General features: G+C 69.0%; 50 protein-coding genes and 1 pseudogene. 17 read left to right on the top strand and 34 right to left on the bottom strand.

Going from position 1 to position 56524, the window contains the following annotated elements; genetic code table 11:
- Nucleotides 1-86: 86 nt before the first annotated feature.
- The 6 genes from ACFPMG_RS03700 to ACFPMG_RS03675 all read right to left on the bottom strand — a co-directional run bounded on the left by ACFPMG_RS03700 (nt 87) and on the right by ACFPMG_RS03675 (nt 4248).
- Complete coding sequence (locus tag ACFPMG_RS03700; protein WP_376993873.1) at nt 87-674, bottom strand: OmpA family protein; 588 nt, start codon at nt 672-674, stop codon at nt 87-89.
- A gap of 213 nt (nt 675-887) precedes the next feature.
- Nucleotides 888-1406 carry a gamma carbonic anhydrase family protein gene (locus ACFPMG_RS03695; protein WP_376994018.1) on the bottom strand — a complete coding sequence of 173 codons (519 nt, stop codon included), beginning with the start codon at nt 1404-1406 and terminating at the stop codon, nt 888-890.
- Between the two features lie 35 nt (nt 1407-1441).
- Complete coding sequence (argC, locus tag ACFPMG_RS03690; protein ID WP_376993872.1) at nt 1442-2494, bottom strand: N-acetyl-gamma-glutamyl-phosphate reductase; 1053 nt, start codon at nt 2492-2494, stop codon at nt 1442-1444.
- Nucleotides 2495-2629: 135 nt separating this feature from the next.
- Nucleotides 2630-3112, bottom strand: coding sequence for a 30S ribosomal protein S9 (rpsI, locus tag ACFPMG_RS03685; RefSeq protein WP_014240248.1), 483 nt, complete (start codon nt 3110-3112; stop codon nt 2630-2632).
- Between the two features lie 4 nt (nt 3113-3116).
- Nucleotides 3117-3581 (bottom strand): 50S ribosomal protein L13, encoded by a 465-nt coding sequence (rplM, locus tag ACFPMG_RS03680; RefSeq protein WP_014240247.1) that lies wholly within the window; start codon nt 3579-3581, stop codon nt 3117-3119.
- A 196-nt stretch (nt 3582-3777) separates the two neighbouring features.
- Nucleotides 3778-4248, bottom strand: coding sequence for a PaaI family thioesterase (locus tag ACFPMG_RS03675; protein ID WP_035673266.1), 471 nt, complete (start codon nt 4246-4248; stop codon nt 3778-3780).
- A 259-nt stretch (nt 4249-4507) separates the two neighbouring features.
- Here ACFPMG_RS03675 and ACFPMG_RS03670 point away from each other — a divergent pair, with 259 nt between their 5' ends.
- The 4 genes from ACFPMG_RS03670 to ACFPMG_RS03655 all read left to right on the top strand — a co-directional run bounded on the left by ACFPMG_RS03670 (nt 4508) and on the right by ACFPMG_RS03655 (nt 7965).
- Nucleotides 4508-5314, top strand: coding sequence for an enoyl-CoA hydratase (locus ACFPMG_RS03670; RefSeq protein ID WP_376993871.1), 807 nt, complete (start codon nt 4508-4510; stop codon nt 5312-5314).
- Nucleotides 5311-5829, top strand: coding sequence for a CoA-binding protein (locus ACFPMG_RS03665; RefSeq protein ID WP_376993870.1), 519 nt, complete (start codon nt 5311-5313; stop codon nt 5827-5829). The genes ACFPMG_RS03670 and ACFPMG_RS03665 overlap by 4 nt, the downstream gene beginning before the upstream one ends.
- A 17-nt stretch (nt 5830-5846) precedes the next feature.
- Nucleotides 5847-7136 (top strand): O-acetylhomoserine aminocarboxypropyltransferase, encoded by a 1290-nt coding sequence (locus ACFPMG_RS03660; protein WP_376993869.1) that lies wholly within the window; start codon nt 5847-5849, stop codon nt 7134-7136.
- 175 nt (nt 7137-7311) lie between these two features.
- Nucleotides 7312-7965 carry an SPOR domain-containing protein gene (locus ACFPMG_RS03655; protein WP_376993868.1) on the top strand — a complete coding sequence of 218 codons (654 nt, stop codon included), beginning with the start codon at nt 7312-7314 and terminating at the stop codon, nt 7963-7965.
- Between the two features lie 4 nt (nt 7966-7969).
- Here the strand turns inward: ACFPMG_RS03655 and ACFPMG_RS03650 are convergent, their stop codons facing one another.
- Both ACFPMG_RS03650 and cutA read right to left on the bottom strand, forming a co-directional pair.
- Nucleotides 7970-9184, bottom strand: a complete 1215-nt coding sequence (locus ACFPMG_RS03650; RefSeq protein WP_376993867.1) for an MFS transporter — start codon at nt 9182-9184, stop codon at nt 7970-7972.
- A 135-nt stretch (nt 9185-9319) separates the two neighbouring features.
- Nucleotides 9320-9634: a divalent-cation tolerance protein CutA gene (gene cutA, locus ACFPMG_RS03645; RefSeq protein WP_376993866.1), complete on the bottom strand. Its 315-nt coding sequence runs from the start codon at nt 9632-9634 to the stop codon at nt 9320-9322.
- 92 nt (nt 9635-9726) lie between these two features.
- Between cutA and ACFPMG_RS03640 the strand changes: the two genes are divergently transcribed.
- Complete coding sequence (locus ACFPMG_RS03640; RefSeq protein WP_376993865.1) at nt 9727-10011, top strand: hypothetical protein; 285 nt, start codon at nt 9727-9729, stop codon at nt 10009-10011.
- Nucleotides 10012-10119: 108 nt separating this feature from the next.
- Nucleotides 10120-10647: an isopentenyl transferase family protein gene (locus ACFPMG_RS03635; RefSeq protein ID WP_376993864.1), complete on the top strand. Its 528-nt coding sequence runs from the start codon at nt 10120-10122 to the stop codon at nt 10645-10647.
- Between the two features lie 16 nt (nt 10648-10663).
- On the opposite strand, the gene ACFPMG_RS03630 is transcribed toward ACFPMG_RS03635, so the two are convergent.
- Nucleotides 10664-14029: a PAS domain-containing protein gene (locus ACFPMG_RS03630; protein WP_376993863.1), complete on the bottom strand. Its 3366-nt coding sequence runs from the start codon at nt 14027-14029 to the stop codon at nt 10664-10666.
- A gap of 58 nt (nt 14030-14087) precedes the next feature.
- The gene (locus tag ACFPMG_RS03625; RefSeq protein WP_376993862.1) at nt 14088-14375 is read right to left on the bottom strand and encodes a hypothetical protein; all 288 of its coding nucleotides are present in this window, start codon (nt 14373-14375) and stop codon (nt 14088-14090) included.
- 219 nt (nt 14376-14594) lie between these two features.
- Between ACFPMG_RS03625 and ACFPMG_RS03620 the strand changes: the two genes are divergently transcribed.
- The gene (locus ACFPMG_RS03620) at nt 14595-16076 is read left to right on the top strand and encodes an FAD/NAD(P)-binding protein (RefSeq protein ID WP_376993861.1); all 1482 of its coding nucleotides are present in this window, start codon (nt 14595-14597) and stop codon (nt 16074-16076) included.
- 30 nt (nt 16077-16106) lie between these two features.
- On the opposite strand, the gene ACFPMG_RS03615 is transcribed toward ACFPMG_RS03620, so the two are convergent.
- Nucleotides 16107-16619: a cupin domain-containing protein gene (locus ACFPMG_RS03615; protein WP_376993860.1), complete on the bottom strand. Its 513-nt coding sequence runs from the start codon at nt 16617-16619 to the stop codon at nt 16107-16109.
- Nucleotides 16620-16774: 155 nt separating this feature from the next.
- Here ACFPMG_RS03615 and ACFPMG_RS03610 point away from each other — a divergent pair, with 155 nt between their 5' ends.
- Both ACFPMG_RS03610 and ACFPMG_RS03605 read left to right on the top strand, forming a co-directional pair.
- Entirely contained in the window at nt 16775-17419 is a 645-nt protein-coding gene (locus ACFPMG_RS03610) for a dienelactone hydrolase family protein (protein WP_376993859.1), read from the top strand.
- A gap of 77 nt (nt 17420-17496) precedes the next feature.
- A complete protein-coding gene (locus tag ACFPMG_RS03605; RefSeq protein ID WP_376993858.1) occupies nt 17497-18372 on the top strand; it encodes an alpha/beta hydrolase in 876 nt (291 codons plus the stop codon).
- A 20-nt stretch (nt 18373-18392) separates the two neighbouring features.
- Here the strand turns inward: ACFPMG_RS03605 and ACFPMG_RS03600 are convergent, their stop codons facing one another.
- The 10 genes from ACFPMG_RS03600 to ACFPMG_RS03555 form a co-directional block, all read right to left on the bottom strand.
- Entirely contained in the window at nt 18393-20078 is a 1686-nt protein-coding gene (locus ACFPMG_RS03600; RefSeq protein WP_376993857.1) for a methyl-accepting chemotaxis protein, read from the bottom strand.
- 232 nt (nt 20079-20310) lie between these two features.
- The gene (locus tag ACFPMG_RS03595) at nt 20311-22200 is read right to left on the bottom strand and encodes a response regulator (RefSeq protein WP_376993856.1); all 1890 of its coding nucleotides are present in this window, start codon (nt 22198-22200) and stop codon (nt 20311-20313) included.
- Between the two features lie 14 nt (nt 22201-22214).
- Entirely contained in the window at nt 22215-24839 is a 2625-nt protein-coding gene (locus ACFPMG_RS03590; protein WP_376993855.1) for a hybrid sensor histidine kinase/response regulator, read from the bottom strand.
- A gap of 145 nt (nt 24840-24984) precedes the next feature.
- Nucleotides 24985-26937, bottom strand: coding sequence for a response regulator (locus tag ACFPMG_RS03585; RefSeq protein WP_376993854.1), 1953 nt, complete (start codon nt 26935-26937; stop codon nt 24985-24987).
- Between the two features lie 13 nt (nt 26938-26950).
- Entirely contained in the window at nt 26951-29074 is a 2124-nt protein-coding gene (locus tag ACFPMG_RS03580; RefSeq protein WP_376993853.1) for a hybrid sensor histidine kinase/response regulator, read from the bottom strand.
- A gap of 51 nt (nt 29075-29125) precedes the next feature.
- Nucleotides 29126-29557: an ArsC/Spx/MgsR family protein gene (locus tag ACFPMG_RS03575; protein ID WP_237903735.1), complete on the bottom strand. Its 432-nt coding sequence runs from the start codon at nt 29555-29557 to the stop codon at nt 29126-29128.
- Between the two features lie 240 nt (nt 29558-29797).
- Complete coding sequence (locus ACFPMG_RS03570; protein ID WP_376993852.1) at nt 29798-30817, bottom strand: ABC transporter substrate-binding protein; 1020 nt, start codon at nt 30815-30817, stop codon at nt 29798-29800.
- Between the two features lie 49 nt (nt 30818-30866).
- A complete protein-coding gene (locus ACFPMG_RS03565) occupies nt 30867-31676 on the bottom strand; it encodes an ABC transporter permease (RefSeq protein WP_376993851.1) in 810 nt (269 codons plus the stop codon).
- 24 nt (nt 31677-31700) lie between these two features.
- Complete coding sequence (locus ACFPMG_RS03560) at nt 31701-32555, bottom strand: ABC transporter ATP-binding protein (protein ID WP_376993850.1); 855 nt, start codon at nt 32553-32555, stop codon at nt 31701-31703.
- Nucleotides 32556-32657: 102 nt separating this feature from the next.
- Complete coding sequence (locus tag ACFPMG_RS03555) at nt 32658-33383, bottom strand: CE1 family esterase (protein WP_376993849.1); 726 nt, start codon at nt 33381-33383, stop codon at nt 32658-32660.
- 281 nt (nt 33384-33664) lie between these two features.
- Here ACFPMG_RS03555 and ACFPMG_RS03550 point away from each other — a divergent pair, with 281 nt between their 5' ends.
- Entirely contained in the window at nt 33665-34330 is a 666-nt protein-coding gene (locus ACFPMG_RS03550) for an ATP-dependent Clp protease proteolytic subunit (RefSeq protein WP_376993848.1), read from the top strand.
- Between the two features lie 6 nt (nt 34331-34336).
- On the opposite strand, the gene ACFPMG_RS03545 is transcribed toward ACFPMG_RS03550, so the two are convergent.
- Complete coding sequence (locus tag ACFPMG_RS03545) at nt 34337-35518, bottom strand: aminotransferase (RefSeq protein WP_376993847.1); 1182 nt, start codon at nt 35516-35518, stop codon at nt 34337-34339.
- Nucleotides 35519-35620: 102 nt separating this feature from the next.
- Complete coding sequence (locus ACFPMG_RS03540; RefSeq protein WP_376993846.1) at nt 35621-36853, bottom strand: diaminopropionate ammonia-lyase; 1233 nt, start codon at nt 36851-36853, stop codon at nt 35621-35623.
- A gap of 187 nt (nt 36854-37040) precedes the next feature.
- On the opposite strand from ACFPMG_RS03540, the gene ACFPMG_RS03535 reads away from it, so the two are divergent.
- Complete coding sequence (locus tag ACFPMG_RS03535) at nt 37041-37322, top strand: DUF2312 domain-containing protein (RefSeq protein ID WP_014240219.1); 282 nt, start codon at nt 37041-37043, stop codon at nt 37320-37322.
- A 107-nt stretch (nt 37323-37429) separates the two neighbouring features.
- On the opposite strand, the gene fliN is transcribed toward ACFPMG_RS03535, so the two are convergent.
- Nucleotides 37430-37732 carry a flagellar motor switch protein FliN gene (gene fliN / locus ACFPMG_RS03530; protein WP_014240218.1) on the bottom strand — a complete coding sequence of 101 codons (303 nt, stop codon included), beginning with the start codon at nt 37730-37732 and terminating at the stop codon, nt 37430-37432.
- A 220-nt stretch (nt 37733-37952) separates the two neighbouring features.
- On the opposite strand from fliN, the gene ACFPMG_RS03525 reads away from it, so the two are divergent.
- Complete coding sequence (locus ACFPMG_RS03525; RefSeq protein WP_376993845.1) at nt 37953-38795, top strand: sulfurtransferase; 843 nt, start codon at nt 37953-37955, stop codon at nt 38793-38795.
- A gap of 3 nt (nt 38796-38798) precedes the next feature.
- Here ACFPMG_RS03525 and murJ read toward each other — a convergent pair whose 3' ends face one another.
- Nucleotides 38799-40349: a murein biosynthesis integral membrane protein MurJ gene (murJ, locus tag ACFPMG_RS03520; protein ID WP_376993844.1), complete on the bottom strand. Its 1551-nt coding sequence runs from the start codon at nt 40347-40349 to the stop codon at nt 38799-38801.
- A gap of 172 nt (nt 40350-40521) precedes the next feature.
- Here murJ and ACFPMG_RS03515 point away from each other — a divergent pair, with 172 nt between their 5' ends.
- Nucleotides 40522-41301 (top strand): alpha/beta fold hydrolase, encoded by a 780-nt coding sequence (locus tag ACFPMG_RS03515; RefSeq protein WP_376993843.1) that lies wholly within the window; start codon nt 40522-40524, stop codon nt 41299-41301.
- Nucleotides 41302-41402: 101 nt separating this feature from the next.
- On the opposite strand, the gene ACFPMG_RS03510 is transcribed toward ACFPMG_RS03515, so the two are convergent.
- Nucleotides 41403-42878, bottom strand: coding sequence for a hypothetical protein (locus ACFPMG_RS03510; RefSeq protein WP_376993842.1), 1476 nt, complete (start codon nt 42876-42878; stop codon nt 41403-41405).
- Nucleotides 42879-43088: 210 nt separating this feature from the next.
- Between ACFPMG_RS03510 and ACFPMG_RS03505 the strand changes: the two genes are divergently transcribed.
- On the top strand, nt 43089-43811 hold the full coding sequence (locus ACFPMG_RS03505; RefSeq protein ID WP_376993841.1) for a hypothetical protein: 723 nt from the start codon (nt 43089-43091) through the stop codon (nt 43809-43811).
- A 163-nt stretch (nt 43812-43974) separates the two neighbouring features.
- A complete protein-coding gene (locus tag ACFPMG_RS03500; protein WP_376993840.1) occupies nt 43975-44490 on the top strand; it encodes a response regulator in 516 nt (171 codons plus the stop codon).
- A gap of 115 nt (nt 44491-44605) precedes the next feature.
- On the opposite strand, the gene ACFPMG_RS03495 is transcribed toward ACFPMG_RS03500, so the two are convergent.
- Both ACFPMG_RS03495 and ACFPMG_RS03490 read right to left on the bottom strand, forming a co-directional pair.
- Nucleotides 44606-45967: an HlyD family type I secretion periplasmic adaptor subunit gene (locus ACFPMG_RS03495; RefSeq protein WP_376993839.1), complete on the bottom strand. Its 1362-nt coding sequence runs from the start codon at nt 45965-45967 to the stop codon at nt 44606-44608.
- A gap of 70 nt (nt 45968-46037) precedes the next feature.
- The gene (locus ACFPMG_RS03490; RefSeq protein WP_376993838.1) at nt 46038-47729 is read right to left on the bottom strand and encodes a type I secretion system permease/ATPase; all 1692 of its coding nucleotides are present in this window, start codon (nt 47727-47729) and stop codon (nt 46038-46040) included.
- A gap of 243 nt (nt 47730-47972) precedes the next feature.
- On the opposite strand from ACFPMG_RS03490, the gene hutH reads away from it, so the two are divergent.
- Entirely contained in the window at nt 47973-49499 is a 1527-nt protein-coding gene (gene hutH / locus ACFPMG_RS03485) for a histidine ammonia-lyase (RefSeq protein ID WP_376993837.1), read from the top strand.
- A 122-nt stretch (nt 49500-49621) separates the two neighbouring features.
- Nucleotides 49622-50152, top strand: coding sequence for a peroxiredoxin (locus tag ACFPMG_RS03480; RefSeq protein WP_376993835.1), 531 nt, complete (start codon nt 49622-49624; stop codon nt 50150-50152).
- 157 nt (nt 50153-50309) lie between these two features.
- Here ACFPMG_RS03480 and ACFPMG_RS03475 read toward each other — a convergent pair whose 3' ends face one another.
- The 6 genes and pseudogenes from ACFPMG_RS03475 to eno form a co-directional block, all read right to left on the bottom strand.
- Entirely contained in the window at nt 50310-50534 is a 225-nt protein-coding gene (locus tag ACFPMG_RS03475; protein ID WP_145678179.1) for a DUF2061 domain-containing protein, read from the bottom strand.
- 107 nt (nt 50535-50641) lie between these two features.
- Entirely contained in the window at nt 50642-51433 is a 792-nt protein-coding gene (locus ACFPMG_RS03470) for a rhomboid family intramembrane serine protease (RefSeq protein ID WP_376993834.1), read from the bottom strand.
- A gap of 172 nt (nt 51434-51605) precedes the next feature.
- Entirely contained in the window at nt 51606-53543 is a 1938-nt protein-coding gene (gene ftsH, locus ACFPMG_RS03465) for an ATP-dependent zinc metalloprotease FtsH (RefSeq protein WP_014240204.1), read from the bottom strand.
- Nucleotides 53544-53627: 84 nt separating this feature from the next.
- The gene (tilS, locus tag ACFPMG_RS03460) at nt 53628-54989 is read right to left on the bottom strand and encodes a tRNA lysidine(34) synthetase TilS (protein WP_376993833.1); all 1362 of its coding nucleotides are present in this window, start codon (nt 54987-54989) and stop codon (nt 53628-53630) included.
- Between the two features lie 8 nt (nt 54990-54997).
- Nucleotides 54998-55903: a tol-pal system protein YbgF gene (gene ybgF / locus ACFPMG_RS03455; RefSeq protein ID WP_376993832.1), complete on the bottom strand. Its 906-nt coding sequence runs from the start codon at nt 55901-55903 to the stop codon at nt 54998-55000.
- A gap of 223 nt (nt 55904-56126) precedes the next feature.
- A pseudogene (gene eno, locus ACFPMG_RS03450) lies at nt 56127-56524 on the bottom strand (phosphopyruvate hydratase); the annotation flags it as partial.

Genomic DNA, 56524 nt, shown 5'->3' with positions numbered 1-56524 from the left:
GACAAATGTCCGGGGCCTTTTCCTTTGTCGGCGAAAGCCCCGGACCGAGGTCCGAGGCTCCCGTGTCCCGAAAGGGAACCTGCGCCTTACGACGACGGGGCGTTCGCACCGCGCGGCAGGATCTGCGCACGACGGTTGGACGGCTCGCGGACGTTCGGGCCGGTCTGCACCAGGAGCTGGCTCTCGCCCTTGCCCTCGGTGGTGATGGCGCCAGCGGCGATGCCCTTGGAAACCAGGGCCTGCTTCACCGCCTCGGCGCGACGCACCGACAGACGCTGGTTGTAGGCCGGCGAACCCGAGGTGTCGGTGTGGCCGACGACATGGACGCGGGCGTTGGCGCCCTTGCCGATGGCGGCGGCCGCATCGCCGATCACGCGGTCGGCGGCCGGGGTGACGTTGGCCTTATCCCAGTCGAAGAACACGAGGTATTCGGTCTGGGCGCGGGCGGCCGGGGCCGGGGCAACCGCCGGAGCGGCCGCCGGCGGGCACTTGAAGCTGCCCTGGTGGGTGGCGTAGCCGCCATCCGCCGTGCGGACCGGGGTGTCGTTCCAGCCGATGACCGGGTTGCACCACTCGGCGGTGTCGACGCTCTGGGCCTGAGCCCCGGCGGTCAGGCCGAAAGCGACGACGGCGGCCGGCACGACGGCCATGGTAGCGCGGAAGAAGCTGTTCATTTCTCCACTCCCTTAGAGACACACTCCCTACCGCTTGGTTCGCGGAGGACGAATCGCACAAACGATAGGACATATCGCGTGCATGTAACGTGACAAAACGCGAAACATGTGGGGTTTGTCCACGTACAAACATACCCTCCGGAAGTCCTACACGTTTCGTGCCGGTGCCACTGTTGCTAGTATGCCACAGTGCTGCGACGCACTAAAGAGGTATTAGCCCTCTCTGTAGATTTGAGCAAGCCGCACGTAGTTCCGGATGTTTACCGGGAAGAAAGATGTGTCCTTTTCCGTAAGTGCACGCACGGGTCTTGCGGGACTTCCGGCCCAAAGTTGCCCAGCGGCCACACGCTTGCCTGGGGTCACCAGAGCTCCGGCGGCCACCATGGCACCCGACTCGACGTAAGCCCCATCCATCACGCAGGCCTGCATGCCGATGAAGCAGCCGCTCTCCAGCGTGCAGGCGTGCAACAGAGCCATGTGGCCGATCGACACGTCGTCACCGACGTAGGTCCCCTGCCCCGCCGACGCGACGTGAATCACGGTACCGTCCTGGATGTTGGTGCGCGCACCGATTCGGATCTCGTTCACGTCGCCGCGGATCGTGCAGCCGAACCAGACGCTGCTGCCCGGCCCGATCTCCACGTCGCCGATGACCGAGGCCGTCGGCGCCACATAGACGCTGGGGTCGATCTTCGGATGCGTGCCCTGGAAGGGCAATATCAGGCCGGACATCGCAGGCAATTTTCCCTCGGGCTGTTTCTCTTCGGTCACGGGAACAGCGGGGCCTGCTCCAGGCCGGTCGTCTCGCCCAGGCCGAACATGACGTTCATGTTCTGGATGGCTTGGCCGGAGGCGCCCTTCACCAGATTGTCGATGACCGAGACGATGATGGCGCCGCGCGGGGTGCGGTCGGGGAAGACGCCGATCAGCGCTTGGTTGGAGGCGCGGACGTGGCGGGTCGCCGGGGCGATGCCGGCCGCCGTGACGTTTACGAAGGGCTCCGATTCGTAGCGCGCGGTCAGCGTGGCGCGCAGGTCGTCGGCGGTGACCCCGTCGGCCATGCGGACGTAGATCGTCGCCATCATGCCGCGGTTCATCGGGACGAGGTGCGGCGTGAAGCTGACCGTCACCGGACGGCCGGCGGCCAGCCGCAGCTCCTGCTCGATCTCCGGCATGTGGCGGTGATGGCCGACACCGTAGGCGTTGAAGCCCTCTGACACCTCGGTGAAGAGGTTCTGCTGCTTGGCGTCGCGCCCGGCACCGGAGACGCCCGACTTGGCGTCGATCACGATGCCGCCCGGCTCGATCAGCTCGTCCATCAGCAGCGGCAGCAGGGGCAGCAGCGAGCAGGTGGGGTAGCAGCCGGGGTTGGCGACCACGCGCGCCTTGCGCACGCCCTGCCGGTTGAACTCGGTCAGCCCGTAGGCGACCTCCTTCTGAAGCTCCACGGCGCGGTGCTCATGCCCGTACCAGGTGGCGTATTCAGCGGGATCGGACAGGCGGAAGTCGGCGGACAGGTCCACCACCTTGATGTGGCGCGGCAGGCCGGCGATGACCTCCTGCGTGGTGCCGTGCGGCAGGGCGCAGAAGACAGCGTCCAGCTTGTCCCAGGCGACCTCCTCGATCTTCACGAGGTCGGGCAGGTTGAACTGGCCCAGATGCGGGAACACCTCCGCCATGGGCTTCCCCGCCTGTCGCTCGGCCGTCAGCGCGCAGATCTCCACGCCGGGATGGCGGAGAAGCATGCGCACCAGCTCGGCGCCGGTGTAACCGGACGCACCGAGAATGCCGACGCGGATGGGGGAAGTGCTGTTGGCCATGGACGCTGTTCCTTTTGACGCACGGGGATGGGCACGGAACGGTGAAGAGACGTGAAACAGACTTGAAACAAGAAAGGGGCGCCCCGTCGGGACGCCCCTCGCTTGTACAGCAGTAACGCGGGTCCGCGGTAGGCTTTAGCGCTTCGAGAACTGGAAGCTGCGGCGGGCCTTGGCCTTGCCGTACTTCTTACGCTCGACGACGCGGGCGTCGCGGGTCAGGAAGCCGGCGGCCTTCAGCGGCGGACGGAGCGCCGGCTCGAAGTAGGTCAGCGCCTTGGAGATGCCGTGACGGACCGCGCCGGCCTGACCGGACAGACCACCGCCGGCCACCGTGACCATCACGTCGAACTGGTCGGCGCGGTCGGTGATGCCGAACGGCTGGGCGATCATCATGCGCAGCACGGGGCGGGCGAAGTAGACTTCCTGGTCGCGGCCGTTGATGACGATCTTGCCGGAGCCCGGCTTGATCCACACGCGGGCGACGGCGTCCTTGCGCTTGCCGGTGGCGTAGGCGCGGCCCTGGGCGTCCAGCTTCGGGGCGACCACTTCGGCGGAGGCGGCGGCCGGAGCGGCGGCGATGTCCTTCAGGCCGGAAAGGGTGGTGGTAACCTGAGCCATTGGATTACGCGCTCCGCTTATTCTTCGGGTTCATGGCCGCAACGTCGAGAGCGACCGGCTGCTGCGCCTCGTGCGGGTGGGCGGCGCCCTTGTAGACCTTCAGGTGGGTCATCACCTTGCGGCCGAGCGGACCGCGCGGAACCATGCGCTCCACGGCCTTCTCGATCACGCGCTCCGGGTACTTGCCGTCCAGGATCTGGCCCTTGGAACGGCCCTTGATGCCGCCCGGATAACCGGTGTGCCAGTAGAAGATGTCGTCCTGGCGCTTGTTGCCGGTCAGCTTGACCTTCTCCGCGTTGATCACGACGACATGGTCGCCGCAATCCATGTGCGGGGTGAAGGTCGGCTTGTTCTTGCCGCGCAGGATGTTCGCCAGGATGCTGGCAAGCCGGCCGAGAACGAGGCCGTCGGCATCGACGACGTACCACTTCTTCTCGATGTCGGTCGGCTTCAGATTGAAGGTCTTCATCGCCACACTCGTTGACTAAACGTGGATCGGCGGGCCACCGAAACTGGACGTTCAATCCCCGGGGCGCCGAAGCGGCCGGTTTTGTACGCAGTGCATGGGGGGCCTGTCAACGGAAAAATATCCGTTTCATATCAACACTCTACACGCACGGTATCATTTTACCGCAAAAGCAAAGCCATTGATGTCATTGGCTTTTTCAGGACATTTCCGGATCGTGGTATCCTGATACCGCTAGCGTCACCGGGTCGTGCGGCGGAATCGAGTAGGTGCCGGTGGCGTGGGCGACGGGCTCCGGATCGCCCTCGGAGAACAGCAGAACCTCGCCATAGGCCAGCCGCTTGCCCATCTTCAGGATCCGGCAATCGGCGGTGATGGCGACCGGCGCCGGGCGGCGCAGGAAATTGATGGTCATGCTGGTGGTCACTGCCAGCTCCACCCGCCCGATCAGGCTGAGCACGGCGGCGTAGAGCGCCACGTCGGCCAGCCCGAACATCGCCGGCCCGGTCACCGTGCCGCCGGGACGGACGAAGCTGTCGTTGTAGGGCAGCTTCATGCGCACGGTCCCGGCGCCGAGCTGCTCGATGGTGATTCCATAATTGCCGACCAGCGGCACGCCCTCGCGAATCAGGGCTTCCAGTTCCTCGGCGGACACGACCGGCGCGCTCATTCCCTCACCCATGGCTTTTCTTATGGAGACCCGATCATGGCGAACATTGCCCGGCCCGCCAAGCGCGTCGCGGCGCCATCGATTTCACACAATTAATCAACGTCAAACGACATTAAATCTACTATTTCAATCAACAAATTGATTGAGTTGTCCGCCTTGGCACCGTTAGATGGGCGGACCACACGCCCGGTTCCGTGGCGGGGGCGGTCGGGGTACTGTTCCCGCCAACGATCAAAACATCCGGGAGGATTGGACAGCGATGAACGACACCCCGCCCCTCATCGGCAACGACGCGCCGCTGGTTCTCCGCGAGGACCGCGACGGAGTCGCGACCCTGACGCTGAACCGCCCGCAGGCGCGCAACGCCCTGTCCATCGGGCTGATGGGCGCGCTGCAGGCGGAGCTGGACGCCATCCACCAGGACTCCACGGTCCGCGCCGTGGTGCTGGCCGGGGCCGGGCCGGCCTTCTGCGCCGGGCACGACCTGAAGGAGATGCGCGCCAATCCGGACCGCGCGGCCTATGAATCGCTGTTCGTCCAGTGCTCCAAACTGATGCTGACGGTCAGCCGCATCCGCCAGCCGGTGATTGCCAAGGTCCACGGCATCGCCACGGCGGCGGGGTGCCAGCTCGTCGCCACCTGCGACCTCGCCTATTGCGCCGACACGGCGCGATTCGCCACGCCGGGCGTGAACATCGGCCTCTTCTGCTCCACCCCCATGGTGGCGCTGAGCCGCGCCGTGGGGCGCAAGGCGGCCATGGAGATGCTTCTGCTCGGCGACCTGATCGGCGCCGACGAGGCGGCGCGCATCGGCCTCGTCAACCGCGCGGTGCCGGCCGACCGGCTCGACGCCGTGGTGGCCGAGGCCGCCGGCAAGATCGCCGCGAAGTCGCCGCTGACTCTCGCCATCGGCAAGGAGGCCTTCTACCGCCAGATCGAGCTGGACGTGGAGGAGGCCTACGCCTACGCCGCCCGCGTGATGACCGAGAACATGCTGGCCCGCGACGCTGAGGAGGGCATCGACGCCTTCCTGCAGAAGCGCCCTCCGGTGTGGTGCGGCCAATGAGCGGCCCCGCCCCCTCGCACGACGGCTACAGTGACGACTTCATCCGCCAGGTCCTGGATCGGGTGAAGACCATCGCCCTGGTCGGCGCGTCGAACGACCCGGTGAAGGCCAGCTTCATCGTGCTGAAGTACCTGCGCGACAAGGGCTACCGCGTCATCCCCGTCAACCCGAAGCTGGCCGGCCAGACCATCCTCGGCGAGCGGGTCCACGCCAGCCTGTCGGAGTTGCAGGAGCCGCCCGACATGGTGGACGTCTTCCGCAACGCCGCCGCCGCCGGAGGCGTGACCGACGAGGCCATCGCCGCCGGTGCCAAGGTGGTGTGGATGCAGCTCGGCGTGCGCAACGACGAGGCGGCGGCGCGCGCCGAGGCGGCGGGGCTGACCGTGGTCATGAACCGCTGTCCCAAGATCGAGCTTCAGCGCCTGTTCCACGAGATCGGGCGCATCGGCGTCAACTCCAACATCCTGACGTCCAAAAAGGCCGCCCCGGCCAAATCCTTCAAAAAACTGATGTAAAAACAGAGGAAGCCATCATGAGCGAGCAGAAGTCCTTCGGTTTCGAGACCCGCGCCATCCACGCCGGCGCCGCCCCCGACCCCGCCACCGGGGCGCGCCAGACGCCGATCTACCAGACCACCAGCTTCGTCTTCGACGACGTCGACGACGCGGCCTCGCTGTTCAACCTCCAGAAGGTCGGCTTCATCTACTCCCGCCTGACCAACCCGACCGTGTCGGTGCTGGAGGAGCGGCTCGCCAACCTGGAGGGCGGCGCCGGGGCTACGGCCACCTCCTCCGGCCACGCCGCGCAGCTGCTCGCCCTGTTCCCGCTGATGGAGCCGGGCGACGAAATCGTCGCCTCGCGCAAGCTCTACGGCGGCACGCTGAACCAGCTCGGCACCAGCTTCCCGCGCGCCTTCGGCTGGAAGTCCGTCTTCGTGGACACCGACCAGCCGGAGAACGTCCGCGCCGCCATCACCGCGAAGACCAAGGCCATCTTCGTGGAAAGCCTCGCCAACCCCGGCGGCGTGGTCACCGACCTTGAGGCCATCGCGAAGATCGCCGACGAGGCCGGCATCCCGCTGATCGTCGACAACACGCTGGCGACGCCGTACCTGATCAACCCGATCCAGTGGGGCGCCACGCTGGTCGTGCATTCCACGACGAAGTTCCTGTCGGGCAATGGCACCTCGGTCGGCGGCGTCGTCATCGACAGCGGCACCTTCGACTGGGGCAAGTCGGGCAAGTTCCCCGCCCTGTCGGAGCCGGACGCCGGCTATCACGGGCTGAAGTTCCAGGAGACCTTCGGCCATCTGGCCTTCACCATCCACGGCCACGCCGTCGGTCTGCGCGACCTCGGGCCGAGCCAGGCGCCGCTGAACGCCTTCCTGACGCTGAACGGCATCGAGACGCTGCCGCTGCGCATGCAGCGCCACAGCGACAGCGCCCTGAAGGTCGCTCAGTTCCTGGAGAGCCACCCGGCGGTGGGCTGGGTCAGCTACGCCGGGCTGGAGTCGTCGAAGTACCACGCACTCGCCAAGAAGTACCTGCCGAAGGGGGCCGGCGCCGTGCTGACCTTCGGTGTCAAGGGTGGCTTCGACGCGGGCGTGAAGGTGGTGGAGAACGTCCAACTCCTCAGCCACCTCGCCAACATCGGCGACAGCCGGTCGCTGATCATCCACCCCTCCTCGACCACGCACCGCCAGCTGTCGCCGGAAGGTCAGGCCCAGGCAGGCGCCGGTCCGGACGTCGTCCGCCTGTCCATCGGTCTGGAGAGCGTGGAGGACATCATCGCCGACCTCGACCGGGCGCTGTCCGCCGCCTGATGCCGGCATCCCTCCGCCCGCCGCGGCGTCCGCCCCGGCGGGCGGAGGGATACCCCGAGAGAGGTAGGCATGACGCGATGGGCTGAGCGCTGGCCGTTCCATTGACCGCCGCAGGTCATAGCACCGACCCTTACCCAAGCAGGATGGGGACACGAACAAGGCAGGGAAGCGGGGCATGAGCGGACGGCTCAGGCGGGGAGTGGCGGCGGTCACGGTGCTGGGGCTGGGCGGCTGCGCAGGCGCGCCGGTGGCGATGACCGCCGCATCCTTCGCCGTGGACGGGCTTCTCTACGTCGGAACCAACAAGAGCAGCACCGACCATATGCTGTCGGCGATGCTGCAGCAGGATTGCGCGACCTTCCGCGTCCTGAGCCAGGGCTATGTCTGCAAGCCGGTGATCGTGCCGGTGGTCCGCAGCGCCGAGAGCGTGCCGGTCCCCCTTCCGACCGAACCGTTGCCCACCCCCGCCCCGCCCGCGCCGCTCCCCGTGACGGCGGAGGTGGAGATCGCCGCGCTGCCGCCGATGCCACGCCCCGCCAAACGGCAATACCTCGTGGTGGCGGGAAGCTTTTCGAAGCGTGGACAGGCCGAAGCCCAGCGCACGCGTCTGGGCCGTCCGGAGGCCGACATCGTGGCGGCCAACGTGCGGGGCCGGCGCATCCACCGCCTCGTCCTGCCGCCGGAGGACCGCCCGACCGCCTTGCGCCGCCTGGCCGAGATCCGCGCCGCCGGAGTGGACGACGCGTGGCTCCTGACCTGGACGGGGCGAACGGTGGTGGCCGACCTGCCCGGCGACGCGCCCTACCCCAGCCTGCCGGACAGAATGTGAGCCGTTACTCCGCCGCCGCCATCGGCGCCGCGGCGGGCTTGGCCGGCACGTCGCGGTCGCGCGGCAGCAGCAACGCCGCCGCGAAGGCGACCAGCGCCAGCACTGACAGCGTGGCGTAGAGCATGACGAACTCGCCCGTCCGCTCATAGACCAGGGCGACGAGTTGAACGGCAAGCGGGCCGGCGCCGAAGGACAGGATGAATTTGGCGCCGTAGGCCAGCCCGCGGTGCTTTTCCGGGGTGTAGCGGGCGAGCAGGAGGTTTTCCGCCGGAATCTGCACCTGGGAGGCGACGACCACCAGCGCCGCCGCGCCGACCAGCGGCAGGTCGGCCAGGACCGCCACCGCCGCCATCATCGGCACCTGAACGAGCAGGCACAGGGTGTAGATGCGCTTCAGCGGGTACTTGTCGGCCAGATGGCCGCCGATGAGCTGCGGCAGGGCAGCGAACAGATAGACCGCCGTCACCACGCCGCCGACGCCCAGCGTGCTGCCGCCCAGCAGGTCGCTCAGCCGCGCCTCGAACAGCTTTGGCAGCACCACCTGCATGGCGTTGAACATCAGCCCGGCACAGACCATCGTCACCGACAGCACGACGAAGGCGCGGATGACGTCGCCGCGCGAGGCCTTGGGGATCGGCTTCACGTCGCCCTGGCGATCCTCGACCTTGCCCATGGCGATCAGCAGGGCCAGCACGACGCCCAGCCCCAGGCAGACCGCACCCGGAATCAGGAAGGCCGAGCGCCAGCCCAGCCACTCGGTCAGGCCGCCAGCCACCACCGCCGCCGAGGCGATGCCGATGGTGCCGAAGATGCCCTGGTAGCCCAGCGCCTTGCCGCGGTTGGTGGCGTTCTTGACCATCCAGGCCATGCCCACCGGGTGGTAGATGGAGGAGCCGAGCCCGAGCACCGCCAGCGCCCACAGCAGCGCCTCCGGTCCGTCGGTCAAGCCGCAGGCGATGGTCCCCGCCCCGGTCAGCAGGAAGAAGACCGCCATCATCCGGCATTCGCTCCAGCGGTCGCCCAGCCAGCCGGCCAGCGGCGCCCCGACGCCGATCATCAGCGCGCCGAGCGTCCACAGCCGGATCAGCTCGTCGTAGGGCAGCTTCCATTCCCGTTCCAACGCAAGGACAACCGTCAGGAACAGGGCCGACACGATGTGCATCAGCGCGTGGCCGACCCAGGAAAAGCCGATCGACAGCCGCGCCGATGTGTCGGTCATGGAAATTCTCCGCATCCGGATGATTTGCGTTTGAAAGCAACCCTTGCGAAACTGGCACGCGGGTCGGAGGCGGTCCAATGCGCCGCCGTCATGGCGGGCATGCGGCGGCGATCACTGGCGACGATCATCGGCGGGTCAGGCCGTCTCGTCGCGCAGCCAGTCCAGATAGGCCGGGTTGCCGCGCCCCACCCTCAGCTCGACCACGCAGGGCACCTCGTAACTGTGCAGTTCCCGCACCCGCGCGGCCAGCCGGTCGAACAGCTCCGCCCGCGTCTTGGCGATCAGCACCGTTTCCGTGGCTTCCTCGATGGCGTCCTGCCAGCGGTAGATGGAGGTCATGCCGTCGAAGATGTTGGCGCAGGCGGCCAGCCCCTCCTCGACCAGCGCGCGGCCGATGCGCCGGGCCTCGTCCCGCGATCCGGCGGTGATGTAGGCGAAGACGAATTCCATGACCGAAGCCTTTCGATGTAGAGTGCCCGAATCTTGCCACAGGCCGCCAGCGCGCAACAGCCAGGCCGCAACATCTTCCGAGGCGACGAACCATGGCCGCACCCCGACGCACCACGTCCCGACGCCGCCCCACCGAGGCGCAGGCGGCGTGGCTGCGCAACGGCCTGGACCAGCCCGGCGGCAAGCTGCCCCTGTTCGACGGCGACGGCCAGCGCGTCAAGCGCCAGACCATCGAAAGCTGCCTGAAGTCCGGCTGGGCCGCGCGCTGGTTCGACAACCCGCTGAAGCCCGACTGGCTGGTCTGCCGCCTGACCGACACCGGCCGCGCCGCCCTCGCCCCCCGCCCCGCCGCGAAGGAACTCGCCCAGGCGGAGTGACCGCCGGACGGGTGACGATCCACCCCATGCGCACCCCCATGCGCACCATGTTGCGGCCCGCGAACGCTCGCGGCCCGACCGGGCATTGTTTCGTAACGGTATCAATCCATGCAGCTCTCCGACCTCGGCCACCGCATTTGCATTCTCGGGCCGTCCAACAGCGGGAAATCCACGCTTGCCGAAGCGATCGCGCGGCAGCGCGGCTTTCCCGTCGTCCATCTCGACCGGCTGTACCACGCCCCCAACACGGACTGGCAGCCGCGGCCGACCGAAGAATTCGTCGCCCTGCACGACGCGGCCATCGCCGGCGACCGCTGGATCATGGAGGGCAACTACTCACGCTGCATTCCGCAGCGCTTCCAGCGGGCGACGGGCCTGATCTACCTGGACGTGCCCATGCCGCTCAGCCTGCTGCGCTACTTCCGCCGAACCCTGTTCGAACGGGAACGGCGCGGCGCGCTGGAGGGCCGACGGGACAGCATCAAGTGGGAAATGATCCGCCACATCGCCGTCACCACCCCGAGAAACCGGACGAGAAACCTGCGAACCTTCGATCAGGCCGACCTGCCGAAGATCCGGATCGACTCCGCGCGGGACCTGAACGCGTGGTACCGGCGCTGGGGCCTCACGCGATAAGGCCGCAGCGTGGGCCTCACGCCGGCACGGCCTTCAGTTGCTGGTCCACCGCCGCCGCCAGTTCACGGGGCGTGACCGGCTTGTGGATCACCGTCAGCCCGTGGGCGGTGGCGTCCAGCAGGCAGTCCGGCCCCGTCTCCCCGGTCAGGATCACCCCCGGCACCCCGGCGCCGTAGCGCTCACGCACGCGCAGGATCACCTCGGTCCCGATCCGCCCCTCGCGCAGCCGGTAATCGGCGATCACGATGTCGGGGACGCGCGTCTGGGCGGACAGACGCTCCATGGCCTGATCGGCACTGCCCGCCGCCAGCACCGTATACCCCCACTCCGTCAGAATCAGCTGAAGCCCCATCAGCACGATGGCGTCATCGTCCACCAGCACGGCGAGGCGGCCCTGCCCCATCCCCGGTGCCGCACCCCCCACCCCCGCGGCGGCGGCGGCGACCGTTTCGCCCATCGGCACCAGAACCCGGAAAGCCGAGCCCTTGCCCACCGCGGAACGCACCTCCACCGGATGATCGAGCAGCCGCGACAGGCGCCGCACGATGGCGAGGCCGAGGCCGAGCCCCTGGTTGCGGTCCCGCTCCGGGTTGCCGACCTGATGGAATTCCTCGAAGATCCGCTCCAGATGGTCGTCGGGAATGCCCATGCCGGTGTCCTGGATCACGATCGACAGGAACCGCCCGTCCGGACGGCACTGCACCCGCACCAGCCCGCTGTCGGTGTAGCGGATGGCGTTCTCGACCAGATTGCGCAGCAGCCGACCCAGCAGCGTGCGGTCGCTGCGCACCCGACCGGCGGCGACCTCGACCTGCCAGCCGATGCCCTTGCCGGCGGCGACCGGTGCGTAGGCGGCGCGGATCGGGTCCAGCACCTCCGCCACGTCGAAATCCTCGAACACCGGCGTCACCACCCCGGCGTCGAGGCGCGACACGTCGAGCAGGCTGTCCAGCAGCCCCTTCAGCGCGTCCAGCCCCTGCTCCAGATGGGTCAGGATCTTGGTGCCCGCGGGGGACCCGACATGGGCCGACAGGGCGGCCGTGAAGAAGAACAGCGACTGGAGCGGCTGGCGCAGATCGTGGCTGGCCGCCGCCAGGAACTTCGACTTGGCGAGGTTGGCGCGCTCCGCCTCGTCGCGGGCGGAGCGCAGTTCGGCCTCCATCGCCTTGCGCTCGGTGATGTCCTCGGCGACGGTGATGCGGTAGGCCGGCTCCGTGCCGGTGATCCGGGCGAGCGAGGAGGTCACCCGCACCCACACCGCCCCGCCGTCCTTGCGGCGGTAGCGCTTCTCCAGGGCGTAGCTGGCCAGTTCGCCGGACAGCAGCTGCTCGATCAGCTGTTCCTCCGCCGGCAAATCCGCCGGATCGGTGATGTCGCGGTAGGTCCGCCGCAGCAACTCCTCCCGCGGGTAGCCGACGATGTCGCAGATCTTGGCGTTGACGTCGAGGATGCGGCCATCCAGGCCCACCCGCTCGATGCCCACCGCCGCCAGTTCGAAGACCGACCGGAAGCGTTCGTCGCTCTGGCGTCGCGCCGTCTCGGCCCGACGCAGGTCGGTGACCTCCATCACGACGGCGCCGACCGCCGCGACCTCCATCCCCTCATGCACAGGGAACAGGGCGATCAACCAATGGCGCGTCACGCCCGGCTCCTTGGGCGTCTCGCCCATCACCTCCCGGTAGGGGACCGGCTCACCGGTGTCGAACACCCGGTCGATCAGCGGCTCGACGCTGGCCCCGACGACGGGAAGCAGGTCCGCCACGGTGCGGCCCATATGGGCCTCGGCCAGGATGCCGTTGGAATCGGCCAACTGCTCGTTGATGCGGATGTAACGGCGCTCGCGGTCGAAGAAGGCGAAACCGACCGGCGCGTTCTGCAGCAGGCTGTTCAATTGGGCGAGCAGCGCGTTCTTTTCCCGGTTGGCGGAATTCAGCGCCGCCTCTCCCCACTTGCGGGCTGTGGTGTCCTGGAAGAAGACGGCCAGCCCGTCCGGCGACGGGAAGGCGCGCACGGCGAACCAGGATTCGAAGGCCGTGCAATACTCCTCGAACTCGACGGGCGTCTGGTCCCGCATGGCGCGGCGATAGTTCTCGCCGAAGGCGCTGGCGTCGACCTCCGGGAAGACGTCCCACAAATCCTGGCCGATCAGGTCGCGCCCCCCGGCGATCAGCGTCCGGGCGCGCTCGTTCATGAAGGTGATGCGCCAGTCGTGGTCCACCTCGAACACGCCGTCGGTGATGCTGCCCAGGACGGCGGCCGTCTTGTGGGCCAGCGCGTTGGCCTGCTCCCGGATCTGCTGCTGACGGGCCAGTTCCTCGGCCATGCCGTCGAAGGCGCGGGCCAGAGTGCCGAGCTCGGACGACTGCTTCGCCACGCCGCTACGCGCCGTCAGGTCGCCGCCCTTCCAGCGCTCCGCCGTCGCAACCAGCGCCGCCACGGGTCGCCGCAGGAACCGGTTGGCGCCCCACCAGACAGCGAGCAGCGTCAAGAACAGCACCGTGGCGATGCCGGTCATCGCCTGGACCATCGCGCCGCGGATCGGCTCCAGCGCCGCGCCCTTGTCGAGGCAGACCACGACGCCGACGCCGTCCAGACTACGCCCGGTCGGCTGATAGGCGACGATGCGCGGCCGCCCGTCCGGCCCGGTCACCTCGGCGACGCCGGGGGCGTCGCGGGACAGCAGCGCGATGACGGACGGGGACAGAACGCCGCCGCTGTCTGTCTGGTTTGGCTCCGTCTGGTTTGGCCCCGTCTGGTTCGGCAGGGGCGGCACCTGTGCGACCACCCGCTCGCGGCGGTCCACCAGAGTGATCCGCGCGTTGCCGGACAGCGGCCGCTTGGACAGGAAATCGGCGATCCAGGAGATGTCGGTCATCGCCGTCACCACGCCGGCCGCCCGTCCCTCCGCATCCTGGAAGGCCAGCGCGACGGGGACGGCGGAGCGCCCGTCGGTCCGCCGGAAGACATGCTCGCCCAGCGTCATCCGGCCGCTGTCCAGCGCGTCGCGGAAATAGTCGCGGTCGGCGATGGAAATCCCCTGCGCGGCGCGATCGGTCGCGCAGCGCACCACTCCGTCCAGCCCGGCGATCACGATGCCGAGATGGCCGGGATACGACACGCGCAGGCCGTCCATCAGTGCCTGACAGGCCGGGGAGTCGGGCGCGCGCACCGCGTCGGCCTTCACCAACGTGCTCAGCACCTGCCGCAGCCCGTCGATCATGCGGTGCTGTTCCGCCTCGAACAGCGCGGCAAGGTGCAGGGCGTCGCGCCCCACCTCGGCCTCCCGCGCGGCCCGCAGAGCCAGCTCGTTCTTCACCTCGATGACGGCCGCCGGGATCATCGCCACGAGAACAAGAAGCATCAGGCGGTGAAGAAGGCTCATGCAGAGCGGCTTTCGGAAAATGGTTCCGTGTGACCGTGCGCGATGCTCGACCGCCCCGTCAACGGATACGCGTGGCCTTCCAGGCGCCGGAGCGTTCGGCGCCGGCGGCGATGCGGCGGTCGGCGATCTCGGATTCATCGACCTCGGCGATGCCGGCGTGCTTCAGGGCGCGCAGAAGGACGCTGCGGACGGTCGTCCCCTCCTCCTCGGCGCGGCGGCGTACGGCGCGCTTGACGCTCTGCGGCACCATCGCGGCCAATTGCACATCGGGTTCACGGCGGTCCGACGGCGCCGGGTTGGCGGCGGATGGAATGGTGTTGACGGGGCGGAGGGGGTGGTCGCGCATCGGTCCTGCCGTACATGGTTCGAAGGTGCGAAACCATCCCCCCTTATAGTTAATTTCTTGTTAACCATAAATCCCCCAGCAGTGCCAGGGGTTTGTCCTACGCCGGAATTGCGGTTGACCTGCCCAATCCTGCACCGAAGAGTGGCCGGCTGGGCCATCCGGCGTCCCGGCGCCGGATCTCCGCCCCCTTCGCACGGCCAGAGCAGAGGAGCGACGACGTTGTCAGCACGCCCTTCGAAACGCCGCATCGCCATCATTGGGGCCGGCTTCACCGGCAGCGTCCTCGCCGCGCACCTGATGCGCAGCGCCGATGAGCCGACCAGCCTGCACCTGATCGAACGCACGCCCAGCGTCGGCGCCGGGCTCGCCTACTCCACGCCCAACGCCGCACATCTGCTGAACGTGCGTGCCTACAACATGAGTGCCTATCCGGACGATCCGCGGCACTTCCTGCGCTGGCTTTGGGCCCAGGACGACAAGATACAAGACGACAAGATACAAGACGAGAGGGCCGGAGCGGTGCCGCCCAGCGGCCACGCTTTCGTCTCCCGCGCCCGCTATGGCGCCTACATCCAGGACGTCCTGCGGGAGGCCGTGGTCGCCGCCCCGCCCCACGTCTCCCTCACCGTGTCGCAGGCCGAGGCGGTGGACATCGCGTCCGACGCGCGGGGCACCCGGCTGCGGCTGGGCAACGGCACCAGCCTGTCGGTGGACACGGCGGTTCTCTGCGTCGGCAACTTCGCCCCCTCGCCGCCGCCGGTCCCGGCGCCGGAGGTCTATGCCTCCAGCCGCTATATAGCCTCCCCCTGGGACTGGCCGGCGCTGTCCACGATCGCCCCGGACGCGCCCGTGCTGATCCTCGGCACCGGGCTGACCATGGTGGACACCGTCCTGTCGCTGGAGGACCAGGGGCACCGCGGCCCCATCCTCGCTTTGTCGCGCCGCGGCCTGCTGCCCCAGACGCACGAGGAGACGCGGCCCTTCAAGAGTTTCATCCACCCGCAGGTGATGCCGCGCACCGTTCTGGACGTGATGATTGCCCTGAAGGCCGACGTCCGTCGCGCGCGCGAGACGGGCTTCGACTGGCGCTCAGCCTTCGACGCGCTGCGCCCCTACCATCACCTGATCTGGAGCCATCTGCCGATGGAGGAGCGTCGGCGCTTCCTGCGCCATGTCCGCCCCTATTGGGAGGTCCATCGCCACCGCATCGCGCCAGCGGTGGCGGCCCGCATCGCCGCCCTCTGCGCCAACGGGCGGCTGGCCATCCGCGCCGGACGCCTGCAAACGCTGACTCTCGTCCCGAACGGGGTTGAGGCGGCTGTCCGCGCCCGCGTGGCCGAGGGAACCGTCTGGGCCCGCACGGTGGGTGCCATCGTCAACGCCACCGGCACCGAGTGCGACTTCAGCCGGATCGGCCATCCGCTGGTCAAGGCGCTGCTGACGCGCGGCCTGGCGCGGCCCGACCCGCTGCGGCTGGGGCTGGACGTCACCATGGACGGCGCCCTGATCGGCGAGGATGGACAGGCGTCGGACCGGCTGTTCGCGCTCGGCCCCGTCAGCCGCCCACCCTTCTGGGAGATGAGCGCGGTGCCCGAGCTGCGCAACCAATGCGCCCGGGCCGCCCGGCACATCGCCGGGCTGCGGCGGTCCGCCTACCCTCTGGCGGAGCCGGCCTTTCTGGGCGCGCGGGCGGTGCCCTGACGGATGGGGTTACCGGACCGCCCGCCCCTCTCACCAGGGGGTGCCGTCGCGATGCGTGAAGAGGTCCGTCGCACTGTCGTAGCGCAGATCCTCGTCCGGGTAATGCGCCTCGTCCCCCGCGCTGCGGTCGCCGACCTCCAGATAGGTCGCCGGCTCGTCGGAGCGGTTGACGAGCTGGTGCCCGTCGGGCTTTCCGGCCGGGAATCCGGCGCACATGCCGGGACGCAGGACCGTCTCGCCGGCGTCGGTGACCAGGGTCAGCTCGCCGTCCAGCACATAGACGAACTCGTCCTGGCGGGTGTGCCAGTGCCGCAGGGCGGAGGCGGCGCCCGGCTCCAGCCGGGTCAGGTTAACGCCGAACTTGGTGATCCCCAGCGGGTTGCCCAGCCGCTTGCGCAGGCGCCCGGCCACCGCCGCGCGGAACGTCTCGGGATAGTCGGTGGCGCCGAGCTTCGCCCCAACGGTGGCGGGGTCGAGCACCGGGGGCGCCGGCAGGTTGGTGGGCGTGATGGGGGGCGCGCTGGCCGGGTCTTTGTCTGACAAAGGTGGGTCTCCCTTCACCGGGGAACGATACCGATCTCTGGATTCGGTCGGGGGTCGTCACTGTAGGCCATCGGGCACGGACCGACCATCCGGCCTGTTAAGCCACCGGCCGGGCACCTCATCGGGGCAAGGCCCAACGAAAGGGGGAAAGGCGCATGGAGACGACGCTCTACATTCCACCGCTCGGCCTTGCGGGGCAATTCGCCGCGCCCGCCGATTTCGCGGCGGCGGTGATCTTCGCCCATGGGACTTCCAGCGGGCGGATGAGCCCGCGCAACGTCCGCGTCGCCGCGCGATTGCGCGAGGCCGGATTCGCCACGCTGCTGATGGACCTGCTGACCGCGGGGGAGAGGGCCGACCCGGCCAACCAGTTCGACGTCCACCGCCAGTCCGAGCGCCTGCTGCTGGCCGTCCGCCATCTGCGCGCCACCACCGCGGTGGAACGCAAGCCCATCGGCTTCTTCGGCGCCGGGTCGGGGGCGGCGTCGGCGCTGATCGCGGCCGGGCGCGCCGCGGAGCATGACGGCGTTGGTGCCGTGGTCTGCCGCGGCGGACGTCCCGATCTGGCGGAGGAATGGCTGAACGCCGTCGCCGCCCCCACCCTGTTGGTGGTCGGCGGCAAGGACGCCCCGGCGCTGGACCTCAACAACGACGCCTTCAACCGGCTGCACTGCACCAAGGCATTGGAGGTCGTGCCGGGGGCGGGCCGCCTGTTCGAGGAAACCGGGAAGCTGGATCAGGTGGCGGATTCCGCGCGCTCCTGGTTCGCCACCCATCTGCTCAAGGCTGCCAACGGCTGAGCGCGGGTCGACAGCGGGAGCGATGCAGGCTACCTCTGGTTTCCCCACCGCATCGCAGCATCCGGATCGGACCGTCCATGCCCAAGCTCGAAATCCTCAGCCGCCGCCCCGCCGGACCGGTGAAGCCCGTGCCCCTGCTGTTCGTCCATGGTGCCTTCTGCGGCGGCTGGATCTGGGACGAGCATTTCCTGCCCTGGTTCGCCGAGCAGGGGTGGGAGGCGCACGCCGTGTCCCTGCGCGGCCATGGCGCCAGCGAGGGGCGGGAGCGGCTGAACAGCTTCGGCATCGCCGATTATGTGGATGACGTTCTGAGCGCGGTGGACGCCTGTTCGGCGCCGCCGGTGCTGATCGGCCATTCCATGGGCGGCATGGTGGTCCAGCGGGCCTTGATCCGCCGGCGTTTCCCGGGGGCGGTCCTGATGGCTTCCGCCCCGCCGCACGGCCTGCTGGAATCCTCGCTGCGGCTGGCCTGGAGCGATCCCTACGTGTTCCAGCAGATGGGCATGCTGATGACCTTCTCCAACGGCATCGAGGCGGAGGCGGTGCGCCGTGCCATGTTCTCCGACCGGGTGCCGCTGGAGTTGGCCAAGCGCTACGAGCCGCTGATGCAGGAGGAGTCGCAGCGCGTGCTTCTGGACATCGGCGGCTGGATTCCCTTCCCGCTCCTGCCGGCCCGCGGCGCCCGCGTGACCGTGCTGGGCGCGGAGGAAGACCGGCTGATCCCCAAGGACCAGGTCGAGGCCACTGCCCGCGCCTTCCGGACGGAGCCGGTGTTCTTTCCGGAGATGGGGCACAGCATGATGCTCGAACCCGGCTGGGAAGCGGTCGCCCGCTACGTCGCGGACTGGGTGGAGACGACCGTTCTGGAGAAACCGGCGCTGGAAAAGGCGGCGCCGAGGAAGACGGCTCCGCTGGCGGTCCCCGACGCGGGTGTGCGCGCCGCCGCCGACTGACCGGCAGGGCGCGCCGTCGCTCACTGCGTGCGCAGGGTCCTCAGAAAGCCGCTGATCTCACCGTTCAGGGTCTCCGACTGCTGGGCCAATTGCCGCGACGCCTCCAGCACGGCATAGGCCATCTTCCCACACTGCCCAGCGGCGGCGGTGACGCCGGAGATGTCGCGCGCCACGTCCCGCGTGACGTCGGCGGCCTGCTGGACGTTTCGGCTGATCGCCTGGGTCGCCGCGCCCTGCTCCTCAACCGCCGACGCGATGATCGTGGCGATACCGTTCACCTGCTCGATCACCCGCGCCACCCCGCCGATCTCCGCCACCGCCTCGCCGGTCGCGGACTGGACGCCGGCGACCTGGGCGGCGATCTCCTCGGTGGCCCGGGCGGTCTGGCTGGCGAGGCTCTTCACCTCGCCCGCGACCACCGCGAAGCCCTTGCCGGCTTCGCCCGCACGGGCCGCCTCGATGGTTGCGTTGAGCGCCAGAAGGTTGGTCTGCGCCGCGATGTCGTTGATCAGGCTGACCACGGTGCCGATCCGCCCGACCGCCTCGGCCAGCCCGGTCACCTTGCCGGTGGCACGCTCCGACGCGGTGGCGGCGTCCCGCGCGATGCGCGAGGCGTCGGCGACCCGGCGGCTGATCTCCCCCACCGACCCGGACAGTTGCTCCGTCGCCACCGCGACCGTCTGCACGTTGACCGAGGTCTGCTCCGTCGCCGACGCCACGGCGCCGGCCAGCTGGTCGGTCTGTCCGGCGGCGCGGGTCATCTCCTGGGCCTCGCGCTCCATCGCCTCGGTTTCGTGCGACACCGACTTCATCACCTCGCCGACGCTCCGCTCGAACCGTTCGGCGAGACCGGTGAGGGTGCGGCGCTTGTCCTCCTCCGAGCGGCGCAGCGTGGCGGCCTGATCGGCCTCCAGACGCTTCTTCTCCTCGGCGTTGCTCAGGAACACGCGGGCGGCGCTGGCCATGGCGCCGATCTCGTCGCGGCGGTTCGCCTCGGGAAAAGCGACGGAAAGGTCGCCGTCCGCCAGGGCGTGCATGCGGACGCTGAGGCTGCGGATCGTGGCGCTGAGCCGCACCCCGACCAGCGCGATCAGACAGACCGCCGGCACCGCCAGAAGACCGGCCACCGCCAGAACGGTCCACAGCGTGCTCAGAAAGGCGCCACGGATGTCGTCGATGAAGACGCCCGTCCCGATGTAGATGCCCCAGGGCTGGAAGGTCTTGATGTAGGACAGCTTCGCCGCCGTCTCGTCGCTGTTCGGGGTGACGTTCCAGAAATAGCCGTAGGTGCCTTCCCCCGAGGCCTTGGCGATCCGCGCCATGTCCATCAGGATCGGCGCGCCCTTGGTGTCCTTCACGCCGGACACGTTCTGCCCCATCATCTTCGGGCTGGGATGGGCAAAGCCGAAGCCGTCCAGCGTGATTGCGAACAGATATTCCTGCCCGCCGTAGCGCATGCCGAGAAGCGACCGTTTGAAGCGGGCCTGGGCCTCCTCCCGCGTGATCTGGCCGGCGGCGGCCTCCGCCTCATAAGCGGCGGCCATGCTGTGGGCGGCTTCGACCATGAAGCGCAGGGACTGAACGCGGTCCGCGTGCATGCGCTGGTAATTCAGCCAGAGGCCGGCGCCGACGATGGCGGCCGACGCGATGCTCGCCAGAGCCACCAACCCCCAGAGCTTCGAGCGAATGGACACATTATCGAACATGACAACCCTTCCGACAAGTCCGCGCCGATGGGCGGTGGCACGCGGGCCGTTCCTCTGTCGGAATGCTACCGAAGCAATCGTGACTTATTTATTAATGGTTTTATTTAATTTCGCTCAAAGAAATTCGAACAACTTCAGAGCAACTGTCGAGATTGTTTTGGTGTCTCAGTCCGAAAATAGATAACTCAAAGGAGACACAAAAGAATGCCGCAACCAGCTTTGGTTGCTCCGCTCACGCGCCGGGAGCCGATTTTTGCGTCAGCACGAGAAAGACCTTTTCCTCGAGCTGCTCCGGGGTGAAGGGCTTGGCGATGTAGGCACTGACATTGTGGGCCAGCGCCCGCTCCACAGCCTTCAGCGTGGCGAGCGCGGTCACCATCAGGAAGGGCAGATCCCGCCGCACCTCGCGCACGCGGCGCAGCACGTCCAGGCCGCTCGCCTTCGGCATCATCCAGTCGCAGACGATCAGGTCGTACGTACCGTCCCCGGCCAGCCGGAGCAGCGCTTCCTGGCCGTCCGCCGCCGTGTCGATGTGGCCGATGCCGAGGTCGCGCAGCACCGATTCGACGAAGTGCCGCGGCCCGTCCTCGTCGTCGACGACCAGAACGCGGATGGCGCCGAGGTCGATGAAGGGCACACCGATCACCCCCAACGCCCCACGCATCCAGGAGGCGCGGGCCGAGCGCTCCTTGCCGCCCGTGGCGCCCAGCAGGAAGGAGCGCACGAAGCGCGGCCGGTGCACCTGCCGGTACAGCGCCTTGGCGACCGCCGCCCGGCTCTTGCCGCGGCAGAAGGCGCCGTCGCCGGCCAGCCGCACCATCTCCAGCACGGTGTCGGGGTTCGGCTCGTCCTTGCCCTGGAGGGGGCTCAGCAGGCGCTGGGTGCGGATGAAGGCGTTCTGGATCTCGTCGATCTGCCCGGCCATATGCTCGCGGGCGTCCTCCGCGAAGGCGCTGTCGAGCACGAGCTTCTGGACCTCCGACAGTCCCTTCAGCTTCTCGGTCTTCTCCTTCCAGCAGTCGAGCAGGCGCCCGGCGAAATCCCGCCCGTCGAAGAACTGGGTCAGATAGCCGTTCACCGCCCGCTCGGCGCTCGGCGACAGCGGCATCCTCTGGAGGACGAACAGGATGCGGAGCTTCTGCATCAGCGTCCGCCCCTTGGTGATTTCGGGAAGCGTGTCCTCGTTGACGAGCAGAGCGCTGCGCCGCTGAAGGGCCGCCTCCGTGCGGGCGCCGCCGAAATAGCCCTCCCCCGTGCGCAGCCGCTGCGACACCTGGCTCAGCGCCATGATCTCCCGCTGCACCGCCTCCACCCCGAACAGGTCGCCGGCGCTGGTGATGGTGAAGCGGTCGGGCTTCGACAATTCGCGGCGCAGCGCGACGATCAGGCTGTCGCTCAGCACCGGCATGGCCGTGCGGCGCACCAGCGTCTCAAGACCCTTGAAGACCGGCGCCGCCTCGTCGGACAGCGGTTTGTCCCCGGCGATCAGCGACACGATCATGTCCACCCGGTCCACGAAGGGCGCGTCCAGGGAGCAGGAGGCGGTGCCGGTGTCGCTGCGCAGGATCTCGCCGAGCAGCCGGTCGAGCGGCGCCAGCGCCTCGGCGTCCTCCAGGCCGTCCGCCAGTTCCAGCAGGAGCCGCGCCTTCTCGGCGAAGCTGCGGCCCTGGTACAGGTGCGTGGTCAGCGCCGCATCGACCATGAAGCGCCCGGTGAAGGCGTCGCGGGCCGCGATCAGCCGCTCCGCCGTGGCGGCGTAGCTGGCCGGCGTCAGGTCCGGCGGCTGGGCGTCCTTCAGCCGCTCGCGGGTCACCCGGGCGACCTCGTTGACCAGGGCGGTCAGCGCGCCCTTGCGGTCCATCGCCCGTTCCGCCTGCTGCAGGATGGCGACGAAGGTCGGGATGTTTGACAGGCTCTGCTGGTGGCGGGGGGAATGCAGAAGCTCGGTCGGGGTCAGCGCGTTCTCATCGAAATAGCGCTGGCAATGCCGGCCGATGCTGTCGCGGCCCTGCGGGGTGTAGAAGTCCTCCGGGGTCCGGCAGACGGCGGTGTCGCTCCCGCTCTCGCCGTCCAGGTCACGACCGCTATCCCGGCCGTCCGCGATGCTCTGGTCCGATGCCATGCCCTAACCCCGTCTCATTCGGCCAGCAGCCCGCGCACCGCCTCGATCAGGCGGTCCGGGGCCACTGGCTTCATGACGATCCGGCGGCCCGGCTGTGCCGTCATGTCCGCCGCCGTTTCATGGGACGCGTAGCCGGTCAGGAAGAGGATGCGCAGGTCGGGGTTGCGCTCCGCCAGGGCGCGGCTCAGTTCCAGCCCGTTCATGCGGGGCATCGACATGTCGGACACCACGGCGTCGAACAGCCCGCCGCATTCGTCCCAGCGCTCCAGTGCGTCCAGCCCGTCCACCGCCTCCGTCACCGTGCAGCCGGCCTCCTCCAGCGCCAGACGGACGTAGGTACGCACGGAGTCCTCGTCGTCCACCAGCAGGATCGCGGCCCCCTCGTCCTCGCCCAGCCCCAGCCCGTCCGCCAGCGAACCGGCCTGAGCGGGAGCGGGAACGGCGGGCAGATGGATGGAGAAGACGCTGCCGCGCCCGTCCGGCCCGGCCTCCATCTCGACGGCGCCGCCGGCCTGCTGGGCGGTGCCGTAGACCATCCACAGGCCGAGGCCAGTGCCCTTGCCCGGTTCCTTGGTCGTGAAAAAGGGCTCCCAGATGCGGTCGCGCACCGCCTCCGGCACGCCGCAGCCCTCGTCGATGACGCGGATCACGGCGTAGCGGCCGTGCGCCAGCGCGCCGTGCCGCCCGAAGAAGCCGGCGTCCGGCAGGGCACTGTCCAGCGCGATGGTCAGGCGCCCGCCGTCCGGCATGGCGTCGCGCGCGTTGAGGGCAAGGTTCAGGATGGCCTGGTTCAGCATCACCGGGTTGGCGACGGCGTGGGCGTCCCCGTCGCCGATGCGGATGTCCAGATCGATTCCGGCGCTCATCAGCGGCTTCAGGAAGACCTTCAGGTCGCGCACCAGCGGCGCCAGCGCCACCACCTCCGTCTCGTCCGACGGGCGGCGGCGCGAGAAGTCGAGAAGCTGGGCGGTCAGCGCGGCGGCCCGGTCGGAGGCCTTGGCGATCTCCCGCACGCAGGTGGTGACGCGCCCCGGATCGTCCGGCGCCCGCTCGGCCAGCCGGGCGAACCCGCCGATGGCGGTCAGCATGTTGTTGAACTCGTGGGCGATGCCGCCGGCCATGCGGCCCACCGCCTCCATCTTCTGCGACTTCTGAAGCTCCGCCTCCGCACGGCGGCGCTCGGTCACGTCGTTCAGCACCAGGAGAACCGCCGCCTCCCGCTGGTAGACCGCTGGGAAGGCGCCGATCTCCACATGGCGCTGCTCGCCCGACGGGCGGGCGATCGCGCATTCCACGCGCTGGTGATCGCCCTCCGCGCCCAGCCCCAGGCGCGTCGTCACGGCCTCCGCCTCGACGATGAAGCGGTTGAGGTCCACCCCCTCCAGCCCGCCGCTGCCGCCCACCCCCAGGATGGACGCGGCGGCGGCGTTGCCGAAGCGGATGGCCCGGCGGTCCCAGATGACGATGCCGTAGGGGGCCAGCTCGACCAGCTGACGGTAGCGCTTCTCGCTCTCGCTGAGCGCGCTGACGGTGGCCTCCAGCCGCTCCGTCTGGCCGGCGAGCTGCTCCTCGCGCCGCTTCAGCTCGGTGATGTCCATCAGGATCTTCACGATGCCGCCGGAGCCGGTGGCGTGCTCGCTGATGCGGTACCAGCGCCCATCGGACAGGCGGCCGTCCACCGGATCGGTGTGCAGGAGGTGGCGCTTCATCCGCTCGGCGATCCAGTCGGCCATCTCGCGGTCGTCGCCCTCGTACCCGCCGCGCTCGGCGGCGGCGCGCAGGATGTCCTTGAAGGCGGTGCCGGGTACCAGCACATCGGCCAGATTCGGGTAGGCGCTGCGGTAACGCTCGTTGCAGAAGATCAGCCGGTCGTCCGGGCTGAACAGCACGAAGCCTTCGGAGATGCTGGACAGCGCGTCGTGCACCACCGACTGCATGAAGCGCGCCTCGACCAGGGCCAGCGTCTCCGCGGTCGTCTCGATGCCGGTGCCGCGGTAGCCGGCGAACCGCCCGTCCGCGTCGGTGAAGGGTTGGGCGCTGATGCGGAAGACGCGGGTGTCGCCCGCCCCGTCGCGCAGCGTGACCTCCAGGTCGCGAAAGGCCCGCCCGGCCTCGATGTCGGCCAGATGGTCCAGCCAGGTGTCGGTGTCCTCGACCAGCGCGCCGAGGTCGAGCAGCGAATCGCCGAACACCGGCGCCGGATCGCCGCCGAGAAGCTCCGGCAGCCGTTCGGACACGTAGGTGTAGCGGTGGTCGGGGGCGCTTTCCCAGAACCAGTCCGACGCGGCCTCGGCGAAGTCGCGGAAGCGCTGGCGGCTGGCGGCCAGCTCCTCGTTGGCGGCGCGCAGCAGGCGGGCGGAGCGGTCCAGGGCCGCCGCCGCGGCGCGGGCTCGGCGCACCGACAGCACGGCCAGCGCCGCCATCGCCAGCGTCATCACGCCGAGCGGCAGCATCAGCCGGTCGCGGCCCTCCTCCGGCATCATCACCGCCAGCAGGCCGGCGGCGCCGAGCATGAGGAACAGCAGGTCGGTCAGCCCGCCCGGCCCGCGGCGCGGCGCCGCGTCCCCGCCCAGCCGGACGGCACGGACGTCGAGGTCGGTGTCGGTGGGGGGCAGCCCGCCCCGGCCGGAAAGATCCACGGAGCCCCGCTCCATCGTCATGGGTGTACCGCCGCGCAAGGCGCGATCTGCATAGACCCGTAATAGGAGGGGAGCCGTTAACAGCCCGTTTCGCTGTTCGCCTTCGTACGATCGGATTCTACCGTGAGCATACGATTTCCACCGCTCAGCGCCGGTTGACCAGAACCAGGATCTTCTCTTCGAGCTGTTCGGGAGAAAAGGGTTTGGCGATGTAGGCGGTGACGTCGTGGGCCATGGCCTCCTCCACCGCGATGATGGTGGCGAGCGCGGTGACCATCAGGAAGGGCATGTCGGGACGCACCGCGCGGACCAGCTTCAGGAACTCCAGCCCCGACAGGCGCGGCATCTTCCAGTCGCAGACGATGAGGTCGAAGGCGCCCTGCCGTTCCTCGAATCGGCTCAGCGCCTCACACCCGTCCTGGGCGATGGTCAGGTCGGTGATGCCGAGGTCGCGCAGGATCATCTCGACATAGCCGCGGGCGGCCGGCTCGTCGTCGGCCAACAGGACGCGCAGCGTGTTCATGGCGCGCATCGGCAGGCCGGCGCCGGCCAGCGTGGCGAAGAACTGGGCGAAGCGGTCGGCCCGCTGCTCCGTCGCGTCCTTGCAGCGGGCGAGGTAGCCGCGCAGGAAGGCGGTGGAGCGGACATGGTGCCCGACCAGCTCGCGCGCCGCCGCCACGCATTTCCCCTCGGTGAAGGCGCCCTCGGCGAGCAGGCTGGCGAACTCCATGACCTCGTCGACGTGGGGCGGGCGGTCCTTGGCGATGCGGGCGAAGATCTTGTTGGTGCGCAGGAAGGTGTTCTGGATCTCGTCGAGCATGCGGACGTAGCGCTCGCACAGGCCGTCCGGCAGGGTGGAACGCGCCACGCGCCGTTGCAGGTCGGCGAGCGCCTTGATGCGGGCGCGCGGCGTGCGGGCCGTCTCGAACAGACGCTGGGTGAAGTCGCGGGCCTCGAGATGGCGGCGCAGATGGGCGACGATCATGCGCCGGCTGCGCTCCCCCGACACCGCCCCTTCGAAGGCCAGAAGATCGACGATGCGGGCGTAGTGGCTCTTGGCGTGCAGCACCGCCTCCAGCCGCGCGCCGGACAGCAGCAGCGCCACCCGCCGGTCGATCAGCCGGGTCGTGCGCTCGCCGCCGATCACCCCGCCCTTCACCGTCAGGCGCGCGGCGAGGAGGCTGATCGCCGACAGCTCGTCCAGCACCGCCGCGACGCTGTTCGGCTCGGCCTTGGTGCCGGACAGCGGCGCGTCGCCGAGCAGGGCGTGGTGAACCCCCGCCTCCAGCCCCAGCCGGGCGGCGCGCGCCTGATGGCGGGCGACGAAGGCGGACAGCCGGTGCAGGACCGCCGGGGCGTCGGGGTGGGACGGCGCCTCGCCCCGCCAGACCATCGCCATGGCGTCGAGCACGCCGCGCAGCCCGTCCGCCCAGCCGAACAGCGCCTCGACCACCAGCCCGTTGGCCAGCATTTCCCCGACGATCTGGTCGAGGATGGCGATGCCCTCGCCGGACAGCCCGTCCCCGTCGAGCGACAGGATGCGCACCAGCCGAAGCTCGTGGTTGCGCCCTTCCCCCAGCCAAGCGGACAGCCAGCAATCGATGGTGTGACGCCCGGCGAATCCCGGCGTCCGCGCCATGGTCTGGGCCACGGTGGCGGCAAACTGCTTGGCGTCGATGGACAGGGCGGTGCCGCTGTGGGCGCGCCGGGCGGTGACGGCCAGCACCTCCTGCTCCAGCCGCTTCAGCTCCTCCAGCCGCATGGCGGGGGAGCGGCGTCCGGGGCGGGCCTGCCGCTGGGCCACCCGCTCCAGCACCTGGGCGCGGCGCGGCCAGTCGAGGAAGGAACGTTGCGGCTCCACCTTGTGCAAAAACTCGGTCGGGGTGATGCCGCGCGCCTCCAGGAACTCCGCCAACTCTTCCGCGATCAGGAAACGCGCGGCGGGAGCGAAGATTTCCTCGACCCGGACGCAGATGGCGGACTCCGGCGACTCCTCCGGCGCGTCGCCGCTCAGCTCGCCGAGGAGCGCGTCGACGTCGTAGGCGCCGATGGGAATGCCGTCGGTGGTGAGCGGGGAAGGCGGCGGAACGGCGCTCATCGATGCCCTGCCATCAGATCAGCAGCGCGTGGATGGTGTCGGCCAGCTCGTCCGGGTTGATCGGCTTGCGCAGGAAGACGATGCGGCGCCCGCCTGACTTCGGGTCGGCCAGCAGGTCGTCAAGGCTTTCCGTCTCCGGCGGGTAGCCGGACATCAGGACGGTCGGCAGATCCGGATTTTCCCGGCGCAGCGCGCGGGCCACCGACGCCCCGCCGACCTGCGGCATCACGAGATCGGTCACCAGCAGGTCGAAGGCCCCGCCATGGTCGGCGTAGGCGCGCAGGGCCTCGGTGCCGTCGGCGGCGCAGACCACCCGCATGCCCAGGTCCTCCAGCGTCAGGCGGATGAAGTCGCGCACCTGCGCCTCGTCCTCGACCAGCAGGACGGTGGCGGCCATCGACAGCCCCTCCATCTCGTCGTCCTCCGCGTCGAGGAACACGGCGCCGTCAAGACCGAAGGCGTCCAGACCGAAGGCGTCCAGACCGAAGGCGTCCAGACCGGGAGCGTCCGCCTGCTGCGGCTCTGCGAGGTCCACCACCGGGAAGTGGAGCGTGAAGATGGTGCCGCGCCCCGGCTCGCTGTCCACCTCCACCGCGCCGCCCGCCCGCGCGACCGTGGAATAGACCAGCGCCAGCCCCAGCCCGGTTCCGGCCCCCGGCTCCTTGGTGGTGAAGAAGGGCTCGAAGATGCGGTCGACCACCGCCGGGTCGATGCCGCAACCGGTGTCGGCGACGGTGATGGTGACTCCGGGATCGTCCGCCCGCTCCACCGCGATGGTGATCGGCCCGCCCTCCGGCATGGCGTCGCGGGCGTTGAGCACGAGGTTGAGCAGCAACTGGTGCAGCAAGGCAGGGTCGATGGTCACCACCGCCCCGCCCCCGGCGCCCTCGATCCGCAACGGGTGGCGCTCGCCCAGCGTGGGGCCGAGGAAACGGCGCAAATCGTCGATCACCGCGCCGACGCGCACGGGACGCGCCGCGTCGGTCTGGCCGGGCCGCCCGAAGCTGAGAAGCTGGGCGGTCAGGCCGGAGGCGCGGTCGGTCGCCTTGACGATCTCGGTCAGGCACTGCTCGACCCGCGGGCGGTCCTGCGGGGCGCGGCGGGCCATCTGAGCGAAGCCGCCGATGGCCGTCAGCATGTTGTTGAACTCGTGCGCGATGCCGCCGGCCAGCTGGCCGATGGCCTGCATCTTCTGCGCCTGCTGGATGGCGCGTTCCGCCTGCTTGCGCCCGGTGATGTCGGTGAGGACGAGGAACCACGCCGCCTCCCCCTCGACCGCGAAGGGGTGGATGCCGACCTCAAGCTCGCGCAAGGCACCCTGGGCGGTGACGAAGCGGGCCTCGACCGGCGGCGGGGCCTCCAGGCCGCTGCCGGGCGGGGGCAGCCAGTCGAACAGGCGCTGCACCCCGTCGAACTCCGTCGCCTCGACCAGCGGGATGCGCAGCATCGCCTCGGGATCGCCGCTGCCCAGGATCAGCGCGGCGGAGCGGTTGGCGAAGCGCACCCGCTGGCCATCCCAGATCAGGATGCCGTAGGGCGCCATCTCGACCAGCCGGCGGTAGCGCGCCTCGCTGTCGGCCAGCGCCTCCTCGTGGCGTTTCAACTCGGTGATGTCTGTGAGGATCTTGACCACGCCGCCGAAGCGCGTGGCGTGTTCGCTGATGCGGTACCAGCGCCCGTCGCCGAGCCGGTGGTCGGTCGGCGGCCCGCTGCGGGTGTGGCGGTTCAGCCGCTCGGCGATCCAGTCAGACGGGTCGCCGAGATCGTCGCCGGCCGCCCCCCGCTCCACCGCGACGCGCAGCAGATCGGCGAAACGGACGCCGGGAATGAGATGGTCGGACAGCAGCGGGTAGGCGGCGCGGTAGCGGTCGTTGCACAGCACCAGACGCCCGTCGGCGCCGAACAGCACGAAGCCTTCGGACACGCAGCCGATGGCGTCGGACAGCAGAGCGCGGAAATGCGCCTCGCCTGCCCCCAGGGGATGGCTCGGCGTCGGGTCGTCCAGGGTGGCCGACAGCCGGTCGCGCAACGCCCGCAACGGGTCCCGAAGATCGTTCAGCGCACCGGGCGGCGCGGCGGAGAGCCGCGCGCCCAGGCTGGTGAGGAGTTCCGCAAGCTCTTGGTCGGGCCGGTCCATAACCCGGCATTCAACCATCACCCCCGGTCCCCCCGCCAGTTGATTCCGCGCTCAGCCCTGCTTCGGGAAATGGTGATGGCCGTGGTCGCAGACGCCGCGCGAATGCTTGTCGTCGCAGCTTTCGCCGGACGCGGTCAGGCCGATCCAGGCGTGCAGCGTGTTGGGATCGAATCCCGCCTTGCGGTCCGCCCCGACCTGGAGCAGCGGGCGGCGGATCAGGTCGCGGTCGGCCAGCAGAGCGGCCAGCGCCGACTCCTCGTCCAGCTCGTCGGGCTTCACGGAACCGGTCTTCACGGCGGCGGCGCGGCGGTTGAACCAGTCCTCGACCGGACGGTCCTCAAAGAAGGGGCGCAGGGTTTCGGCGGTGAGGGGCTCGGCTGCCAGATCGCGCTCCACCAGCGTGTGGCCGGCGGCCTGCAGTTGAAGCTTCTGCTTGGCGTTCGCCGTGCAGCCGGACAGACCGTAAAAGATCACTTCCGTCATGGGGTTGGTGCTCCGCATCGAAACAGGACGAATTAGGTCCAGTCTACCGGCACGGAGACCGGGGGTGCCGGTGACGGAATGTCGCACCTGTCTCCCCTCTCCCGACCCGGGAGAGGGAGGGACCCGCCGCGAAGCGGTGGGAGGGTGAGGGTATCGCCAAGGATCACCGGATCCATCCTTGGACGACCCTCACCCGCCCGCTGCCGCGGGCACCCTCTCCCGGGGCGGGAGAGGGAAACATCACTTGATGCGCTTCAGCGAGTCCTCGACGTAGGCGTTCGTGTAGGTCTTGGACAGGTCGATGTCCGTCGCGGCCACGGCTTTGTCGAACGCCTTCAGCACCTTGTAGGCGGCCTCCGCCCCCTCCTGGGAGAAGCGGCCGTCGGGCGAATAGGTCGGCTTCGAATGCTCGAAAGCCTGGGCGTAGAGCGTCTGGTTGCCGAGGAAGTATTCCGGCGGCAGGACCTTCAGGACGTCCTCGGTCTTGGCTTGGTCCAGCCACTTCAGCGTCCGCACCAAGACGTCGACCAGCGCCTGGGTGGTCTTCGGGTTCTCCTTGATGAAGGCCGGCGTGGTGTAGAGCACCGCCGCCGGGTACGGCCCGCCGTAAGTGTCCAGCGTGCCCTTCTCCGTCCGGGTGTCGGCGATGGTGGTGACGTCGCCGTCGGCCTCCAACTGGCTGATCACCGGGTCGAGGTTGGCGATGGCGTCGATCTCGCCGCGCTTCACCGCGGCCACCGCGCTGGGGCCGCCGCCGACGCCGATGAAGGACACATCCTCCGGCGTCATGCCGTGCTGGGTCAGCAGGTAGTTGACCATGAAGTTGGTCGAGGAGCCGGGAGCGGTCACGCCGATCTTCTTGCCCTTCAGCTCCTTGATCGACTTGATCGTGCCGGCCTTGTTGACCGCGGCCAGAACGATGCCCGGATAGCGGCCCAGCAGGGCGACGGCGGTGATCGGCTGGCCCTTGGCCTGCATCTGCACCGTGTGATCGAAGGCGCCCGTCACGATGTCCGCCGAACCGCCGACCAACGCCTGGAGGCTCTTGGCGCCGCCGCCGAAGTCGTTGATCTCGACGTTCAGTCCGGCCTCCTTGAAGTAGCCGAGCCGCTCGGCCACCGTCAGCGGCAGGTAATAGAGCAGCGGCTTGCCGCCGACCGCCAGCTTCAGGTCCTTCTTCTCGACCTGCTGGGCGTTCGCCCCGCCGATGCCGAAGGCCAGGACCACCGCTGCGGCGGCGATCACGCTTTTCATACGCATGGCTTCCCTCCCGATTTTATGAGCTTGGCGCAATTATGAGCTGGCGCGGTCATCCCTGCGCGTTGGTCGTCTGCGCCTCCTGCGGGCGCCAGTGCAGAAGGCGTTTCTCGATGACGGTCACCACGGCGTCGATCACCACGACGAAGATCGTCAGCACCAGCATGCCGGAGAAGACGCCGACCGTGTCGAACACCCCCTCGGCCTGATGGATGCGGTAGCCGAGGCCGGCGGCGGAGCCGAGATACTCGCCCACCACCGCGCCGACCATGGCGAAGCCGACCGCGGTGTGCAGGCTGGAAAAGACCCAGGACAGGGCGGACGGCAGATAGACGTGCCGGAACAGGTGCCGGTTGCTCGCCCCCAGCATCTTGGCGTTGGCCAGCACGACCGGGCTGACCTCCTTCACGCCCTGATAGACGTTGAAGAAGACGATGAAGAAGACCAGCGTCACCCCCAGCGCCACCTTCGACCAGATGCCGAGGCCCAGCCACAGCGCGAAGATCGGCGCCAGCACCACGCGGGGCAGCGCGTTGACCGCCTTGATGTAGGGGTCGAAGACGATGGAGACCAAGGGCGCGCGGGCGAACCAGAATCCGAAGGCGATTCCCGCCACCGTGCCGATGGCGAAGGCCAGCGCGGTCTCCAGAAGCGTGATCCCGAGATGGTACCAGATCACCCCGGACGCGAAGTCGCTCCAGGTGCGCTCCAGCACCGCCAGTGGCGTGCCGAAGAAGAAGGGGCTCAGGATCTTCGTCGCGGTCAGGACGTGCCAGATCAGGAAAAAACCGATCAGCACGGCGACCTGCAGCAGCAGGATCACCGGGCGGCTCGGCAGGCGTTTCACACGGGCCACGGCCATGGGGTCCTCACGTCGGCTTGGACGTCATTTCAGTTTGGTTTGGGCGTAGCCCTTCAGCACTTCCTCGCGCAGCTGCCCCCAGATTTCCCGGTGCAGGTCGAGGAAGCGCGGCGTCATGCGGATTTCCGCCACGTCGCGCGGGCGCTCCAGATCCACCCGGTACTCGCCGATCAGCCGGGCGCCGGGACCGGCCGACAGCACCAGCACCCGGTCGGACATGGAGATGGCCTCCTCCAGGTCGTGGGTGATGAAGACCACCGACTTGCGGTCCGCCGACCACAGGTCGAGCAGCTCGTTCTCCATCAGTTGCCGCGTCTGGATGTCGAGCGCCGAGAAAGGCTCGTCCATCAGCACGATCTTCGGATCGACGATCAGCGTCTGGGCCAGCGCCACCCGCTTGCGCATGCCACCGGAAAGCTGGTGGGGGTAGCGGTCGCCGAAACGGTCCAGCCCGACGCGGGCCAGCCAGGGGCGCGCCCGTTCCTCCGCCTCGCGCCGCGGCACGCCGCGGAACTCCAGCCCGGCGGCCACATTCTCCAGCGCCGACTTCCAGGGCATCAGCGCGTCCGCCTGGAACATGTAGCCGGCGTGCGGATTGATGCCGTCGACCGGCTCCCCGAAGGCCAGGGCGCGCCCGGCGCTGGGGGCCAGAAGGCCCGCCGCGACGTTCAGGATGGTGGATTTGCCGCTGCCGGTCGGCCCGACGATGGACACGAACTCCCCCGCGGCGACCGACAGGGTCACGCCCTGGACCGCCGTGTAGGTCTGCCCGCGTCCGTCGGGCGATGGAAAGGTGCAGGTCACGCCGTCCAGGCGGAGCGCGGCCTTGTCCGCCCCCTCCGTCCGCAGGGCGGCCGCCACGGCGGCGCTGTCTGACATCAATGCGTTCCGTCCCTGATGGTCGTTTTCACGGCATCTTGGCGGAATGAGGCGGCCTCGGCAATGGGCACAGCCAACAATTGTTGCCGCCGACGGTGCGACTCAGTCCAGCCGCGCGAAGAAAGCCATGATCGCCGCCCCCACCCCCTGCGGCCACTGATGCGGGTAGAAGCGTCCGTTGCGCGTGCGGTCGTCGGCCAGCGGACACCAGAGAATCGGGTTCTCCTCGCCTTCGGCGCCATAGCGCCGGCAGTTGAAACGGTGCGGCTCGTCCGGCTCGCTGCCCGTCGGCAGGCCGTCCTGGGCCAGCAGCGCGCGACGCAGGCGCAGGGCTTCGGACACCGGCACCTGCTCGTCGCGCGGGTTGTGCAGGACCATGGCGGCGACCGGCCCGCCGCAGTCCTTGGGCCGCGCGGACCCGCCCCCGACGCTGGCCAAGCCGCGGATCACTCCGCCCCGCGCGCAGGCGAGGCTGTTGGCGAAGGACCCGCCCAGCGAATGGCCAACGACGAAAACCCGGCCCATGTCGATGCAATAGCTCGCCGCCATGCTCTCCAGAACGGCGTCGAACAGACGGAAATCGCGCAGCCGGTCCGGCGGGTCGCCGGAATCGGACCAGACGTTCAAGCCGCGGGAATCCTTCAGACTGGCGGGGTAGACGACGATCGCCGGCTCCTCCGCATGCCCCTCCAAGCCAAAGTAGCGGCGCACCTCGGCGTTGCTGTTGGTCCGCCCATGGAAGGCGACGACGAGGCTGTGCGGACGGTCAGGGTGGTAGCCCTCCGGCACGGCCACGATCACGCCGCGCGCCGCGCCATCCAAAGTCACATGGTCAGGCACCGTTACCGGGGCCGGTACTCCGCAGCCGCGCGATAATTGCTGCACCGCCACATTATTAACCAATTCCGCCGATAAGCCCTGAACAGCCCACAGAATCAGCAAGGCTGCGGCGCAAAATGCGCAAATTTGTTTCACCATTCACAGCCCAAATGATCACCTCCCTCCATAAACAGCCTGTGGCGAAGGACGTTGCACCTTTGGGCAGGCCAGCCGTTAACCAACGCGCAAGCATTTCCCGGCACCCTCCTTCCCAGAGCAAGGAGGTTTCGATGCCGGTTCGCGCGACTGCACGCATGATGGTTCTGGGGCTGCTGCTGGCCGTCGGCTCGTCTGGGGCCGCGACCGCCGACAGCCTGTCGGTGAACCGTCCGAACCCGGCGCCGCCGCCCGTCGCCTCCGACTTCCCCGACGCCACGCTGGTCCGCGTCGATCAGACGGACTCCACCATGCTGCGGCTGGACGGCATCATCACCCCGGCCGTGGAGCAGCGCTTCTCCGACGCGCTGCGCAGCGTGCCGGCCGGCCAGCCGGTGGTGGTCGAACTGTCGAGCCCCGGCGGCTTCACGACCGCGGGCTACCGTATGATCGACCTGATGCTGGCGGAACGGCAGGCGGGGCGCTCCGTCGCCACCCGCGTGGCCGGCGGGCAGTCCTGCGAGAGCATGTGCGTCGGCCTCTATCTGGCCGGCTACCCGCGCTACGCCGCACCGACCGCGGAGTTCATGGTCCACGCCCCGCGTCTGGCCGAGAACGGCCGCATGACGCTGCGCTCCACCGACCAGATGGTGAAGCGTCTGGTCGCGCTGGGCGCCGCTCCGGCCTGGATCGAGCGGGTGCGGGCCGCCGGCGGTTTCTCCGGCAGCCTCGACTACCGCGACAACGCCGACCATCTGGCGGCGATGGGCGCCAACATCGTCACCCACCTGATCCGCTGACGCCTTTTACGCTTCGCTTTCCTTGAGGCGCCGGGCGATCTCCGGCATGACCGCCGCGTCGACGTTGGCGAAGGCGAAGCGCAGGTAATCGTCCTGGCCGGGACCGAACATGGAGCCGGGCAGGCACAGGATGTTGTGATCGCGGGCCAGCCCCTCGGCCACCTCATGGGCGCGCTTGCCGGCGAAGGGATGCCGGACATAGGCGAAATAGGCCCCGATGCTGGCGATGCGGTAGCCGGTGCCGCTGGCCTCCATCGCCGATTGGAAGGCGTGGACGCGGGCCAGGATGTCGCCGCGCTTCTCCGCCACCCAGCCGTCGAGAGTCTCCAGCCCGAACAGCGCCGCCTTCTGGCCGACGTGCGGCGCGCAGATGGCTAGGCAATCCATCACCTTGCGCGCCTGGGACAGCAGGCCGGCGTCGGCGATCACCGCGCCGACCCGGTAGCCGGCGAGGCTGTAGACCTTGGAGAAGCTGTAGAGCTGGACCAGGGTGCGCTGCCAGCCCGGTCGCTGGAACAGCCCGTGCGGCGCCCGCCCCTCCCAATCCGGAAAGTCGCGGTAGGTCTCGTCGAGCAGCAGCTTGACGCCGCGCCGTTCGCACAGCTCGTACAGCGCCGCGATGGCGTCGGGCGAGGCGATGGCGCCGGTCGGGTTGTTGGGGGAGATCAGCACCAGCGCGCGCGTGCCGGCGTCCATCAGCCGCTCGGCCTCCGCCGGGTCGGGGATCAGCCCGTTCTCCTCGCGCAACGCCAGCGGACGGGCCTCGATGCCCAGCATGTCCAGCGTCATCTTGTGGTTGAAGTACCACGGGGCGGGCAGGATCACGTTGTCGCCGGCCCGCGCCAGCCCCATCACCGCCACCGCGAAGGCCTGGTTGCAGCCCGCGGTGATCAGCACCTCGTTCGCCGCCACCTCGCCGCCATAGAGCGAGCCGGTGCGCCGTGCCAGCGCCGCGGTCAGCGGCGGGATGCCGTCGATGGCGGTGTAGCGCGCGGTGTCCGGCGCCCGCACCTGCTCGGCCAGATGGGCGGTCAGCGCGTCGGCGGGCGGATAGCCGGGCACCGCCTGACAGAGGTCGATCAGCGGCTTGTCCGCCGGAAAGCTGCGGCCCTCGACCCAGCGCCACGCCTCGGCGATGGGCGGGGCCTCGGTGGCGGCGACGAGCGGGTTGACGTCTCTGCGGTCCATTCCCTGATGTCCAGTCTGCGGGGTCCGATTTTTACGGGGCGCATGGTGGACCGCCCCGCCGGGCTCGCGCAAGGGACCAGAACAGGAGAACGCGCAAGACGGTCAGGCGCTGCCCAGCACCGCGTCCGGCTTGCGGCCCACCAGGGACTCATAGACCTCGGGGTCGGTCGCCCCTTCCGATCCGAAGACCAGCACGCGGGCGTCCGGGGCGAGACCCAGGCTGGCCCGGACCGCCGGGTCCGCCGCGGCGCAGAGCAGCCCTGCCAGACCGGCGACACCGGACTCCCCGCCCACGATGGGCCGTCCGCCGTGCCGCCCCTCGGCCAGCAGGCGCATGGTCGCCACCGCCGCGTCGTCGGGGATGGTCAGGAAATCGTCGGCCCCGCGCTCCAGGATCGCCCAGGCCAGCAGGGACACCTCCCCACAGGCCAGCCCGGCCATCAGCGTTTCCAGGTCGCCCTTTGACGGCGTCGGGCGGCCGTTGACGGCGCTCTGGTACAGGCAGTCGGCGGCGTGCGGCTCCACCACCACGAAGCGCGGGCGCTGGCGGCCCCAGCTTTCCCACAGATGGCCGCAGACGGCGGCGGGCAAGGCCCCCACCCCGCCCTGCACGAAGACGTGGGTCGGGCGCTCGCTGGCCGGAAGCTGGCCGATCGCCTCCTCCACCATCACGGTGTAGCCCTGCATCACGTCGCGCGGGATGTCCATGTAGCCGGTGTAGGAGGTGTCGGAGACGACGAGCCGGCCATGCTCCCGCGCGTCCGCCGCGGCCTGCCGCACCGCGTCGTCGTAGTTGCCGGCCACGCGGACGACGCGGGCGTCGAAGGACTCGATCGCCTGCTGCCGCCCCTGCGAGCAGTTGCCGGGAATGTAGATGACGCAGCCGCAGCCGAACACCTGCGCGCCCCAGGCGACGGAGCGGCCGTGGTTGCCGTCGGTCGCCGTGGTCACCGTGATGCCGCGGGTCACCTTGGCGTAGCGCCCCACCACCAGATCCAGCGCCGTCACCGGCACGCCGGGCACGCGGGCCTGCACCTCGCGCACCAGAAGGCGCAGCACGGCGTAAGCGCCGCCCAGCGCCTTGAAGCTGTGCAGGTTGAAGCGGCTGCTCTCGTCCTTGTACCAGATGCGGTCAATGCCGGCGGCGCGGGCCAGCCCGCCCAACGATCGCAGCGGGGTCGGGGCATAGCCCGGCCAGGCGCCGATCTCCGTCATCGCGTCCTGGAAGGCGGCGCGGCTCAGGATCGCCCGTTCGGCGGACCCGTAAGGCTGGTCCGTGTCGGCGCGCGGATTCGAGAAGAGACGCGGGGTGCCAAGCGGCGGCAGGTCGGACATCGTGTTCGCTCTCCAGACCGCAAGGACGGCCGCAGCCACGAAAGCATTGCCGGCCACGCCACGTCAAGCCACGCGCGTTGTCTCCGGACAAAGCGCCGCGAGCTGTGCTAACAGCGCCTCCCTCCGCGGTCCGGCCAGGGTGCCGAAGGCGGCGGGGGTTCCCGTTCCTGAAGGAGATGGTTCCGTCGTGACGACCGGTTTCAACACCACCGCCGCCGACCAGCTGAAGCAGTTCGCCGACCGCATGGAGCGGTTGATGGACGAGATCGACGGCCTGAAGGCCGACCTGAAGGATCTGCGCAGCGAGGTCAAATCCGCCGGCTTCAACATCAAGGCGCTCGACAAGCTGGTCGCCATCCGCCGCAAGGACGCCGGCGAGCAGGAGGCCGAGCTGCTGAACGACCTGATGCTCTATGCCCACGCCACCGGCACGCCGCTGGACATCGTGGTTCCCGAGCCGGCCGAGTGACGATTTAAGGATCGTTGCGAAGCCGCATCATGATTGTTCCGGGGGCGCAACATGACGTTTCGCTCCCGGAACATGTCATTGCGCAAGCGCATCAAAGCGCCATAACCTTAGCGCTTCCACTCGCGGCTGGATTTCACGAAGTCGGTCAGGGTGACGCCGATCTTGTCGTCCACGATGACCACCTCGCCACGGGCGACGAGGACGCCCTCCACATAGACGTCGGTCGGGTCCTTCAGGTGCCGGTCCAGCTCCACGACGGCGCCGCGGCCGAGCTTCAGCAGGTCGCGGACACGCAGCATGGCGGTGCCGATGACCACCTTGATCTCGACCGGCGCATCGCCGATGGCGAAGGCATCGCTGCTCATGTCGTCGGACGAGCCGGCGCCCAGCAGATCGTCGATGTTGGCCATGCCGCACTCCTTCGCCTGGATCACAAGACCCTTCAACCGACAAGAGTTACCCCACCAGGGGCGCCGGGGCAACGGCGACCGTCGCGACACCCTGCGACAAGGATGGGAAACAACAGCACAGATTTGGTTTTCCTGCGCCGCCTTGTGTTGATACCCTGCCCGCCCGACGTGAAACCCCGACGTGAAACCCCGACGTGAAACCAGCCGCAAAGGCAGTGCCATGACGACCGATTCCCAACGCCCGCTGGTCGACAGCGCCTGGCTGAAAGGTGCCCTCGACCGCCCCGACCTCGTGGTTCTGGACGTGCGCACGCCGCCGTCGGAGGGCTTCATCCCCGGTTCGATCCATTCCGACTACGCCAAGGCCGGCTGGCGGGCGACGGTGGACGGCGTTCCGGGCCTGCTGCCCGACGCCGCCGTTTTGGAAGGGCTGATCGGCGGGCTGGGAATCGGCAACGGCGACCACGTCGTGCTGGTCGCCAGCGGCCTGAGCGCCGCCGACATGGGAAACGCGACGCGCGTCTATTGGACCTTCAAGACGCTGGGGCATGACCGCGTGTCGGTGCTGGACGGCGGCTTCGCCGCCTGGAGCGACGCCGGCAATCCCGTCGCCACGACCGCCGCCACCCGCCCCGCTGCCGCCTTCACCGCGGCCCCCCGCGAGGAGTTGCGCGCGCCCCTGCCCGTGGTCGCGGCGGCGATGGCTGACGGCTCCGTCCCGCTGTTGGATTCCCGCTCCGCCGAGCAGTTCGAGGGCAAGGCCAAGAGCCCGCAGGCCCGCGTTCCGGGCACGCTGCCGGGGGCGGTCCTGATCGAGAACGGCGCCTTCTACTCCGCCACCGAAAAGCGCTTCCTGCCCGCCGAAGCGGTGAAGGCGCTGGCGGACCGGGCCGGAACCGGCGAGTCGACGATCACCTTCTGCAACACCGGCCACCTCGCCTCGGTGTCCTGGTTTGCGCTGAGCGAAGTGGCGGGGATCGACGGGGTCCGTCTCTATGACGGGTCGATGTCGGAATGGACCGCCGACCCGTCTCGTCCCGTCAAGAACGGGCCGGCGGCTTAAGCGTTAAACGCTCTTGCGGCGCCGGCGGAACCGCCCGAGGTCCGACCGGCGCAGCAGGCCCAGCGCGACCGCCAGCACCGCGTAGACCAGCAGACCGGCAAGGCCCAGCAGCACCAGCCCGCCCAGCCGCTCGAACAGCCCATGGGCGGTCAGCCAGGACGACAGCTGGGTCTGCACCAGCCACAGCGTGCCGCCCATGGCGAGCGCCGCGATGGCCATGCGCGGCAGGTTGCGCAGCAGCCGGGCATCGGCCTTGAACAGCCCGCGCCGGGTCAGCAGCCACGCCAGCAGCCCGGCGTTGACCCAGGCGGCGACGGAGGTCGCCACCGCCAGCCCGACCTGGGCCAGCGGCCCCATCAGCGCCAGCTTGAGCGCCACGTTGACCGCCGTCGCGGCCAGCGCCACCCGCACCGGGGTCGCCGTGTCGTGCCGGGCGTAGAAGCCGTTGACCAGGCTGCGGATCACCACGAAGGCCGGCAGACCCAGCGCGTAGGCCTGCAGGGTCGCGGCGGACTGCGCGGCGTCGGTCGGGCCGAAGGCGCCGTGCTGGAACAGCACCGACACGATGGGCAGGCCGGCGACCAGGAAGGCGGCGGCGGCCGGCAGGGTCAGCACCAGCGACAGTTCCACCGCCCGGTTCTGGCTCTCCACCGCGCCCGGCTCATCCCCGCCCTTGATGCGCCGGGCCATTTCCGGAAGCAGAACGGTGCCCACCGCGATCCCGATGACGCCCAGCGGCAACTGGTTCAGCCGGTCCGCGTAATAGAGGTAGGACACCGCGCCGGTGGGCAGCAGCGAGGCGATCAGCGTGTCGACGAACAGGTTGATCTGCGTCAGGCCGGACCCCAGCGCCGCCGGACCCAGCACGGTCAGGAACCGCTTCACGTCGGGCGTCAGGCGCGGCAGGGCCAGACGCAGCCCCATCCCGGCCCGGCTGGCCTCCCAATACAGGTACAGGAACTGCGCCAGCCCGGCGGCGAAGACGCCCCAGGACAGGGCGTGGCCGACCGTGGGCATCAGCGGCGCCACCAGCACCATCGTCGCGATCAGGCACAGGTTCAGCAGGATCGGCGCCGCCGCCGCCGCCCCGAACCGCCCCATGCTGTTGAGAACGCCGGCGAGCAGCGATTCCAGCGAGATGAACAGCAGGTACGGGAAGGTGATGCTGGTGAACAGGACGGCCAGCCGGAACTTCTCCGGCTCGTCGGAAAAGCCCGGCGCAAAGACCGTCATGAACTGCGGCATGATCGCCAGGATGCCGGCCAGGAACAGCAGCTGCACCGCCAGCAGCAGGCTCATCACCTCCTCGGCGAAGCGCTTGGCGGCGGCCTGCCCGTCCTGCACCAGCTTGGCGGAGAACAGCGGCACGAAGGCCGAGTTGAAGGCCCCCTCGGCGAACAGGGCGCGGAAATGGTTGGGCAGCCGGAACGCCACGAAGAAGGCGTCGGCCACCGGCCCGGCGCCGAGCAGCGCTGCGGTCAGGACATCGCGCAGGAAGCCAAGGACGCGGCTGACCAGCGTCAGCCCGCCGACGGACAGGATGTTGCGGAGCACGGTGCGTACGGGTCCTCTGATGGGCGGCGCCATCCTAGCGTTTTCCCCGCCCGCGTCACCCCTTTCGGCATGCCAGCCCGTGTGGAATTTGAAGGCGGTGGGCGGAAACGGTCTGCTAGGATCGCCGCCCATCCATTGTCCCATCCCTCCCCTTCAGACAAGCGGAACGTCCATGGCCCAGGGTCTTCCCCTCACCTATCTGGAAGCCGGCGAAGCGAACGGCGGCACCCCCCTGCTGGTCCTGCACGGCCTGTTCGGGTCGGCGCGCAACTGGCAGACCCTGGCGAAGCGCTTCGCGGAGCGGCACCGGGTCTACGCGCTGGACCTGCGCAACCACGGCGGCGCCCCCTGGTCGGACGAGATGACCTATCCGGCGATGGCCGCGGACGTGCTGCGCTTCCTCGACGACCGCGGCTTCGCGCGGGCGTCGGTGGTCGGCCATTCCATGGGCGGCAAGGTGGCGATGACTCTGGCGCTGAACCATCCCGACCGGGTGGAGCGTCTGGCGGTGGCCGACATTGCGCCGATCGCCTACACCCACACCCACGCCCCCTTCGTGGCGGCGATGAAGCAGGCCAAGCTGGAAGGCTGCACCCGCCGCTCGGAGGTCGAGGCGCAGCTCTCGGACGCGGTGCCGGAAGCCCCCTTGCGTTCCTTCCTGCTGCAGAATCTCGTTCTGGAGCAGGGGTCGTTTCACTGGCGGATCAACCTCGACGCCATCGGCGCCCGCATGGCCGATCTGATCGGCTTCCCGGATCTCGGCGACGCCCGGTACGACGGCCCCACCCTGTTCATCGGCGGCACCCGGTCCGACTACATCGTGCCGGAGAACCACGCCGCCATCCGCCGCCACTTCCCCAAGGCCGCCATCGAGATGATCGAGGGCGCCGGCCACTGGCTGCACGCCGAACGCCCGCAGGAGTTCGCCGCGCTGGTCGAAGCCTTCGCGTAACGTCTTCAGCCGGCAAAAAGAAACGGGGGCCGCGAAGGCCCCCGTTCCCACATGCTGGCCGATGCGCGGTCCGCTCAGAGCGCGCCCTGACGGCGATTCTCTTAGAGAGCGCCCTGACGGGCGCCGGTCTTGGCGGCCGGACCGGCGGACTGGTTGAAGGCGTCGCGCAGGTAGGGCGACAGCGCCTGCCGCATCGTGCGCAGCCACTCGTGGATGATGATCAGCGAGCGGGAGGCGACCGGCGGGGTCATGCCCAGCTTCACCAGATCCTCGCGGGTCATCTGCGCCACCTCGTCGATGCGGTGGCCGGTCAGGCGCGCCCAGGCCGGGGCCGTGCAGGGCGCCATGGAGATGACCTCCACGCCCTCGCGCTCCACCATCTCCGCCTTGCGGCGGGCGTACTGGCTGTCGTCGAGCTGCGAGAAGGGACCGGAGAAGCCGTTCTCGACCAGAACGCGCTTGGCCTTCGGGGCGATGGTGGCGATGCGCTCCAGCGTGTTCATGCCGGTGGACAGCGAGGCCAGATCGACGGTGACCGGAACCATGAAGGTCAGCCGCTCGCCCTCGCCGACATAGTAGTCGAAGCCCGACACCTCGGCCCAGTTGAAGAACCACTGGGAGATGTTGCCGCCGAAGTCGAAGAGGCGGCCGCCGCGCTGCAGCTCCGGCCCGATCTGGTCCCAGAACTCGTAGAAGCCGTCGCCCGAGCCCATCATGTTCATGAAGTCCTGGGTGATGCGGCGGTGCTCCACCACCTCCGGACCGAACAGGCGGTTCAGGCGCTCGTTGACCTCATATTCGACGACCTTGAGCTGAAGGCCTTCGAGCATGGCAGTCGCCATCAGGTGATGGGACAGCAGCGTCTTGCCGACGCCACCGCGGTCGTTGAGAACGAAGATGGTGCCCAGCATGCGATCGCCTTTCCAGAGTCTGTTCGATGTCGAATCTTGAGGTGTTGAAACGTTAAGGTCCGAAGCTTTGGGAATCGGAGCCTGAGCGGGATGGGATTCTTCAACCGCAGCTGGTGTCAGCTCGTCCGGCGGATCAGTGGGCTCCACAGCGTCTGGCTCCGGAACGGGGGCCAGCTCCGCCGCCGGCGCGGTGACGTTCGGTGGGTCGTCGGTGGCGGTTCCAGCCATTTCCAGTTCCGCCATTTCCGGGTCGGCTTCTTCCTGATCGGCTTCTTCCTGATCGGGCACCGTGTTGTGACCCGCCTCCTCGGCGTCGGCCAGCTGTTCTCCAGCGGTCTGCCCAGCGGCGAGAGCGGCGCGGTGCACCGCGTCCAGCGTTTCGCGCGGGGTCGTCCCACCCGCTTCCTCTCCATCCGCAACACCGTCACGTCCCTCGTTCCCCACGAGGAAGAAAGCGGAGCGCAGGGTGACGGGCGAGATCGGCTGGTTGTCGCGGGCGGTGACGCCCAGCTTCGCCAGCACGTCGGAGATGTCCGCCCAGGACAGCCCACGCTCGCGCATCAGGCCGATGTCGGCGTAGCTTTCGCGGACGGCCTGCATGGCCGAGCGGTTTGCAGTCGGACGATCGGCAAGGAGCCGCTCCAGTTCCGCGCGATCAATCGACACCGTGTGTACCCGGCATGCGTGGTTCTGGGGAGGGGTGGGTAGGATTTGTGATACCGCAGGATTCCGTTCCCCCCGGTGCGGAAAAAATAGTACAAGCGATTGGGGTGCGCAAACGGTTTCCAACCATGTTCAACCGCATTAAACCTGTGACACGGCAACCTTCCTTGGTCTCCGTCAGGATTGCAGGATAGGGCCCGGCGTTTGGCGAAGATGCCCTATGATTTCCGATCGCACGATCAGCGGACCGCCGACACCGGGCGGACGCCGGGGACTCCCATCGGCTTCCACGAGCTGCGCCAGGCCTGCGAGATTTCGGCCCTTCGGGAGGATCTGGAACGCGTCCTCCAGGACACCGGTGCCCTGCGCGACAGCATCGAGGACGCGGTGGAGCAGGTGCGCCAGCGCTTTGCCGCCCTGACGGCGGAGGAGCTGGCGAACTCCGAGACGATGGCGCCGCTGCTCCAGTTCGCCGTCTCCACCCTGCTGTCCATCCGCGACGAGGCCCGGCGCATCAACACCCAGACCGGCCCGGTCGACGATGACGACCGTCCCACGCGGACCGTCGCCGACCCGCGCCCCCATCCGACTCCGGCGACGCCGCAATCGGCGGCACAGGCAGCCCCGCTGACCGCCCCGCAGACTTATGCGCCGCCGCCGTCCGATGACCCCGCCCCTTCCTTCGCCGCTGAACCGTTGCGAGACGATCCGCTGCCGCCTTCAGCGGCCACGCCGGCGGCTCCGGTCCTGTCGCCCTTCGTGCCGCGTGCGCCGGCCCCGGCGCCGCAGCGTCCCGGGGCACCGGACCCTGTTCCGGATCCGCCTCCGGCTCCGTCCTGGCTCTCGCCCCTGTCCGGGCGCAAGGGCGGTTCGGGGGTCAACAGCCCCCCTCCCCGCAGTGGAAACGTGGACTGGCTGAGCCGGCCCAAACGCTGATCTTCCACCTCCGTCCCGTTGTTGCGGGAAGGTCGCACCTCGTCCGAACGCACCCACGTCACACAGATTTTCCTTGAACTCCGAAATGGGTGCGACTACCACTTTATTTGGTAAATGAATCTTTACCAAACAACACCGGCGGCGACGCATAGGGGTGGTGGTCATGACACGGGATGATGTGGACACGCTGGCCCGACCGGCGTCCAGCCTGGAATGGCGGCACCGTTGCGGCCCGGCCACCCAGGCTGGCCAGACCGACCGGTGGGAATCGACCCGGCGCGACGTTCCCGCGACGGTCCGCCCCCTGCGGTTGCTGATCGTGGAGGACGAAACCCTGGCCGCCGAGGCGGTGGGCATGGCCGCCACGGATCTCGGCCATATCGTCTGCGGCACCGCCCGCACCGAGGAGGAGGCGGTGGCCATCGCCGGGCGCGAGCGTCCCGACGTCGCGCTGATGGACGTGCGGCTGGCCGGCGGCGACGGGATCGAGGCGGCGCGGCGCCTGCGCGCCAATTACGGCATCCGCTCGATCTTCCTCTCCGGCTACGCCAATCACGCGATCATGGCCCGCATCACCGAGACTTACCCGCTGGGCGTGGTCAACAAGCCCTACTCGCTCGCCCAGTTGAAACTGGCGCTGGACCTCGCGGCGCGGCGCCTGCACGGCCCGCGCGGCTGACGACACACCACGTCACCAAACAAGGAAGGGCGGCCTCCCCCGTGGGAAGCCGCCCTTTCCTTTTCCGAACCGTCGCGGAGCGCGCGGCTCCTTACTCCTGCCCTTACTCCTGCCCTTACTCCTGAATGAACGCCTTCACGTAGGAGTGCGACAGCGGCTGCACCAGATAGTCGAGCGGGGTGCGGGCGGACAGCAGGATTCGCGCCTCCACCGGCATACCGGGCTTGATCGTCAGGTTGTGAACCTGATGGGAGTCGCTGTCCTTCAGCTTGATCCGCGCGATGTAGGATTCCTGACGGGTAATCGGGTCCATCACGCGGTCGGCCGAGACGTAGGTCACCGTGCCGTCCAGCGAGCCGACGACGCGGCTGTCATAGGCGGTCAACTGCACCTTCACCGGCAGATCGACGGTCAGCGACTTGATGTCCTTCGGCTGGACCTTCACCTCGGCCAGCAGGGCGCGGTCGTCCGGGATGATGTCCAGGATCGGCTCGTTGGCGGTGATCGTGCCGCCGGCCGCCCAATGGCTGTGCATCACGACGGTGCCGGCGTCCGGAGCCTTGATCGCGCGGGTTTCCAGCCGGTTGGCGGCGTCGCGGATCTGCTCGGCGAGGCGGATGACGTCGCCGCGGGACTTCTCCAGATCGACCAGCACCTTTTCGCGGAAGTCGTTGCGACGGCGCAGAAGGTCGCCCTCGGCGTCCACAGCGGCCTGGTTGGCCTGGGCGATGCGGGCCTCCAGCTCGCGGTCGCGGCCCTTGAGCTGCGCCTCCTCCTTCTGCTGCTCGACCAGCTTGGTGCGGGTGGCGTTGCCGCGGGACAGCAGTCCCTGGGTGATCTGCAGATCGTCTTCGATGAGCTGGATCTCGCGGGCCAGGAACTTGCGCTGCTCCTGAAGGCTCTTGCCCTCCTCGCGCAGCGTGGCGACGCGCTCCTTGGTCAGCTTGGCCTCGGTGTCGAGCTGGTTGCGGCGGACCTGGAAGAGGGTTTCCTGGTTGCCCATCAGCTTCTCAACCGTACGGTCGCTGCCGCGACGGCGCAGCAGTTCCTCCGGCCACTCGATGGCAGGCTGCTCGAACAGCTCGGCGGTCAGCCGCGCTTCCAGCGCCTGGGTTTCCAGCCAGGAGGTGCTGAGCACCTGGAGCCGGGTCGCCGCCTCGGTGCTGTCGAGCCGCATCAGGACCTGACCGGCCTTCACCGTGTCGCCTTCCTTGACGAGGATCTCCTCGATCTGGGCGGTCTCGGTGTGCTTCACGATCTTGCGGCCGGTCTCCGGGGCGAGCGCGCCGGAGGCCATGACGGCGCTGTGAAGCGGGGCGAGCGCGGCCCAGGCGGTCATCCCGCCGAAGCCCACCGCCAGCACCATGAAGCCGCCGGCCAGAAGCCCGCTGACCCGGGTGTCGGGAACCAGCGCGCGCAGCGCGCCGATCGACGTCATGGTCTTCGTCTTGTAGGTGTTCATGGTGGTGTCGGTCATCACAGAGGGTCCTTAATCGCCGGAAGTCGCCCGGAACTTATGCTGGGGTGCTGGTCTGGAGGTTCCGGCGTCAGCCGGCGGCGCTCTGCACCGGCGCCGGGCCGATGTTGCGCAGGCGGCTCCAGTTCGGACCCTGCTGCTCCTGCTGGCGTTGCGGCAGCTCGACCGCCATGCCGTTCTTCAGAACGAAGGTCTTGTCGGAGATGTCGACGAAGGCCGGGGAGTGGGTCAGCACGATGGTGGTGACGCCGCTGTTCTTGGCCTCGACGATGAACTCGCGCACCGCCTTGTGGCCGATCTCGTCCATGCCGGCCGACGGCTCGTCGAGAACCATCAGCGACGGGCGGCCGTAGCCGGCGCGGGCCAGGGCGATCAGGCGGGCCGAGGCGCCGGTGATCGGGAACAGCGGGTCGGTCACCTCGGTCTCATAGCCGCCGGGCAGGCTCTCGACCCAGGAATGGATGCCGGCGCGCTTGGCGGCGTCCTCGACCTTCTCCCGCGTCGTCTCGGTGAAGCGGGCGATGTTCTCGGCGATGGTGCCGGGCAGCAGGTCGGCGCCCTGCGCCATGTAGCCGATGCCCTGCTCCGGGGTTTCCGGGTTCAGCGAGGCGACGGCCAGACCGCCCAGCCGCACGGTGCCCGCCGACGGCATCGCCACGCCGGCCAGCAGACGGGCCAGCACCGACTTGCCGGAGCGGTTGGGACCGGCGATGCACACCGTCTGGCCCGGCTCGACCGCCAGCGTGACGCTGCGCAGGATCGGCTTCTGGTCGCGGGGGGAGACGAACAGCAGGTTCTCGACGGTCAGGCGTTCGCGCTCCACCGGGATCATCGGGCGCTCCGGCTCGAGCGACAGGCGCTTCAGCAGCGGGAACAGGCGGCGGAATGCCTGGTAGGACTTCTGGATCTGGCCCCAGGCGCCGGCGCTCTGCTCCACCGGGGCGAGGGCGCGTCCGACCAGCATGGAGGTGGCGATCATGCCGCCGAAGGACAGGTGCTGCTCGATCACCAGCAGCGCGCCGACGCCGGTCACCGCGATCTGGATGACCATGCGGACCCACTTGGTGAAGGCGCCGATGGCAGCGGCGCGCTCGGTCGAGCGGCCCTGCAGGGCGGAGGTGGTCATAGCGTCGCGGGCCACGGTGTCCAGCGCGCTCGGTCCCATGCGCAGGCCGCGCACCGTTTCCGACCGCGACAGCAGCGAGTCGAACAGGCGCTGCGAACGGCTGGCCGGGGCCTTGCTGTCCTCGGCGAAGTGGCGCACCGCCCAGTTGCTCAGATAGCCGAGCGCCGTCATGATGACCATCGCGGCGACCAGGATCACGGCGAGCAGCGGGTGGATCAGGTAGATGCCGATGACGTACAGGGGCACCCAGGGCAGATCCATCAGGGCCGGCAGCGACGGACGGCTCATCGCGCCCTTGACCTCCATGAGGTCGCTGACCGGGGCGGTGTCCGGACGGCCGCGGCCCGAGGCGTCCAGCACGTCGGCGGTCAACCGGCGGCGCCAGGTGACCTCCAGCGCGTTGCCCGCGCGGGCCAGGATGCGCGCCCGCACCGTTTCCATGGCGGCGCTCAGCGTCAGGGCCAGGACGACGATGACGGTCAGCATGACCAGCGTATCGATGTTGCCGGACGGAATGGCCCGGCTGAAGACCTGAAGCGAATAAAGTGGCATCGCCAACATCAGAAGATTGATGGTAGCGCTGAAGACAAATGCACCAACGAGTACCCGGGTGAAATAACGTCCCCCGTGAGCCATACTTTTATTGGTCTTTTCAGACCCGCGAGAAAACAGGCGAGGCATTTACAGCCCTCCAATTGTCACCGTTTGCGGCAGTGCCCACTGGATGCAGGCGAGGTCAGTTGGCGCGTTTTTGGTAAATGAAATCTGAAGATTGAGGGACATCACAGGAATGCCACTGAAAACCACCCCCTTTGCGCAGACGACAACGGCGCCTCATGTGAAGGGCTGCTCAGTTCGTCCCGTTTCAAGGAGCGCCGCATGACCGACACGCTGACCTTCGACCCCGGCCATCTCGCCCTGCCCGACCTGCGCCGCATCCTGCGCGACCCGCCCGTCCTGGCCCTGGCGCCCGGCTGCCGCGCCGCCGTCGACGCCTCGGCCCGCACGGTGGCGGAGGCGGCGGGCGGGGAGCGCGCGGTCTATGGCGTGAACACCGGCTTCGGCCTGCTGGCGAAGAAGCGCATCCCCCCGGATCAGGTCAGGGAGCTGCAACGGCGGCTGGTTCTGTCGCACAGCGCCGGCACCGGGCCGGACCTGCCGCCGGGCGTGGTGCGGCTGATCCTGGCGCTGAAGGTCAACGCGCTGGCGCGCGGCCATTCCGGCGTGCGCATGGCGGTGATCGAGGCGCTGCTGGCGCTTTACAACCGCGGCGTCCTGCCGGTGGTCCCAGCCAAGGGGTCGGTGGGGGCGTCCGGCGATCTGGCACCGCTGGCCCATCTGACCGGCGTCCTGATCGGCGAGGGGGAAGCCGACGTGGACGGTGAACGGCTGCCCGCTGCCGAGGCGCTGGCCCGCGCCGGACTGGCGCCGCTGGCGCTGGAGGCCAAGGAAGGCTTGGCCCTGCTGAACGGCACGCAGGTCTCCACCGCGCTGGGGCTGGCCGGGCTGGTCGCGGCCGAAGACGGCTTCGCCGCCGCCCTGGTCGCCGGAGCGCTCAGCGTCGATGCCGCTCTCGGCAGCGACGGTCCCTTCGACGCGCGCATCCACGATCTGCGCGGCCAGCCCGGCCAGCGGGACGTGGCCGCCGTCTACCGCTCCCTCCTCCAGGGCAGCGGCATCCGCGACTCCCACCGGGAGGGGCACGAGACGGTGCAGGACGCCTACAGCCTGCGCTGCCAGCCGCAGGTGATGGGCGCGGTGCTCGACCATCTGCGCTTCGCCGCGGGCGTGCTGGAGCGCGAGGCCAACGCCGTCTCCGACAACCCGCTGGTCTTCCCGGACAGCGGCGACATCCTGTCGGGCGGCAACTTCCACGCGGAGCCGGTGGCGATGGCCGCCGACGTGCTGGCCCTGTCCATCGCCGAGACGGGGGCGCTGTCGGAACGGCGGACCGCGCTGCTGATGGACACCCACCTGTCGGGCCTGCCGCCCTTCCTTGTGGCCGACGGCGGGCTGAACAGCGGTTTCATGATCGCCCAGGTCACCGCGGCGGCGCTGGCCAGCGAGAACAAGCAGATGGCCCACCCGGCCAGTGTCGACAGCCTGCCGACCTCCGCCAACCAGGAGGACCATGTCAGCATGGCGACCCACGCCGCCCGCCGCCTGTCGGACATGGCCGACAATCTGGCGGGGATTATCGCCGTGGAATTGCTGGCCGCGGCCCAGGGGATTGACCTGCGGGCGCCGCTGGCCTCCTCTCCCGCGCTGGAGCGCGCGCGGGGACTGCTGCGCGCCCGCGTGGCGGTGTGGACGGAGGATCGCGCGATGGCCCCGGACATCGCGGCGGCGAAGCGGTTGGTCACGGAGGGCGTCTTCCGCCCCTTCGCGGAGAACCTCCTGCCCTGATCCACGGGGGCCGGCTGAGACAAGACCGCGCAGGTGGCTCCGGCCGGTTTTCGTCAATCCGTTGAAGGGCTAAGGTTCGGATCATCCCACATCAACCGCTTCACTTCGATCCGGAGACCATCATGGAAGGACGCAAAGTCCCCTCGGTCGTGTTCAAGACCCGCGTGCGCGATGAAAGCGTCGGCGGCCCCAACCCGTTCCGCTGGCAGGACGTCAGCAGCGACGAGCTGTTCGCCGGAAAGCGAGTCGTCGTCTTTTCCCTGCCCGGCGCCTTCACCCCGACCTGCTCCAACCAGCAGGTGCCGACCTACGACGCACTCTATCCGGAGTTCCGCGACCTGGGCGTCGACGAGGTCTATTGCCTCAGCGTCAACGACGCCTTCGTAATGTTCCAGTGGGGCAAGCATCTCGGCGTGAAGAACGTCAAGCTGATCCCCGACGGCGCGGGCCACTTCACCCGCCGCATGGGCATGCTGATCAACAAGGACCATGTCGGCTTCGGCATGCGCAGCTGGCGCTACGCCATGGTGGTGACCGACGGCGTGATCGAGAAGCTGTTCGAGGAGCCGGGCATCAACGACGCCGGCGAGGGCGGCGACCCCTACGGCGAATCCGCGCCGGAAGCGGTGCTGGCCTACCTGCGTTCGCGCTGAGCCGGTATTCCGGTTCTTTAGCCCTCTCCCCTCCGGGGAGAGGGTGGCCCGGAGGGCCGGTGAGGGGGGTGCGCTTGTGCCGGACGCACGGCCAAGCGCAACCCCCTCACCCTAACCCTCTCCCCGGAGGGGAGAGGGGATATAACCACCGATCTCTTCAAGCCGGAACGGCGGTTCCTTCCGCCGGCTCCGCCTCGGCCGCCTGCGCTTTGCGGCGTTCATGGGCCGCCCAGGCCCTCTCGTGCAGGTGATAGGCCACCGTGTTGCACAGCGGCTCCACCAGCGCCAGCGCGCCGCCCACCGCGATGCTGCCGGTCATCAGATAGCCGACCGTGAAGGCCACCGTGAAGTGGATGCAGGCAAAGCTGAAGGTCTTGGTCATCGCGAAACTCCCGAACGCCGCCATTTCTGTTCAGCCTCAGCATGAGCGTCGGACGGCGACAGGTCCAATCGAACGACCCAAACAGATCAATAGGCAGTCCCTATTTATCAACGAAAGGGACGGCGGCGGTCGCCCGCCTCCGGCACGCTGCCGCGACGCAACCGGGTGCCCGGCGGAACGACTTCGAAGGCGCGGCTGTGCGCCGGCTCCAGCAACCGCACCTCGGGGCACTTGAAGAAGGGGATCAACGCGGCCCCCATGACGAACCCGCCGACATGCGCCCAGAAGGCCACCCCGCCGCTATCGTTGGAGGTCGGGGTGGTGACCCCGCTCAGGATCTGCCCGACGAACCAGAAGCCCAGCACCAGCACCGCCGGAACGCTGATGACGCGGACGATGATGATGAACCAGAAGAAGACGCCGACATTCGCCCGCGGGTGCAGCACTAGGTAGGCGCCGAGCACTCCGCCGATGGCCCCGCTCGCCCCCACCATCGGGACTTCGGACGTTGGGGCGGCGAAGCTCTGGGCCAGTGCCGCCGCTGTCCCGCACAGCAGGTAGAAGACCACGAAACGGCCCCGCCCCATGCTGTCCTCGACGTTGTTGCCGAAGATCCAGAGGTACAGCATGTTGCCGGCGAGGTGCAGGAAGCCGCCATGCAAGAACATGGAGGTGACGACGGACATCCAGGGCGGAACGACCCGCAACGGCTCCGGCAGTTCGGCGTATCCGAACAGCACGGCCGGAACGAGGCCGAAGGAATAGACCGCGAGGTTTCCACCCCGCGCGCCCAGCGAGAGCTGCCACAGGAACACCATCACGCACAGCGCGATCAGCGCCATGGTGACGACCGGCGTTCGCCGCGTCGGGTTGTCGTCGTAGATGGGCAGGAACAGCATCGGCGGCGCTTTCGGTTGAGGCAACCCTGTTCAGTACGATGGTCCCGCCCTTCGGTTCCGCCAAGACGTACGGGAGACACGTACAGGCGGAAGTCGGCAAAGAAAAACCGGCGCCCCTTGCGGAGCGCCGGTTTCGCTGACTAAAGCCGCGGTGCGGATCAGGTGCCCGCTATCAGGTCCCCTGGGGCTCCGGGTCCATCCCGCCGCTTTCCTTGGTGGTCGGCACCGACGGGCGACGGCCCGAGGTCGGGGTCGGCTGCTTCGGCGGTGCCGGCGAGAAGCCCTCCCGCTCGTCGTTGCGGATCAGCGGCTCGCCGCGCAGCAGGCGGGCGATGTCCTCACCGCTCAGGGTCTCGTACTCCAGCAAACCCTTGGCGATGGTGTGGAGCTGATCGATGTTCTCCGTCAGGATCCGGCGGGCCTCGCCGTACGCCTCGTCGACGATCCGGCGGATTTCCTCGTCCACCGTGCGGGCCGTGGCGTCGGACATGTTCTTGTGCTGGGTGACGGAGTGGCCGAGGAAGACCTCCTGCGTCGGCTCGCCGTAGAGCAGCGGGCCCAGCTTGTCGCTCATGCCCCATTCGGTGACCATGCGGCGCGACATGTCGGTCGCCATCTTGATGTCGCCCGACGCGCCGGTGGTCACGCGGTCCTTGCCGAAGATCAGCTCTTCCGCGATGCGGCCGCCCATGGCGACGCGCAGGTCGGCGTGCAGCTTGGCCTGGGACAGCGAGATGCGGTCGCCTTCCGGCAGGCGCATCACCATGCCAAGCGCGCGGCCGCGCGGGATGATGGTGGCCTTGTGCACCGGATCGCTGTCCGGCTGGTGGATGGCGACGATGGCGTGACCGGCCTCGTGATAGGCGGTCAGCTTCTTCTCGTCCTCGGTCATGACCATGGAGCGGCGTTCCGCGCCCATCATGACCTTGTCCTTGGCGGCCTCGAACTCGGCCATGCCGACGACGCGCTTGCCGATGCGGGCGGCGAGCAGCGCGGCCTCGTTGACGAGGTTGGCGAGATCGGCGCCCGAGAAGCCCGGGGTGCCGCGCGCGATGACCTTGGCGTCGACGTCCGGGGACAGCGGCACCTTGCGCATGTGGACCTTGAGGATCTTCTCGCGGCCCAGCACGTCGGGGTTCGGAACGACGACTTGGCGGTCGAAGCGGCCCGGACGCAGCAGCGCGGGGTCGAGCACGTCCGGACGGTTGGTGGCGGCGATGAGGATGACGCCCTCGTTCGCCTCGAAGCCGTCCATTTCCACCAGCAGCTGGTTCAGGGTCTGCTCGCGCTCGTCGTTGCCGCCGCCCAGGCCGGCGCCACGATGGCGGCCCACGGCGTCGATTTCGTCGATGAAGATGATGCAGGGGGCGTTCTTCTTGCCCTGCTCGAACATGTCGCGGACGCGGCTGGCGCCGACACCCACGAACATTTCGACGAAGTCGGAGCCGGAGATGGTGAAGAAGGGCACGTTGGCTTCACCCGCCACGGCGCGCGCGGTCAGGGTCTTACCGGTGCCCGGCGGTCCGACGAGCAACACGCCCTTCGGGATCTTGCCGCCCAGACGCTGGAACTTCTGCGGGTCCTTCAGGAACTCGACGATTTCCGCCAGTTCCTGCTTGGCCTCGTCGATACCGGCGACGTCGTCGAAGGTGACCCGGCCGACCTTCTCCGTCAGCAGGCGCGCGCGGGACTTGCCAAAGCCCATGGCCTTGCCGCCGCCCGACTGCATCTGACGCATGAAGAAGATCCAGACGCCGATCAGCAGCAGCATCGGGAACCAGGACAGCAGGACGGAGAACAGCGACGGCACGTTGCTGTCGTCCGGAACGGCGCTGATGCGCACGTTCTTCTGCGTCAGCCGCTCGACCAGCCCGGCTTCGGGCGGGACGTAGGTGCTGAAGGACCGGCCGTCGGTGAAGTGGCCGGAGACCTGGTTTCCTTTGATGGTGACGTCGGCCACTTGGCCGCGGTCCACTTCGGCGAGAAGCTCGCTGAACGGAACCGTCGTCTGCGGGCTGCGCGTGGAGGAGCTCTGGAACAGGTTGAACAGGGCCACCAGCAGCAGCCCGATGATGATCCAGAGCGCGAGATTCTTGCCGAAATTGTTCACGTCAAAAGCCTTTCTGCGAACCCTGCGCGGAAAGGTAGGCTGATGCGGAGCCACCCCTCCCGGGCTTACGGGCACGTTCCCAGATTAAATAATGCCGACACGGTCCGAAACAACCGGAAAAGCTGGACCGGCCAACACCACCCCGGGCGCGTGCAGAGCGACCGCCGAAAGGGGGAATCCGGGCCGCGAAAACCCCAGATGCGGCACCGCCGCCAGCCCGTTTCCGTCCCACAGCGCCGGCAGCGTCTCGCGGACCGGTTCGGGCAGGCCGATGCGGCCCGAATCCGGGCCTGCAGACCGCACCTTTTGCCACCCTTCCCGCCCCAATGTTGCCACGACCACCGCCCCGCCCGTCCCCGCCGCCAGCCGAACGGCGAATCGGCGATCCCACCAGACCTCTCCGCCGGGGGTAAGACTCAGCCGTTCGGTGACCCCGACCGGCTCCCGCGCGATCACCAAATGCCCCTTCCGCGGCAGGATGCGGCAGCCGCCCAGCGTGCGTCCCCGGAAGCCTTCCCCCGCGATCTCGGCGAACAGGCGCTCCGCCGCCTCGTCCTTCGGCGGGTAGGCGGCGCCCCCCGTCGCGGCGATGCAGCGGACCAGCGCGCGCAGGCCAAGCTCCTCCGGTGCCGCCAGCAACGGCTTTGGGTCCAGCCGCAGCCAGCCCTCCGGATGGACCTCCACGGCCTCGGCCAGCAGGGAGGCGGTGCCCGTCTCCAGCGCGTTGCGGGCCCGGGCGGCCCGGCGGGCGAGGTCGGCCAGACGCGGCGCGTCCAACCCCTCGGCGGCCAGCGCCTCCCCCGCCGCGCGCAGGCGGGCGCGGGCGAAGCGCGGGTTGCGGTTGGACGGGTCCTCGATCCACTCCTGGCCGAAGGCGCGGCAGGTCGCCACCAGCCGTTCATGGGGCAGGTTCAGCAGCGGCCGGATCACCCGCACCGCCCCCGCCGCGCGCACCGGCGCCATGCCGGCCAGCCCGTCGATTCCGGAGCCGCGGGCGAAGCGCAGCAGCACCGTCTCGGCCTGATCGTCGCGGTGGTGGGCGAGCGCCAGATGGAGAATGCCCTCTTCCCGACAGCGCTCGGCCAGCAGGCGGTGGCGCGCGGCGCGGGCCGCCGCCTGGATGCCGGTCGCCGGCTTCTCGCCGTCCCAGCGAAGAATAGTGTGGGCAACGCCGCGCTCCTGGAGCCAGCCGCCCACCCGGGCGGCCTCCGCCGTGGACTCGGCGCGCAGCCCATGATCGACGGTCAGCGCGAGGACATCCCCGCCCCGCTCCGCCGCCCAACGCTGGGCGAGCAGCACCAGCCCGAGGCTGTCCGCCCCGCCGGATACGCCCACGGCCACGCGCGGCCGTGTCTCGAAGCCGCCCAGCCGGTCCATGCGGGCGGCGAACTCACTCGCGGAGATCGGCCCCGCGGAAATCGGCCCCGCCGGGTCGGACGCGTTCACCGCGCCCGTCAGGCGCAGTTCAGGCGGCGGCGCTCGGTGTCGGCGCGGCGCTTCACGCTGGCCGACGCTTCCGGGAATTTGGTGATCAGCTGGTTGAAGGCCGTGCAGGCGTCCTTCTTCTGGTTCAGCTGCTGCAGCGACATGCCGAGCTTCAGCAGATTGTCCGCCGCCTTGTTGTTCTTCGGGTACTTCTGCACGCCCTCGGCGAAGGCTACGGCGGCGTCCTGGAACTTGTTGCGGACGTAGTAGGTCTCACCCAGCCAGTACTGTGCGTTGCCGGCAAGCTGGTGGGACTTGTTCTTCGCCAGGAAGTCGCTGAAGGCCTTCTCCGCCTTGTCGTAGTCGGACTGGCGCAGCAGCTCGAAGGCGTGCTCGTACTGCTTCTCCGGGGTGGAGTTGGCGGGCAGCGGCGCCAGGGCGGCGGTCTGCTTCTCCGCCGGCTTGTCAGCCGTCTTCTCGGGTGCCTTGGCGGCGCTGGGCGCCGCGGCCGGAGTCGCCGCGCTGGGCTTGGCGGGGCCGCCGAACGGGTCGCTGGCCGCCCCGCCGCCCTTGCTTTCCAGCTCCTTCAGGCGGAAGTCGATGTCGCTGTTGACCCGCTCCAGCCGGTCCTTCATCTGCGAGATCTGATAGGTCGCCTCCTCATAGCGCCCGGTCAGCTCCGAAAGGGCGCGCTCCAGCTTCTGCAGCCGCACTTCGAAATCGGCGGCCAGCGAGGGCTGGATCTCGGCCGTCTGTCCCCGCGCGTAGCCACTGCCCGGATAGGCCTGCGCCACCTCGACGCGCCCGCCCAGCGCCTCTACCCCCGACTCCAGCCGGTCCAGACGGTCCTGCAGCGAAGCCGTCTGCGCGAAGACGGAACCGCTGCACAGCAGGCCGCCGAGCAGCAGGGCGGCGAAAGAAGTGGTCTTGGTCATGCGTCGAGGGTCCTGTCCGGGCGGGAAAAGCCGTCGTTAAGAGGGTGCCGGTCCAAGCGGGCGAAACTATGGCGGCTGTTTACCAGAAGCGCGCGCCCCTTGCACGGTGGTGATTTGGAAATCTCCCGCGCACCGGGCGCACACCCGGAAGAGAACACAGAAAAAAGCCCCTTCCCGGCAGTCCGGAAAGGGGCCCTTCTCAAAGGAGACTCCGAAAAGCGTCTTACGCCTTGAGGATGCCGCGTCCGGCGAAGCGGGCGGCGGTGCCGAGCATCTCCTCGATGCGGATCAGCTGGTTGTACTTGGCCAGCCGGTCGGAGCGCGACAGCGAGCCGGTCTTGATCTGGCCGCAGTTGGTGGCGACCGCCAGATCGGCGATGGTGCTGTCCTCGGTCTCGCCCGAACGGTGCGACAGGACCGCCGTGTAGCCGGCCTTGTGCGCCATGTCCACGGCCTCCAACGTCTCCGACAGCGTGCCGATCTGGTTGACCTTGACCAGGATCGAGTTGCCGACGCCCTTGCGGATGCCGTCGGCCAGACGCGCCGGGTTGGTCACGAACAGGTCGTCGCCGACCAGCTGCACCTTGCCGCCGATGGCGTCGGTCAGCGCCTTCCAGCCCT

Source organism: Azospirillum himalayense (genome assembly GCF_042657465.1).
In the GTDB taxonomy this organism is placed as follows: domain Bacteria; phylum Pseudomonadota; class Alphaproteobacteria; order Azospirillales; family Azospirillaceae; genus Azospirillum; species Azospirillum himalayense.
This window is presented reverse-complemented; position numbering and strand designations above follow the sequence as displayed.

Coding starts and splice junctions, on each gene's coding strand:
- ACFPMG_RS03700 (WP_376993873.1), bottom strand. CDS start 674: ATGAACAGCTTCTTCCGCGCTACCATGGCCGTCGTGCCGGCCGCCGTC.
- ACFPMG_RS03695 (WP_376994018.1), bottom strand. CDS start 1,406: ATGTCCGGCCTGATATTGCCCTTCCAGGGCACGCATCCGAAGATCGAC.
- argC (WP_376993872.1), bottom strand. CDS start 2,494: ATGGCCAACAGCACTTCCCCCATCCGCGTCGGCATTCTCGGTGCGTCC.
- rpsI (WP_014240248.1), bottom strand. CDS start 3,112: ATGGCTCAGGTTACCACCACCCTTTCCGGCCTGAAGGACATCGCCGCC.
- rplM (WP_014240247.1), bottom strand. CDS start 3,581: ATGAAGACCTTCAATCTGAAGCCGACCGACATCGAGAAGAAGTGGTAC.
- ACFPMG_RS03675 (WP_035673266.1), bottom strand. CDS start 4,248: ATGAGCGCGCCGGTCGTGTCCGCCGAGGAACTGGAAGCCCTGATTCGC.
- ACFPMG_RS03670 (WP_376993871.1), top strand. CDS start 4,508: ATGAACGACACCCCGCCCCTCATCGGCAACGACGCGCCGCTGGTTCTC.
- ACFPMG_RS03665 (WP_376993870.1), top strand. CDS start 5,311: ATGAGCGGCCCCGCCCCCTCGCACGACGGCTACAGTGACGACTTCATC.
- ACFPMG_RS03660 (WP_376993869.1), top strand. CDS start 5,847: ATGAGCGAGCAGAAGTCCTTCGGTTTCGAGACCCGCGCCATCCACGCC.
- ACFPMG_RS03655 (WP_376993868.1), top strand. CDS start 7,312: ATGAGCGGACGGCTCAGGCGGGGAGTGGCGGCGGTCACGGTGCTGGGG.
- ACFPMG_RS03650 (WP_376993867.1), bottom strand. CDS start 9,184: ATGACCGACACATCGGCGCGGCTGTCGATCGGCTTTTCCTGGGTCGGC.
- cutA (WP_376993866.1), bottom strand. CDS start 9,634: ATGGAATTCGTCTTCGCCTACATCACCGCCGGATCGCGGGACGAGGCC.
- ACFPMG_RS03640 (WP_376993865.1), top strand. CDS start 9,727: ATGGCCGCACCCCGACGCACCACGTCCCGACGCCGCCCCACCGAGGCG.
- ACFPMG_RS03635 (WP_376993864.1), top strand. CDS start 10,120: ATGCAGCTCTCCGACCTCGGCCACCGCATTTGCATTCTCGGGCCGTCC.
- ACFPMG_RS03630 (WP_376993863.1), bottom strand. CDS start 14,029: ATGAGCCTTCTTCACCGCCTGATGCTTCTTGTTCTCGTGGCGATGATC.
- ACFPMG_RS03625 (WP_376993862.1), bottom strand. CDS start 14,375: ATGCGCGACCACCCCCTCCGCCCCGTCAACACCATTCCATCCGCCGCC.
- ACFPMG_RS03610 (WP_376993859.1), top strand. CDS start 16,775: ATGGAGACGACGCTCTACATTCCACCGCTCGGCCTTGCGGGGCAATTC.
- ACFPMG_RS03605 (WP_376993858.1), top strand. CDS start 17,497: ATGCCCAAGCTCGAAATCCTCAGCCGCCGCCCCGCCGGACCGGTGAAG.
- ACFPMG_RS03600 (WP_376993857.1), bottom strand. CDS start 20,078: ATGTTCGATAATGTGTCCATTCGCTCGAAGCTCTGGGGGTTGGTGGCT.
- ACFPMG_RS03595 (WP_376993856.1), bottom strand. CDS start 22,200: ATGGCATCGGACCAGAGCATCGCGGACGGCCGGGATAGCGGTCGTGAC.
- ACFPMG_RS03585 (WP_376993854.1), bottom strand. CDS start 26,937: ATGAGCGCCGTTCCGCCGCCTTCCCCGCTCACCACCGACGGCATTCCC.
- ACFPMG_RS03580 (WP_376993853.1), bottom strand. CDS start 29,074: ATGGACCGGCCCGACCAAGAGCTTGCGGAACTCCTCACCAGCCTGGGC.
- ACFPMG_RS03575 (WP_237903735.1), bottom strand. CDS start 29,557: ATGACGGAAGTGATCTTTTACGGTCTGTCCGGCTGCACGGCGAACGCC.
- ACFPMG_RS03570 (WP_376993852.1), bottom strand. CDS start 30,817: ATGCGTATGAAAAGCGTGATCGCCGCCGCAGCGGTGGTCCTGGCCTTC.
- ACFPMG_RS03565 (WP_376993851.1), bottom strand. CDS start 31,676: ATGGCCGTGGCCCGTGTGAAACGCCTGCCGAGCCGCCCGGTGATCCTG.
- ACFPMG_RS03560 (WP_376993850.1), bottom strand. CDS start 32,555: ATGTCAGACAGCGCCGCCGTGGCGGCCGCCCTGCGGACGGAGGGGGCG.
- ACFPMG_RS03550 (WP_376993848.1), top strand. CDS start 33,665: ATGCCGGTTCGCGCGACTGCACGCATGATGGTTCTGGGGCTGCTGCTG.
- ACFPMG_RS03545 (WP_376993847.1), bottom strand. CDS start 35,518: ATGGACCGCAGAGACGTCAACCCGCTCGTCGCCGCCACCGAGGCCCCG.
- ACFPMG_RS03540 (WP_376993846.1), bottom strand. CDS start 36,853: ATGTCCGACCTGCCGCCGCTTGGCACCCCGCGTCTCTTCTCGAATCCG.
- fliN (WP_014240218.1), bottom strand. CDS start 37,732: ATGGCCAACATCGACGATCTGCTGGGCGCCGGCTCGTCCGACGACATG.
- ACFPMG_RS03525 (WP_376993845.1), top strand. CDS start 37,953: ATGACGACCGATTCCCAACGCCCGCTGGTCGACAGCGCCTGGCTGAAA.
- ACFPMG_RS03515 (WP_376993843.1), top strand. CDS start 40,522: ATGGCCCAGGGTCTTCCCCTCACCTATCTGGAAGCCGGCGAAGCGAAC.
- ACFPMG_RS03505 (WP_376993841.1), top strand. CDS start 43,089: ATGCCCTATGATTTCCGATCGCACGATCAGCGGACCGCCGACACCGGG.
- ACFPMG_RS03500 (WP_376993840.1), top strand. CDS start 43,975: ATGACACGGGATGATGTGGACACGCTGGCCCGACCGGCGTCCAGCCTG.
- ACFPMG_RS03495 (WP_376993839.1), bottom strand. CDS start 45,967: ATGACCGACACCACCATGAACACCTACAAGACGAAGACCATGACGTCG.
- ACFPMG_RS03490 (WP_376993838.1), bottom strand. CDS start 47,729: ATGGCTCACGGGGGACGTTATTTCACCCGGGTACTCGTTGGTGCATTT.
- hutH (WP_376993837.1), top strand. CDS start 47,973: ATGACCGACACGCTGACCTTCGACCCCGGCCATCTCGCCCTGCCCGAC.
- ACFPMG_RS03480 (WP_376993835.1), top strand. CDS start 49,622: ATGGAAGGACGCAAAGTCCCCTCGGTCGTGTTCAAGACCCGCGTGCGC.
- ACFPMG_RS03475 (WP_145678179.1), bottom strand. CDS start 50,534: ATGACCAAGACCTTCAGCTTTGCCTGCATCCACTTCACGGTGGCCTTC.
- ACFPMG_RS03470 (WP_376993834.1), bottom strand. CDS start 51,433: ATGCTGTTCCTGCCCATCTACGACGACAACCCGACGCGGCGAACGCCG.
- ybgF (WP_376993832.1), bottom strand. CDS start 55,903: ATGACCAAGACCACTTCTTTCGCCGCCCTGCTGCTCGGCGGCCTGCTG.